The sequence below is a fragment of the Rhizobium sp. BK376 genome (genome assembly GCF_004341625.1).
In the GTDB taxonomy this organism is placed as follows: domain Bacteria; phylum Pseudomonadota; class Alphaproteobacteria; order Rhizobiales; family Rhizobiaceae; genus Rhizobium.
On the sequence record NZ_SLZG01000004.1, the window covers coordinates 453823 to 511096 of the forward strand.

The window sequence follows — 57274 nt, forward strand, 5'->3', positions numbered from 1 at the left end:
GTCCCTTCCGTCGCATGCTGATGGAAAATGCCGGGGTGAGGTTCGAAGCCGTGGCCGCCGATATCGACGAGCGGGCAATCGAAGCGTCGATTGAAAACGAGGGTGCAACGCCTGACGCCGTGGCGCTCATCCTTGCCAAGGCAAAGGCCGATGAAGTGAGCCAACGCTTTCCCGGCGCGCTTGTGATCGGCTCGGACCAGACAATGTCGCTCGGGTCACAGGTGTTTCATAAGCCAAAAGACGTGGCGGACGCGGAAAATCATCTCAGTCTCCTTTCCGGCAAGACGCACCGGTTGAATAGCGCCATCGCCCTGGCGAAGGATGGCATTATTGTCTGGGAGCATATTTCCCACGCCGACCTGACGATGAGGGACCTTTCAAAGGACTTTATCCATCGCCATCTCTCGCGCGTCGGTGAACGCGCTCTCTCCAGTGTCGGCGCCTACCAGTTGGAGGGGGAGGGCATTCAACTCTTCTCGAAGATCGACGGCGACTACTTTACGATATTGGGTTTACCGATGCTGCCGCTTCTGCAGCAATTGCGCTTGATGGGATCGATCGATGCATGATTCACGTGAAACACTCGGGCCAAATGCTTTCGTAACCGGCTATCCAATCAAGCATTCGCGCTCGCCGCTGATCCATGGCCACTGGCTGCGCACGCTCGATATTCCAGGCAGCTACCGCGCCCGTGAGGTAAAGCCGGAAGATTTTCAGGCCTTCATTCAGTCGCTGAAGGAAGGCACGTCTTCCTTTGTCGGCGGAAATGTCACCATTCCGCATAAGGAAATGGCGTTCAAGCTGGCTGATCGCCCGGATGAGCTGTCTCAGGAACTCGGCGCCTCGAACACGCTCTGGCTCGAAGATGGCCTGCTTCATGCCACGAACACGGACGGCCGCGGCTTTACCGCGAACCTCGATCAGCGGCATCCAGGCTGGGACGAATCTGACCGTGCCGTCATTCTTGGGGCAGGGGGAGCAAGCCGAGCCATCATACAGGCAGTCCGTGATCGCGGCTTCAGAGAGATCCACGTGGTCAATCGCACCGTCGAGCGCGCGCAGGAACTAGCCGACCGCTTCGGCAATAAGGTGAAAGCACATCCGATGCCTGATCTGGCGGAGGTCATGCGCAATGCCGGCCTCTTCGTCAACACGACCTCGCTGGGCATGGATGGCGAGCCCGCTCCGGCAATCGACTTCTCTCCCCTAGCCTCGAACGCCGTCGTCACGGATATTGTTTACGTTCCCCTCAAGACCCCACTTCTTGCGCAGGCCGAGGAACAGGGTTTTGCAACGGTCGATGGGCTTGGTATGTTGCTGCACCAGGCGGTCCCTGGTTTCGAGAAATGGTTCGGCAAGCGGCCTGTCGTGGATGATGCCGTGAGGGATCTGATCATCGCCGACATGGACAGGCACTGATGATCCGGCTTGGTCTTACCGGATCGATCGGCATGGGAAAATCGACAACGGCTCGACTGTTTGCTGATGCCGGCATCCCGACAAATGATGCCGATGCCGTGGTCCACGAACTCTATGCCGGCGCAGCCGCGCCGCTGGTCGATGCGGCATTTCCCGGAACGATGAAGGATGGCGTGGTCGATCGGCAGGAACTTGCGCGCCAGCTCGCCGCCGATCCTGCAGGCTTCAAGATTTTGGAAGGGATCGTCCATCCCTTGGTTCGCGAGCGGGAAAGGCAGTTCCTTGAGCAAGCGCGGGCGAAAGGCGCAGATATTGTCGTCCTCGATATTCCCCTGCTGTTCGAATCAAAAGCCGAGAGCCGTGTCGATAAAATCGTCGTCGTGAGCTGCGATCCACAGATTCAACGCACCAGAGTGCTTGCCCGCCCGAACATGACGGAGGACAAATTCAATATGATTCTCTCCCGCCAGATGCCGGATGCGGAAAAGCGATCGAGAGCCGATTACGTGATCGACACTGGTCATGGCGTTGAAGTGGCGCGGGAGCGGGTAGAAGAGATCATTGCCGAACTACGCGGCCGAACTGCTTTCCAGGGAAACTGATATGCGCGAAATCATATTCGATACGGAAACAACAGGACTCGACAGCCGCAGCGACCGCGTGATCGAAATCGGCGGCATAGAGCTCTTCAACCATTTCCCGACTGGCCGCACCATCCATCTCTTCGTCAATCCCGGCGACCGGAAGGTCCATCCCGATGCCTTGGCCGTCCACGGCATTACCGACGAATTTCTGAAGGACAAGCCGTCCTTCGCCGACGTCGTCGAAGAGATTTTGGAGTTCTTCGGCGACGCCAAATGGATCGCCCATAACGCCACATTCGATATGGGTTTCGTCAACGCGGAATTCGCCCGCATCGGCCTGCCGCCAATCCTGCCGGAATCGGTCATCGATACCCTGGCGCTCGCGCGCCGCAAGCATCCGATGGGTCCGAACTCGCTCGACGCGCTATGCCGTCGATACGGCATCGACAATTCGCACCGCACCAAGCACGGCGCGCTTCTAGACTCCGAATTGTTGGCAGAGGTCTATATCGAGATGATCGGCGGTCGCCAGACCGCCCTTGGTCTGGGCGTCAGTGCATCATCCAGTCAGGCCGGAAACAATTACGACGCGGACGATGCTGTGGTCATTGCCTTGACGCGTCCGCGGGCATTGCCCGAGCGCTTGACGGAAGACGAGCGCGGTGCCCACGAAGCCCTGATCGCCAAGCTGGGGGCAAAAGGCATCTGGTCGAAATACGGAACGCAGAACTGAAAATGAAAATGCCCGGATTTTGGTCCGGGCATCTTTGTTTGGTACTACGATTTTAAGGCTCAGTTCGGAACGGCCTGAACCTGAGCGCGGGCCTGTTCTTCGGCCATGCGCTGCGTGAACATCTGGGCAAAATCGATCGGGTCGATCATCAGCGGCGGGAAGCCGCCGTTGCGGGTGACGTCGCCGATGATCTGGCGCGCGAAGGGGAAAAGCAGCCGCGGGCATTCGATGAAGAGAAGCGGCAGCATGTGCTCCTGAGGGAAGCCGGTGACGCGGAAGACGCCGCCATAAACGAGCTCGGTGTGGAAGAGTACCCGGTCGCCATCCTTGGCTTCGGCGCTCAGGCTCAGCACGACGTCGAAATCGGAATCCGACAGCGGATTGGCGTTGACGTTCACATTGATGTTGATGTCAGGCGCCTTGTCGCGGGCCTGAAGAGAACGCGGAGCGCCGGGATTTTCGAAGGAAAGATCCTTGGTATATTGCGCAAGAATGGTGAGGCTCGGGTTTGCGGCGCCGTTGCCGTTGCTGATGTCGGTGGCCATGGGTTTTCCTCGCGGCTTTTATTGGGTGTCGCCATCTAACATTTCGACACCGGCCTTACAACCCTGAGCGCCAGCAGGATCATCTGCCTCCGGCAATCAATCTAGACCTAGTCGCCCAGCTGCTTTTTGTCCGACCAGGGCGAGTTGCGGTTAGGTTCGCGCTGGAAGTCTTCTTGATCGAGATCGACCACCGGACCTGCCGGTCGCGGCCCGGATTGCGGCTTCGGTCCACCGCGGCTGCCGCCGCGAAATGCGGACGACGATCCAAGGACGACGATCCGCTTGCTCAGATATTTCCAGGCAAGATCGCGAACAGGGGGAAGGAAGAGAAGGAGGCCGAGTATGTCGGTTATGAAGCCCGGCAGCAGCAGCAGAAAGGCTGCGACGACGATCATCGCACCGTGAACCAGGTCGCGACTGGGAATGCCGCCATTTTGGGTTTCCTGCGAGATTCGCCGCAGAATGCCTGTTCCCTGGATCCGCAACAGGGCTGCTCCCAGCATGGCGCTGAGGATGACGAGTCCAAGCGTAGCCCACAATCCGACCGCCTTGCCGACGACCACAAAACCGGCAATCTCGGCAAGCGGCATCAGAAAGATTGCGATGGGAATGAGCGAAAGGCGCATAGTGTGTAGTCCTCGCGATGCCAGTTCCAATAGCGTTAATCCATCATGCGCTACAAAGAAACGGTTCGGCTATTTGAATGATGGGTCTTTGCGGACTATATGGTGTTCCAACAATGGATGTAACAGCGGTGCCGGTACGATATGGGTTCTAACGACTTTGTGACGCTCTTCTTTCTGGTGGCGGCGGTGCTGATCTTTCTTCAGCTCCGTAGTGTCCTTGGTCGGCGCACCGGAAACGAAAAGCCGCCGCGTGATCTCTATTCGCCGCGCGATGCCGCAGCCACGTCGGAAACCCCTGACGCCGGCAAGGTCGTTACGCTGCCTCGCCGCGACGTGGTCGAAGACGAAGACCGGTTCGCCGCCATCGACGCCTTCACCCCGTCGGGAACGCCGCTCAATGATTCGCTGAGGGAACTCAGCAAGGCCGATCCGTCCTTCAATCCGAAGGAGTTCATCAACGGCGCGCGCATGGCCTACGAGATGATCGTCATGGCTTTCGCCAACGGAGACCGGAAATCGCTGAAGGGCCTTCTGTCCCGCGAAGTCTATGACGGTTTCGATGCAGCCATTTCCGATCGCGAAGCAAAGGGCGAAAAGGTGAAGTCCACTTTCGTCGGCATCGACAAGGCGGATATCATGCACGCCGAAATGAAGGGCTCCGAGGCGCTGGTCACCGTTCGCCTCGTCAGCCAGATGATTTCGGCGACCTACGACAAATCGGACACGTTGATCGAAGGCGATGCGGAATCGGTCGGCGAGGTCAACGATCTCTGGACCTTCTCGCGCGATACGCGCTCGCGTGATCCGAACTGGAAACTTGTGGCGACCGAATCGGAACAATGAGCGCAGCGCCTGGTGATTTCCGGCTGGAGCCGGTTGCTTTCGACGATTTGAAGGGCTGGAGGGACGATGATCCTTCCGGCCTTTTTCGCGCAATGAGGGACTGTCGCAGTTATATCACAGGAACGAAACCCTACCGCACCGGTTCACTCGGTCTGTCGGCAGACGACCTTCTGCCATTGCTGGATGATGCTGTGTCCTTCGATCCCGCAGATGCCGCCGAGGCGCGTGCATTCTTCGAAGAACGCTGCCGTCCCTTCCTCATTCACCGCGCCGATGGCAATCCCGGTTTCGTGACGGCCTTCTACGAGCCGGAGATCGAGGTATCGGCCGTGCCGGACGCGATCTATCGCTACCCCTTCTATCGTCGTCCGGATGACCTGATCGACCTGGACGACAAGAATCGACCCGAAGATATCGACCCTTCCTACATGTTCGGGCGACTCAAGGACGGGCTGATTTCCGCCTATCCCGATCGTGGCGAAATTGACCGCGGTTGCCTGGAAGGGCGCGGGCTCGAGATTGCTTGGACGAAATCCAAGGTTGATCTGTTCTTCGTCCATGTGCAGGGCGCTGCCCGGCTGCGCTATCCCGATGGACGTCTCGGGCGGATCACCTATGCGGCGAAGGCCGGCCACGCGTTTTCTCCGGTCGGCCGGCTTCTCATCGATCGCGGCGAAATCGCGCGGTCGGAGATTTCGATGCAATCGATCCGGGCCTGGCTGAACGCCCATCCCGACCAGATCGATGAAGTGCTCTGGCACAACCGGTCCTACATATTTTTCCGCGAAGCCGCCGTCGACGATCCGCAGGCCGGACCTGTTGCCGCCGCGAAAGTTCCGCTGATTGCCGGCCGCTCGCTGGCGGTGGACCGGCTGATCCATACGTTCGGCTTTCCATTTTTCATCCGTTCGCAGAGCCTGACGCACCTTGATGACGGCCGGCCGTTCCAGCGGCTGATGCTGGCGCTCGATACCGGCTCGGCAATCGTTGGCCCAGCCCGCGGCGATATCTTTACCGGCTCCGGATATGACGCCGGCGAGCTGGCGGGTACGGTGCGCAACGATGCCGATTTCTACATCCTCCTTCCGAAGGCGGCAGCCGAGAGGTTTGGCTGATGGCCAAGGATCGAAAGCTCAGCAATGAAGAACGGATCCTCTGGGGCAAGGTCGCAAAGAGCACGCGGCCGCTGCCGGAGCGCAAGAACGATCTGAGCGCCCTGGACGAATTCCTGGCGGAGGAACAGGCGCAGCAGACCGCGCGGCTGGAAAAGACGAAAATCGAGCTTCAAAGCTCGGCGGCCCAACCGTCCACCCCCTTGCCGCAGAAGCAGCTTCCCACCCGGCACCATCCGCTGGAGAAGCCGGTCAAGCGCAAGATCGCCAAGGGCCGGTTGCCGCTGGAGGCCCGTATCGATCTTCACGGCATGATCCAGAGCGAGGCGCATGTGATCTTGCTCGATTTCCTCATACGGGCGCATGAGCGCGGACTTCGCCATGTCCTAGTCATCACGGGCAAGGGTAGCTCGATGGGTAGCGACGGTGCTCTCAAGCGCGCAGTGCCGTTCTGGTTCTCGAAGCCGGAATTCCGCTACCTGATATCGTCCTATGAGGCCGCAGCCCAGCATCATGGCGGCGAGGGTGCCCTCTATATCAGGCTGTCGCGACCGCGCGGGGAAAGGCCATGACGCCCTTCGGCGAGGCCATCCGGAAGCTTAGGCTTCGCAAGGGCGTGTCGCAAAAACAGATGGCGGCCGCGCTCAATCTCTCGCCGGCCTATCTCTCGGCATTGGAGCACGGCAAGCGCGGACTGCCGAGCTTCGATCTGCTGCAGCGCATCGCCGGCTACTTCAACATCATCTGGGATGAAGCGGAGGAATTGTTCCTGCTGGCACGGGTTTCCGACCCGCGCGTCGTCATAGATACATCGGGCCTCGAGCCCGAATATACCGCCTTTGCAAACCGCCTCTCGATTGAAATCCGCCATCTCGACAAGGCGACGATCAGAGCCCTGATGGCAATGTTGGAAAATACCCGAAAAAGCGGCTGAAAAGCGCCTTAATCCCCTGTTTTATAGGCACTTCAGGGGCCATATATTTGGAAGTTCGGGGAAAAGCGCCCTATAGTCCGGAGTGGAAGCCCGATGATTCGCCGGATCATCGATTCCCTCTGTGCAAACACTGGAAAGACCTCAAGACATATGACCGATACGCCCGCGACCGAAAACGCCGCAAGCACCGAATATGGCGCAGATTCCATCAAGGTTCTCAAGGGCCTTGATGCCGTGCGCAAGCGTCCAGGCATGTATATCGGCGATACCGATGACGGCTCCGGCCTTCATCACATGGTCTATGAGGTCGTCGACAACGCCATCGATGAGGCGCTAGGGGGCCACGCGGATATCGTCACCGTGACGCTCAATCCTGATGGCTCGGTGACCGTGACCGACAATGGCCGCGGCATCCCGACCGACATCCACACCGGCGAAGGCGTTTCCGCAGCCGAGGTCATCATGACCCAGCTCCATGCCGGCGGTAAATTTGACCAGAATTCCTACAAGGTATCAGGCGGTCTCCACGGCGTCGGCGTCTCTGTCGTCAATGCGCTTTCCGTCTGGCTGAAGCTCAAGATCCGCCGTGCTGGCAAGATCCACGAGATGAGCTTTACCCATGGCGTCGCCGATGCGCCGTTGAAGGCGACTGGCGAGGCTGGGGCTGAAACCGGCACCGAAGTCAGCTTCATGCCGAGCACTGAAACCTTCACCATGACGGAGTTCGACTACGGAACGCTGGAGCATCGCCTGCGCGAACTTGCCTTCCTGAATTCCGGCGTGCGCATCCTTTTGACCGACAAGCGCCATTCCGACGTCAAGCAGGAAGAGATGCTCTATGACGGCGGCCTGGAAGCCTTCGTTTCCTATCTCGACCGCGCCAAGAAGCCGCTGGTCGACAAGCCGGTCTCCATCCGCGGCGAGAAGGACGGCATCACCGTCGAGGTCGCCATGTGGTGGAACGACAGCTACCACGAAAACGTCCTCTGCTTTACGAACAACATCCCACAGCGCGACGGCGGCACGCATATGGCCGGTTTCCGCGCAGCACTGACGCGTCAGATCACCTCCTATGCCGACACTTCGGGTATTACCAAGAGGGAAAAGGTCCAGCTGACGGGCGACGATTGTCGCGAAGGCCTGACGGCTGTCCTCTCGGTCAAGGTGCCGGATCCGAAGTTCTCCTCGCAGACCAAGGATAAGCTGGTCTCGTCGGAAGTGCGACCTGTTGTCGAAAGCCTCGTCAACGAAGCGCTCAGCCATTGGCTGGAAGAGCATCCGTCGGAAGCGAAAGTTCTCGTCGGCAAGGTAGTCGAAGCAGCCGCCGCTCGCGAAGCCGCCCGCAAGGCTCGTGAATTGACACGCCGCAAGGGCGCCCTCGATATCGCCTCGCTGCCCGGCAAGCTTGCCGACTGCTCGGAACGCGATCCGGCCAAATCCGAAGTCTTCCTCGTCGAGGGCGATTCGGCTGGTGGCTCGGCAAAGCAGGGGCGCTCTCGCGAAAATCAGGCGATCCTGCCGCTACGCGGCAAGATCCTGAACGTCGAACGCGCACGCTTCGACAAGATGCTTTCGAGCCAGGAAATCGGCACGCTGATCACTGCGCTCGGCACCGGCATCGGCAAGGACGAGTTCAACGCCGATAAGCTGCGCTACCACAAGATCATCATCATGACGGACGCCGACGTCGACGGCGCGCATATCCGTACCCTGCTGCTCACCTTCTTCTTCCGGCAGATGCCCGACCTGATCGAGCGCGGCCACCTCTATATCGCCCAGCCGCCGCTCTACAAGGTAACGCGCGGCAAGTCGGTGCAATATGTGAAGGACGAGAAGGCGCTCGAAGACTATCTGATCGGTCAGGGGCTGGATGATGCCAGCCTTCGGCTCGGCAGCGGAGAGGTCCGTGCAGGACAGGATCTGCGCGAAGTCATCGTCGACGCCTTGCGCCTGCGCGCGCTGCTCGACAATCTCCATTCGCGCTATAATCGGGCCGTCGTTGAACAGGCCGCGATTGCCGGCGGGCTGAATGCCGAGCTGGTCAGCGATCGGACACGGGCGGAAACGGTTGCCGCCGAGGTTGCCAAGCGTCTCGACATTATTGCCGAGGAAACCGAGCGCGGCTGGGAAGGCAACCTTACCAGCGAGGGCGGATTGCGCTTCGAGCGCATGGTTCGCGGCGTCAAGGAAGTGATCGTTCTCGACATGGCGCTGATCGGTTCGTCCGATGCGCGTCATATCGACCAGCTCGGTTCGAGATTGAAGGATATCTACGACATTCCGCCGGTCCTCGTTCGCCGAGACGGCGAAACGGAGATTTCCGGCCCCCGCAGCCTTCTCGATTCAATTTTTGCAGCGGGTCGTAAGGGTCTGTCCATGCAGCGCTACAAAGGCCTTGGCGAAATGAATGCCGAGCAGCTCTGGGAAACGACGCTCGATCCGAACGTTCGCTCGCTCCTGCAGGTCAAGGTCAGTGATGCGACGGACGCGGATGGGCTTTTCGCGCGCCTGATGGGTGATGAGGTCGAGCCTCGCCGCGAGTTCATTCAGGAGAACGCCCTGAGCGTCGCAAATCTCGACATCTGATCCAGAGATCAAGCTCACGAAAAAGGCCCGCCGATCAAGCATCGAGCGGGCCTTTTCTTTTGATCGAGTATTTGTCGTGGCTTACTTGGCGACGAAGGTTCCGTTGAAGGCGAGTTCGGACAGCGGCTTGCGCTGGCTCGGAACTTCGCGCTCGCGCAGCTTCTCCGATAGCTGGTTCTTGTCGCCTACCTTGCCGATAGCGATGGCAGCCTCGACCCGGTAACCATCTGGAACGCCCAGCATCTCGTTGGCCTTGTCCGCATGGAAACCGGTCATGCCATGAGCCTCGTAACCCATGAGATGAGCCTGCAGCGCCAGGAAGCCCCATGACGTGCCGGCGTCGAAGGAGTGGCTGTAGCTGGGCTTCTGCTCCGAGGAGCCAAGTTCACCGGTGTGCGTGCGCGAAATGACGAAGAGCAGCGCTGCTGCCGACTTTACCCAGCCCTGATTGAATTCGACGAGAACGCCGAAGAGCTTGTCCCAATGCTCAGACCCCCGCAGCGCGTAGAGATAGCGCCACGGCTGAAGGTTCGAAGCCGAAGGTGCCCAATGGGCGGCTTCAAGCATGGTCAACAGATCGGATTCGGGCATCGTCTCGTTGGTGAAGGCTCTCGGTGACCAGCGGTCGAGAAACATCGTGTCGATCGGATAGGAGGATTCGCGTGTATTGCTAGTGGTCATCGGGGCACTTTCTGCGTGGAAGGGCGGCAATGAACCTTTCTTCGGTTCGATGCTCGCAATTGGGATTGGCAGCCCCGACTTATAACGCGCGTTATTGCCGCGTCCAGATGATCTCCAGCTCCTCTCGGAAGGCAAACCTCTTCAAATGATCGGCGACCACATTCTGCATCCGTTCGAGATCGTTTTCCGCAGCGACGTTTAGGACCATATGCAATTTGGAGGGATCGGCCGTGAACTCGACATTTGCGTTGTCGCTGAAGGGGACCTTGCCGGATTTTTCGTCGAATTCGACCGTAAAGCGGTGGCTCCAATGCTTGCAGAGCTGCTGGAGGTAACGGCTGCCATGCTCCGTTTTGACATCAGCTGTTGAGGTATACATGTCATCTCCAATACATGACTAAACGAGAAAGGTTTTATCCTTAAACCTCGCGGACAGTTTGGCAAGTCTTGCCCGATCACCCACCGAAGACAGTCTGTTTCAACAATATGTGATTAATATAATTGGGAAATTCGGTATCCTTACAAGAAAGGATACCGCTCATTGGAGATAAGTCGTTGCTGGTAAATGGAAAATGGACGGAAGATTGGCAGCCGGTTCAGGCCAAGGATGAAAAGGGTGGCTTCGTCCGCCAGACGTCGAGCTTTCGCAATTGGGTCACGCCAGACGGCCGCCCGGGTCCGACCGGCGAAGGCGGTTTCAAGGCGGAAGCAGGCCGCTATCATCTCTATGTCGCGCTGATCTGTCCCTGGGCATCCAGAACCTTGATCGGCCGCAAGCTGAAGGGCCTCGATGAGGCGATCTCGGTTTCGATTGTCGAGCCGTCCCTATCGAAACAGGGATGGCGCTTCGGCGATTATCCGGGCTCCACGTCAGATACGGTCAACAGCGCCACCTATATGCACGAGATCTATACAAAGGCGGACCCGACATTCACCGGCCGTGCGACCGTGCCCGTTCTCTGGGACAAGAAGGCCGCCACGATCGTCAACAACGAGTCGTCAGATATTCTGCGGATGATGAGCGGAGGATTTGGCGATCTGGCACGGAACGAGATCGATCTTTACCCGGCCGATAGACGGGCGGATATCGACGCCTTCAATGATCGCATATACCCGGCATTGAACAACGGCGTTTACCGTACCGGCTTCGCGACCACCCAGATCGCTTACGAAGAAGCCTTCAACGATGTCTTTACTTGCCTCGATTGGGTCGAGGGCGAACTCGAAGGCAAGAGGTTCCTGTTTGCAGACCATCCGACGGAAAGCGATATCCGCCTTTTCGTGACGCTTATCCGTTTCGACGTGGCCTACCATGGCCTGTTCAAATGCAATCTCCGGCGGGTTTCGGACTATGCCAATCTCGGCATGTTCTGCCGCCGCATGATGGATTGGCCCGGCATCGCGGAAACGGTAAACTTCGATCACATCAAGCACGGCTATTATTCGATCGAGTCGCTCAACCCGACGCGGATCGTCCCGCTTGGCCCGGCCCTGGAGGAATTGTTCTAAGCCAAGGCGAGATTGCATGTGGGATATCCTTATTTGTTTTCCGGATATCCCACCGCTTTGCTGACCCTTGAGTTTTCGATCCCTTTGGAACAGCAGTTGTTCTTCTCAAACAAGCAAAATTGGCTTTCGGGCAAAGCCAATTAATGAGAAAATCGATTGGTGACACAGGTAAATAATTCGTTCATATATGGCGAAACCATTTGCATGAGGAAGCAAGGAAGGGATTATCATGAAGTTGATGCGTGTAGGTGAGACCGGCAAGGAAAAGCCGGCGCTTCTCGACAAGGATGGCAAGATCCGCGATCTGTCTGCGCATGTCGCAGATATTGGCGGTGAGGCGATTTCGCCGGCAGGCCTTGCAAAGATTGCCGCGCTTGATCCGGCCACTCTGCCCGAGCTTGCGTCCGGGCGCATCGGCGCTTGTGTCGCCGGCACCGGCAAGTTCATCTGCATCGGTCTCAACTTTTCCGACCACGCCGCCGAAACCGGCGCCACCGTGCCGCCCGAGCCGATCATCTTCATGAAGGCCAACTCCGCCATCGTTGGCCCGAATGACAACGTTCTGATCCCGCGCGGTTCGGAAAAGACCGACTGGGAAGTTGAACTCGGCGTCGTCATCGGCAAGACCGCAAAATATGTCAGCGAAGCCGATGCGCTGGATTATGTTGCCGGCTATTGCGTTTCCCACGACGTCTCCGAGCGCGCCTTCCAGACGGAGCGTTCCGGACAGTGGACCAAGGGCAAGTCTTGCGACACCTTCGGCCCGATCGGGCCGTGGCTGGTCACCAAGGATGAGGTCGCCGACCCGCAAAACCTCGGCATGTGGCTGAAGGTGAACGGTAAGACGATGCAGGACGGCTCGACCAAGACGATGGTCTATGGCGCTGCCTTCCTGGTTTCCTATCTCAGCCAGTTCATGTCGCTTCACCCGGGCGATGTCATCTCGACAGGCACGCCTCCCGGCGTCGGCATGGGCATGAAGCCGCCGCAGTATCTGAAGCCGGGCGACGTCGTCGAACTCGGCATCGAAGGGCTGGGTGCGCAGCGCCAGACCTTCCAGGCGGACAATTAAGCCTATTTGCTAGGCGGAACCTTAAGATTTCTGGGCAATTATGATGCCGGAGAGCAATTCTCCGGCATTTTTCGTTGTTCAGCCCCATATATTATGTTGCTATGCAGCAGAAATTGTTCGTCTGATATTATGTGTTTAAAGGATCAGATCACGACTGCCTGGAAGCCGCGATCGTTTCAGCCCCCTGAGAGGTAATGCTTCCGATGTTCTACCAGCTTTATGAATTGAACCACGCCGCTATGGCCCCTTTTCGGGTCGCCGCCGACATGATGCGGCTCGCCTATGAAAACCCGTTCAACCCCCTGTCCGATACGGCCTTTGGCCGAACCATCACTGCCAGCCTTGAAGTCTTCGAGCGCACCACCCGTCGTTACGGGAAACCGGCATTCGGCCTCAAGGAAACGGTAATCGATGGCAAGAAGGCGTCTGTGCACGAGAAGATCGTCTGGAAAAAGCCCTTCTGCAATCTCATCCACTTCGAGCGCAGCCTTCCCGCCGGCCATGGTGACGACCAGCGCATCCTGATCGTTGCGCCGATGTCCGGTCACTACGCCACGCTTCTGCGGGGGACGGTGGAGGCCCTGCTGCCGAGCGCCGATATTTACATCACCGACTGGATCGATGCCCGCATGGTGTCGATGACGGAAGGCACCTTCGATCTCGACGACTATATCGATTACGTCATCGAGATGCTGCACCACCTCGGTCCCAATACCCATGTCGTCGCCGTCTGTCAGCCGGCGGTGCCGGTGCTCGCCGCTGCCGCAGTCATGGAAGCGGCGCGCGATCCGTTGTCGCCTTCGTCCATGACCTTGATGGGCGGGCCGATCGACACGCGCATCAATCCGACGGCTGTCAACCAGCTTGCCAAGGAACGGCCGCTGGAATGGTTTGCCGACAATGTCATCATGAACGTGCCCTGGCCTCAGCCGGGCTTCCTGCGGCCGGTCTATCCTGGCTTCCTGCAGCTTTCCGGCTTCATGTCGATGAATCTCGATCGGCACATGATCGCCCACAAGGATTTCTTCATGCACCTCGTCAAGAACGACGGGGAACCCGAAAAGCACCGCGATTTCTACGATGAATATCTCGCCGTCATGGACCTGACGGCCGAGTTCTATCTGCAGACGGTCGACCAGGTCTTCATGAAGCATGCCTTGCCGAAGGGCGAACTGATGCATCGCGGCCAGCGCGTCGATCCGACCGCAATCCGCAATGTCGCGCTGCTGACCGTCGAAGGCGAGAACGACGACATCTCGGGCGTCGGCCAGACAAAGGCCGCGCAGACCATCTGCACCAACATCCCGGAAGACATGCGCATGCATTATCTGCAGCCGGATGTCGGTCACTATGGTGTTTTCAACGGTTCGCGCTTTAGACGCGAGATCGCTCCGCGCATTGTCGCCTTCACCCGCGAGCATTCTCGAGCCGGCAAACCGGTCGTGAAACGGGTGATAAAGGGCGGAAAATCGACCTGAAATGCGCCCTATATTTAGGCGTCGCTGAATTAGATGATATGATTCAAGAGGTTGTCGGATTTGACCTCGGATCATATTGAAGGTCGGGGTTGCGGTAACCACATCGATTTGAGCGGTTCGGCATCAGGCCGTCCGCTCAAAGCGAGGATACCTCACGATGAACCAGTCAGCATTGCTTCGCCCGGATTGGACTCCGGCTACCATTGCCCTGATGATTCTCGGCTTCGTGGTCTTTTGGCCTCTGGGTCTCGCCATGCTAGCCTACATTCTCTTCGGCGAACGCCTGAGAGGATGGAAGAGAGACGTCAATCAGGCTGCCGACGGAATGTTTGCCGGCTGCCGCCGGTCGCATGGCCGTTACCGCTCGCAGTTCGGCACGGGCAACGTCGCATTCGACGATTGGCGCAAGGCCGAACTTGACCGCCTCGAGGAAGAGCGCCGCAAGCTCGACGAGATGCGCGCCGACTTCGACAACTACGTCCGCGAGCTTCGCCGGGCGAAGGACCAGGAAGAATTCGATCGCTTCATGCGCGAGCGGAACAACCGCAACAGCGTGAAACGCGACGACAACGGGCCGGCTCCGGAATTCCAGACTCCGTAACGGTCCATGAATCCCGGAATCAAGTTCTGAACAATCGACCGGCATCCCGCGATGCCGGTTTTTTGTGCCGGAAATCCCGACGAATCATATAAAACGAGGCCATGTTTCCGCTTCTGTCAAAAGCCCGCCGATCGACCAGGCAGCCACCTGCGCCGGAGACGCGTACCCTTGATGTGGCAGGACGCCAGATGCCCCTAACCATCCGTCAGCACGAAAGGGCGACGCGTATAACCCTACGCATCGAACCGGGTGGCCGCGGGCTGAAGATGACGATACCGCGCGGCCTTGCAGCGCGAGAAATCAATGCTTTCCTCGATCGTCATCAGGGTTGGCTGCTGACGAAGCTGGCCAAGTTTTCCTCCGAGACTGTCCTTGAGCCGGGCGGGGAAATTCTCCTGCGTGGCGTCAAGCACCGTATCGAGCACACCGGCACCCTGCGCGGCTTGACCGAAGCCGTGCTCGTCGACGGCAGGCATGTCCTTAGGGTCAGCGGCATGCCCGAACATGCTGGCCGCCGTATCGCGACCTTTCTGAAGAAGGAAGGTCGTTTGGATATGGAACGGCTGGTTGCCATTCATGCCGGCAGGATTGGAGCGAAAGTCGCATCGATCAGCATGAAGGATACACGCAGCCGCTGGGGTTCGTGCTCGACGGACGCAAATCTGAGCTTTTCCTGGCGCATCGTCATGGCGCCGCCGATGGTGATCGATTATCTCGCCGCCCACGAAGTCGCCCATCTCAAGGAGATGAACCACGGCCCGCACTTCTGGGCGCTTTGCCGCAAGCTCTGCCCGCATATGGACGAAGCCAAGGCTTGGCTGAAGCGCCACGGCAGCCAACTGCACGCGATCGACTTCGATTGAGTTACGCTTGAAGCCGTTGAAATGAGCGCATCGTTGCGTTTTGGCTCGACTCTTTCGCAATTTCATGTCACTTCGCAGCCATGAAACCCGATGTAAAAATCTGTGGCGTGAAGACGCCGGAAGCAATCGATCGCGCGCTGAAGCGCGGCGCGACCCATATCGGTTTTAACTTTTTCGCGAAGAGCCCCCGCTATGTCGAGCCGGATCTTGCCGGCAGGCTTGCCGAGCCGGTCCGCGGCAAAGCGAAGATCGTTGCCGTGACGGTCAATCCGACGAATGACGAACTCGACGAGATCGCGGAGCTCCTTCACCCGGATATTCTTCAATTGCACGGCGACGAGAGCCCTGAACGTGTTCTGACCATAAAGGCGGTTTACGGTCTGCAGGTGATCAAGGCGCTTCCGGTGCGGACCGCGGATGATCTGAAGCGCGTCGAGGCCTATATTGGCATCGCCGACCGTTTCCTGTTCGACGCCAAGCCGCCCAAGGATTCCGAACTGCCGGGCGGCAACGGCGTATCCTTCGATTGGGGCCTGCTCAGCTGGCTCGACGGCAACGTCGATTACATGCTGTCCGGCGGGTTGAACAAGAATAATGTCGGCGACGCCATTCGTCTGACCGGCGCGCGCGGTGTCGACACGGCTTCGGGCGTCGAAAGCGCGCCCGGAGTGAAGAGCGTCGAGATGATCGACGAGTTTTTCGATGCGGTCGAAACCGCCTGCCAGCCTGAAATTGCATCAGGGAGTTAAGAGTGAACGAGACGCCAAAACCGAATTCCTTCCGCGCCGGCCCCGATGAGGATGGCCGCTTTGGCATTTATGGCGGACGTTTCGTCGCCGAAACGCTGATGCCGCTGATCCTCGATCTGCAGGCGGAATGGGACAAGGCAAAGAACGATCCGGCTTTCCAGGCCGAATTGAAGTCCCTGGGTGCGCATTATATCGGCCGCCCAAGCCCGCTTTATTTTGCAGAACGCCTGACTCAGCATCTCGGCGGCGCGAAGATCTATTTCAAGCGCGAAGAGCTGAACCACACGGGCTCGCACAAGATCAACAATTGCATCGGCCAGATCCTGCTCGCCAAGCGCATGGGCAAGACCCGCATCATCGCCGAAACCGGCGCTGGCCAGCATGGCGTTGCATCGGCAACCGTCGCAGCCCGCTTCGGCTTCCCCTGCGTGGTCTACATGGGCGCGACCGATGTCGAGCGCCAGGCGCCGAACGTCTTCCGCATGAAGCTCCTCGGCGCCGAGGTAAGGCCGGTTACTGCCGGCCACGGCACGCTGAAGGATGCCATGAACGAGGCGCTGCGTGACTGGGTCACCAATGTCGACGACACCTATTACCTGATCGGCACCGCCGCCGGCCCGCATCCCTATCCGGAAATGGTTCGCGATTTCCAAGCCGTCATCGGCACCGAAGCCAAGCAGCAGATGCTGGAAGCTGAAGGCCGTCTGCCTGATCTCGTCGTTGCTGCCGTCGGCGGCGGCTCGAATGCCATCGGCATCTTCCATCCCTTCCTCGACGATGCCGGCGTAAAGATCGTCGGCGTTGAGGCAGGCGGCAAGGGCCTGCAGGGCGACGAACATTGCGCCTCCATCACGGCCGGCTCGCCGGGCGTGCTGCATGGCAACCGTACCTACCTGCTGCAGGACGGCGATGGCCAGATCAAGGAAGGCCACTCGATTTCGGCCGGCCTCGACTATCCCGGCATCGGCCCGGAGCACTCCTGGCTGAACGATATCGGCCGCGCCGAATATGTTCCGATCATGGACCACGAAGCGCTCGAGGCCTTCCAGACCTTGACGAAGCTCGAAGGCATCATCCCGGCGCTGGAGCCCAGCCATGCCCTGGCCGAGGTCATCAAGCGCGCTCCCAAGATGGGCAAGGACGAAATCATCCTGATGAATCTCTCCGGTCGCGGCGACAAGGACATCTTCACCGTCGGCAAGATTCTGGGAATGGGGCTCTGATATGACTGCACGTATGGACAAACGTTTCGCTGACCTGAAAGCGGAAGGCCGCCCGGCGCTCGTCACTTACTTCATGGGCGGAGACCCGGATTACGAAACGTCGCTCGGTATCATGAAGGCGCTTCCGGAAGCCGGTGCCGACATTATCGAGCTCGGCATGCCCTTTTCCGATCCGATGGCTGATGGCCCTGCAATCCAGATGGCCGGCCAGCGCGCGCTGAAAGGCGGCCAGACGCTGAAGAAGACGCTCCAGCTTGCAGCCGATTTCCGCAAGACGGACAGCGACACGCCGATCGTGATGATGGGCTACTACAATCCGATCTACATTTACGGCGTCGAAAAGTTTCTCGACGATGCGATCGCTGCCGGCATCGATGGCCTGATCGTTGTCGACCTGCCGCCGGAAATGGATGACGAACTCTGCATCCCCGCGATCCGCAAGGGCATCAACTTCATTCGCTTGGCGACTCCGACCACCGACGACAAGCGCCTGCCGGCCGTTTTGAAGAACACCTCGGGCTTCGTCTATTATGTCTCGATGAACGGCATTACCGGTTCGGCTTTGCCGGATCCGTCGCTGGTCTCCGGCGCGGTCAAGCGTATCAAGGATCATACCGACCTGCCGATCTGCGTCGGCTTCGGCGTCAAGACCGCGGAGCATGCCAAGCTCATTGGCGGCGCGGCCGATGGCGTCGTCGTCGGCACCGCAATCGTCAACCAGATTGCCACAAGCCTCACCAAGGACGGCAAGGCGACATCAGATACCGTCCAGGCCGTGGCCACACTCGTGCGGGGTCTCTCCACAGGAACCCGCTCGGCACGCCTTGTTGCTGCCGAATAGTGTCCCCACATTGGCGTCAGTCAATCAGGAGTATTCGATTTGAACTGGATCACCAACTACGTTCGCCCGCGGATCAATTCCATGCTGGGCCGTCGCGAAGTGCCGGAGAATCTCTGGATCAAGTGCCCTGAGACCGGTGAAATGGTCTTCCACAAGGACCTGGAAGACAACAAGTGGGTCATTCCCGCTTCCGGCTTTCATATGAAGATGCCGGCCAAGGCGCGTCTGGCGGATCTGTTCGACGGCGGCGAATTCGAATCGCTGCCGCAGCCGAAGGTCGCGCAGGACCCGTTGAAATTCCGCGATTCGAAGAAATATGCCGATCGCCTGCGCGATAACCGTCTCAAGTCCGAGCAGGAAGACACGATTCTTGCCGGTGTCGGCAAGGTTCGTGGGCTGAAGCTGGTTGCCGTCGTGCACGAGTTCAATTTCATGGGCGGCTCGCTCGGCATTGCTGCCGGCGAAGCGATCGTGAAGGCTTTCGAGCGCGCCATTGCCGAAAAATGCCCGCTCGTCATGTTCCCGGCCTCAGGCGGCGCCCGCATGCAGGAAGGCATCCTCTCGCTGATGCAGCTGCCGCGCACGACCGTTGCCGTGGACATGCTGAAGGAAGCAGGCCAGCCCTATATCGTCGTGCTGACAAACCCGACGACCGGTGGCGTCACCGCGTCCTACGCCATGCTGGGCGATGTGCATCTGGCTGAACCCGGTGCGGAAATCTGCTTTGCCGGCAAGCGCGTCATCGAGCAGACCATTCGCGAAAAGCTGCCGGAAGGCTTCCAGACCTCTGAATACCTGCTGGAACATGGCATGGTTGACATGGTCGTCAAGCGTCATGATATTCCTGATACGCTCGCGAGATTGCTCAAGATTCTGACGAAGAAGCCGGCCAATATCTCCGTCAAGGAAACCGGCGCTGCAATGGCTATCGCCGCAAGCGCCTGATCGACGTTGAACTGAAGGCCTGAGGGCGGGGGTGCTGGATGATTCCAATGAGCCATTCCGTTACGAGCGAGGCGGAGCGCGAGATCGACAAGCTCTTGGCTCTGCATCCCAAGGGCTTCGATCTGTCGCTGGATCGGATTACGCGCCTGCTGGGAGTCCTCGGCAACCCACATAAGAGGCTTCCGCCGGTTATCCACGTTGCCGGCACCAACGGCAAGGGCTCGGTCACGGCCTTTTGCCGGGCATTGCTTGAGGCCGCCGGCCTCAGCGTTCATGTCCATACCTCGCCGCATCTCGTCAACTGGCACGAGCGCTATCGCATGGGCGTCCAGGGCGGCCGTGGCCAGCTTGTTGACGACGCGACATTTGCCGACGCCCTCCGGCGCGTCGCGGAAGCGAATGCCGGCCAGAAGATCACCGTGTTCGAAATCCTGACGGCCGTGACTTTCCTGCTGTTTTCGGAACACCCGGCCGATGCCGCGATCATCGAAGTCGGCCTCGGCGGCCGGTTCGACGCCACGAATGTCATCTCTGACCCAGCCGTTTCGGTCATCATGCCGATTTCGCTCGATCATCAGGCCTATCTTGGCGATCGTGTCGAGCTGATCGCTGCCGAAAAGGCCGGCATCATGAAGCGCGGCCAGCCCGTCGTCATCGGCCATCAGGAATATGATGCGGCCCTCGACGTCCTGTTGTCGACCGCCGAACGGCTACATTGCCCGACGGCCGCTTTCGGCCAGGATTTCATGGCGCATGAGGAATATGGACGGCTGGTCTATCAGGACGAGTTCGGCCTTGCCGACCTGCCGCTGCCGCGCCTTCCCGGTCGCCATCAATATGCCAACGCCGCAGCTGCAATCCGCGCCGTGAAGGCAGCGGGCTTCACCGTCACCGAAGCGATGATGGAAAAGGCGATGACCTCGGTAGAATGGCCGGGACGCCTGCAGCGCCTGACCGAAGGCAATCTGATGGCCTATGCACCCGAGGGCGCTGAGATCTGGGTAGACGGCGGTCACAATCCCGGCGCCGGCGAGGTGATCGCGGAGGCGATGGCCGGATTTGAGGAGCGCCAGTCCCGGCCGCTCTTCCTGATTATCGGAATGATCAACACCAAGGATCCCGTCGGCTATTTCAAGGCCTTCGCCGGCTTGGCTGAAAAGGTTTATTGCGTGCCGATCCGTCATAGCGATGCGATGATCGACCCGGTCATCCTGGCCAATGCGGCTTACGATGCAGGGCTCGTTGCCGAACCCATGTCGACGGTTGCCGAGGCGCTGGAAGCAATCAAGCAGGCGGTCGTTCCGGAAAAGCCCGCGCCGCGAATCCTGATGGGCGGCTCGCTTTATCTGGTCGGCGATGTCCTAGCCGACAACGGCACGCCGCCGAAATAACGAAATCCCGTACAAATGAAAAAGCCCGGCAATGCCGGGCTTTCCCAATTAAAGAGATCGATACCCTTAGGAAGCGTTCGAAATCCAGTTCGAAAGCGCAGTCTTCGGAGCAGCGCCAACCTTGATGTCGGCAACTTCGCCGGCCTTGAAGAGTGCGAGCGTCGGGATCGAACGAACGCCGAACTGGGCAGCCAGTTCCGGGTTTTCGTCGATGTTGAGCTTGGCAACCTTCACCTTGCCCTGCATTTCAACGGCGATTTCTTCGAGGCTCGGAGCGATCATCTTGCACGGACCACACCATTCAGCCCAGAAATCGACAACGACGGGCTCTGCAGATTCCAGAACTTCAGACTTGAAGTTGGAGGTATCGACTTTCACGGTAGCCATAGGCTGCTCCTTTAGCGAATTTGCTGTTGCACCTTATGTGATGAGCCGGTGCCTGATTTTCAATATTCGATATTTCACTTTGTTTTGAGCTGCACAAGCGCCGATGCGAGCGCGGTTTCGCTCAAGCGATGGATCGAGGCATTCTCCGTATAGACGAGCAGGCAATCGATCTGCTTTCCCGGATAAAGCGGCTTCAGGATCTCGCGATAGATGGCGAGCTGCGCCTGATGCGCAAAGGGGATCGCCTCCGGATTGCTAGGTGGCACGCGATTCGTCTTGTAATCGAGGATGATGACGCGATCGTCGAGAACGGCAAGGCGGTCTATCCGTCCCGAGACGGCAAATCGCTGATCACCAAGCGTGAGAGTCCCCATGATCGAGACTTCCGCCTGGCCATGGGCGCTAAGAACACTCAGCAGATCCGGATTGGAAAGCAGCCGCATGATGGAAGTGACCAGCACCTCGCGTTCCGCCTCCGGCCAATAACGCGCCGCCCGCTCGGCATAGCGCCCGGCTGCGTCGGCGCGATCAACCGGCGGAATGTCAGGCAATGTCTGCAACATCCGGTGGATCAGGCGGCCTTTTTCGAGCGACCTGTCGCTTTTTCCCTTCTCGCCGAAAAGCGGCGAGGTAACGAGCAGGTCGTCTGCCTCTTCATCGATGATCGTTCCGGCACCCGAAGGGCTGAGCGGCCGCGGCAGATGCCGTTGCGCCGGCAGCGGGCGCCCGAGCTCGAGGGGCAGGGATTGGCGTTGCTCGGACGCTTCGGTCCTCTCCGCGCGATCGACCGGCCGGCTTACCTGCTGCACCCGCCAGCTCAACCCTTCCCACTCGCCATCGGGGCCGGAAAATGCGGCCGGGGCGCAATGCTCCTCATCCGCCCGCATGGCGGCCGAAATCATCTGATGCCACGTGCCGGCATTCTCGCGAACGCCGCGATAGCCGCAGACCACCAGCCTGTCCGCGGCACGGGTCATGCCCACATAGAGCAGCCGACGATATTCCTCCTCCGCCAGCGACTGGATGCGCGCGGCATCCGCCTGGGTCAGCGAGTTCGCCAGTGCGCTGACCGGAACCCAGACCGGAATGGATTCCCGGCCGTCATTGGTGTCGATCAGCCGCAGCTTCGGCAGATGGGTGTGGGTGAAGGCCTTGCCGCCGCCGTCGACGAGGAAGACGATCGGCGCCTCCAGGCCTTTCGAAGCATGGACGGTCATGATCCGCACTTCGTTGCGGCCCTTGTCCTGCTCGCGTTTGACAACGGGCGCTTCCAGCTCCAGCGTCGAAACGAAGGATTGCAGCCCCGGCAACCCGTTGGTCTCATGCTCCAGCGTAAAAGTCAGGAATTCATCGAGGATATCGCTGACCTCGGTGCCGAGCCGGGCGAGGAACTGCCGCCGCCCGCCGAGGCTGCCGAGCACGCGGGCGTAGAAATCATGCACCGAGCAGTTTTTCGAAAGCGCCATGAAGGTCTTCATGCGCTCGACGGCGGCGGCGTATCGCGCCTGTCCATCGGCTGCAAAGGCCTGAAGATGGCCCCAGACACTCTGGTTTTCGCCACGAAGCGCTGCGATCGCGAAGATATCGTCCTCGTTGAGGTCGAAGAGCGGGCTTTTCAGGAGGGCGGCAAGCGAAAGATCGTCTTCCGGCAACAACAGGAAGCGGCCTAGCGCGAGAAGGTCCTGGATGGCGATATGGCTCGTCAGCACCAGTCGGTCGGCGCCGGCGACGGGAATATTGCCCCGCTTCTTCAGTGCCCGTGTCAGCGCGTTCACGAAGGCATCGCGCTTGCGCACCAGCACCAGGACATCGCCCGCCTCGACGGGACGTTCCTTGCCCTTTTCGATGATCGTCTCGTGCCCGACAAGTTCACCGATCCTATGGGCGATGCGCCGCGCGAGGATCGCGGCCGGTGCGCTCTCGGGCGTGGCGTCGAAAGGCGCCGTCCAGTCGTCTTCCCTCGCCATCGGCTCAGGCGCGATCATGTCCCACAGGTCAACGGCGCCAGGATGGCCGATACGGCTTGAGCGATGGACGACGGCCTCGCCGACGGCGCTGAGGCCGCGGGCATTGTCGGGAAGCGCAAACACCCGGTCGACCACGGAAAGCACGTCCGCCGTCGAGCGGAAGGACAGCGGCAGGCGGATCGGCGAAAAGGCCTGGCCGCCGGCCATCACGCGCCGCCGCGTCCGGCTGCTTTCCTCGGAAAACCGCTCGGGCCGCGCGCCCTGGAAGGAATAAATGGACTGCTTTTCATCGCCAACGGCAAAGATCGTTCTGAGGGCAGGGCGCGTGCTTTCGCCGGCAAAGAAATCCTCGGCCAGCGACTGGATGACGCTCCACTGGATCGGGCTCGTATCCTGCGCCTCGTCGACGAGGATGTGGTCGATGCCCTGATCGAGCTTGTAATGGATCCAGGGGCCGACGCCGCTTTTCGTCAGAAGATCGGCCGTGCGAGTGATCAGGTCCTCGAAGTCGAGCTGGCTGCGCTGCTTCTTCAGATCTTCGTAGTCGAGGTTCAGCCGGTCTGCCAGGACAAGCGCAGCATGGGTGGCGCTGTACATCCGCATCAGCTTCAGCCGGTCGCGGCAGGCGACGATATGGGACCTTACGGCATCGATCGCGGCCACCAGCTCCGGTGCCGCTGTCGCCATTGCCTTGGCGACGAGCGAACTGTCCGCCTTCGGCTCGCCCTTGCCCGTCAGGAACAGCTTTTCCAGAAGCGCTGCCCGCTCACCTGCGTCCCCATCGCGTTTTGCGAGGCGGAGCCCATAAGCGATCTCCTGCACTTTTACGCCGCCCTTCTGGTCGGCAAGCGCAAGATAGGTTTCGAGCACGCCGCCGGAAAGGCCGGGCAGGGGCCAATATTGTTCCGCAATGCCGGCTTCAGTGTCGTTGGCGGAGAGCCCAAGCCTCTGGCGCAGCGCCGCATCGACGCCGCCCTCTTGCGCCGCTGCCAGGGTAAACCGGCGGATGGCATTGCGATTGGCAACTATGTCGCCAAGCAGGTTGTCGAGGCCGGCTTCGTCACCGAGATCGAGCACATAGGCGAAAGCCTCGGCAAGATCGGCATCGCCCTCGGGCGTCGTCGCCGTCAGCAGTGAGCGGCGAGCGTCCGCAAGTAAGGTTGCAGCCGCCCGGTCGTCGAGAACGGAGAAGTGACCGGCGACATTCGCCTCCAGCGGAAATTGATGCAGTAGCGCTTCGCAGAAGGCGTGGATCGTCTGGATTTTCAACCCACCCGGCGTTTCCAGCGCCTTGGCGAAAAGCCGGCGCGCTTCGGCCAGCTTGAAAAGATCAGGCTCTTCGCCTTCGATATCGGCAATTCTCTTCCGCAGGCTCTCGTCAGGCAGCGTCGCCCAGTCGGCGAGGCGTTCGAAGACACGGTTGGACATCTCAGACGCCGCCGCCTTGGTATAGGTCAAGCAAAGAATGGCGGAGGGCCGGGCGCCGGCGAGCAGCAGCCGGATGACGCGCTGCGTCAACACATGCGTCTTGCCGGATCCGGCATTGGCCGAAACCCAGGCGGAGCGCAGCGGATCGGAGGCGATCGATTGCTGGATGGTCGTCCAGTTGATCCAGGTGCCGGGATCGTCGCCTTCAGGCAGGGATGCGAATTCACTCATCGCCGGCTGCCTCCTCGGTCTCCGCGGTCGACCATTCCGAAACGCGGGCCAGATGATCGTAATCGCCGCCGAAATCGAATTGCTGCGCAGGGATCAGGCGGGAGGTGAAGCCCCTTTCTCCCGATTGCAGCAACGAAACGAATTTGACGAGCTGGTCGATCGCGTCCTCGGCAAGATCGATAGCCGACTTCGGTTTTGTCTTGGCAGTGGCGCTTGCCAGCTCGTTGTTGACCTGATCGACCTGGAAGCGTTCGCCGGGACGCAGCCGGACATAGAGCAGGTTGTCGGGCAAAAGGCCGGTTGCTTCACGAAACGCGCCTGCCTGAAGCGCATAGGCCTCGAGTGCAAGCTGCGGATCGAGCAAGGCGCGCGCCTGCGTCGGCGAGGGATTGGAGCCGGTCTTATAGTCGACGATATCGGCGGCATTGCCACCCTTTACGTCAATCCGGTCCGCGATGCCTGTCAGTTTGATGCCGATCGGTTCGATATCGACACCGCCCCGAGCTTCGGTAAAGGTCTTGCGGATATACGGTCGCCGTTCAGCTTCCCATTTCAGGAAAGCGCGCGCCACCTCGCGGAAGCGCGGGCGCCAGACGCTGTCGATATGGGGCGGCAACCGCTCGTCATCGAAGAGGTCGGCGATGATTCTCTCCATGGCCGCAGATCCCGCCGGCGTGCCCGCAATATGCCCGCCGCTGACGAACCGCTCGATGATCGCATGGTAGAGCGTGCCGCGCTCGGCAGCGCCGGGGTCGCGGTTGAAGGGCTCGATCGGGTCGAGCTTGAGCACCCGCCGCGCATAGATCGCATAGGGGTCGCGACGCAGGCGGCCGACTTCGCTGAAGGAATAGCTCCTCGGCTGCAGTGTCGCCGGCGGCTTGGGTGTCGGACGCTGCGCCGGCGCCTGGTTGTCGCCCTCGTCGATCATCCCAGCCCAATGCCGAAAGCGGTCGCCGTGCGCCTTCAACTCCGCCTGAAAGTCCTTGCCGCCCAGCGCCATCAGCCGCTGCAGCCAGCGGGAGGCGACGGTCGGCGTGGACCCCTGTCGGAGCGAGCGGGAATAGATGAGATCGCGCGTGCCATTCGCCATCTCGAAGTCATGGGCGAGCTGGCCGATGCGCCGCTCCGGCGGCTCCAGCCCTATGTCGGTTTTCATCGTTCGCGAGATGAACGGATTGTTGGATGTCTGCCCCGGCCAGGAGCCTTCGTTCAGGCCACCGAGGATGAGCGTGTCGACGCTCTGCAGACGGGCTTCGAGCGTGCCGAAGATGAAGACGCGCGGATGGCTGAGCGAGCGGGGTTTCACCGCCTGGCCGGCCGACAGAGCGGCTGTGATGTCGATCCATTGCGGTCCATCGGCTTCCAGCTGGTCGTCGGCATCGATGACTTCGCGCAGAAGGCTCGCCAGCGTATCGCCCGCCTCACCAGACCAGAGCGCCGCAAGGTTTCCGCGTTCATCCGTCGCGATCGCCTCCAGCGCGCGTCCCGTCCGTTCGGCCCATTCGGATAGAGCAAAACTGCTGGTCAGGCCGCGGTCGCCGGGCCGATGCCGGACGAGCGCCGATGCTAGCGGTTCCGTTGCCGCGGTCACACGGCGCGCCAGATCCCGTGCCTGATCGATGGCCTTCAGCGGCAGGCTCTTCAGCCATTTCGGCGCGTGCCGATCGTCGGCCCCTTCAAGCAGTTGCTCCTCCAGCAACGGTTCCAGCGCAGCGATATCGACTTCCGCCACGCCGCCGCGCAACGCCAGCAACTCCAATGCATCGATGGCAGGGTCCAGGCTGGCGCGATCGAGGCCGAAGCGAGCCAGGGGGTGCTTGAGCAGCGAAACGAGCGCGACGGGATCGCCCGGGCGAAGGGTCGCCTCCAAGAGAAGCTGCAGCAAGCCACCCTGCGGCGTTGCCGCCAAGGGCGTACCGGCGGAATCGTCGGCAGTGATGCCGAAGCGCGCGAGTTCGGAGGCGACGCGACGCGCCAGATTGCGATCTGGCGTGATCAGCGCTGCCTGGCTCTCGCCATTTCGCCCCGGTTTTTCCAAGGCGAGCCGCAAGGCGATCGCAATCGCGGTCGCTTCCTCTCGCTCGTTGGCCGCCTCGATGAGAGAGACATTCGCGAAGGCCTGGGTCAGCGCGCCTTCAGGCAGGGTCCGGTGCCATTCGCCCCAGCCGCTCGTCGCTTTGGCCGGAGCCAGCGCATGGGAAAGGATTTCCGCCCGTCGTTGCAGGATAGGTCCGGCGTCCTCGACGGTGCCGACATCCTGCCGCGTCGCACCCAGCCGCTTCAAAAGCAGCGCAAGCCCGTATTGCGGATGGGTGCGAGCCGCAGGGTCCGCGCGTTCGCCGGGGCGCAAATCCGGCGCCACAAGCGTCCAGTCCTCGTCCGACATGGTTCCGTCGAGTCCCGGCAGCACGATGACACCTTCCGGCAGGGAGGCGACGGCGGCGATCAGATCGGCGGTTGCGGGAACCGATCCCGTCGAACCGGCAATGATGATCGGCCCGCTATGCTCCATGCTCGCCAGACGTTCGGCCTCGGCGCGCAGGATGGCGTTGCGATGGCGGGCGGGCGAGGAGCGGCCGAGCTCTTCCAGGCGCGCCGGCCAGAAGGCGCTGGCGATCTGCAGGAATTCCGCGGTCAGCTGCCACCAAAGCGCATGATCCCGCGCATCGAGCTTGGCAAGCTCGTCCCAGTTTCGATCTTCCGTCTCGATGGAATCGATCAGTTCGGCCAGGTTGCGCGCGAGCCATATGGCGTCTGCCGGGCTCGCCGGCGCGACCAGCGGCGAGTCGGAATGTATGTCGCGAACGATCTGCGGCAGCTTGTTACGCCAGGCAAGGATCAGTCGCGCCAGCTCCAGCAACCGCACCGTGTTCGACAACGGTTGCGCGAGATCGAGCGTTGCCGGCAGCGCTTCGTCGAAATAGCCGCTGTCGTCATCCGTTTCCCCCAGCGGGCGGATGACGGGAAGAATGGCTGCTCGGCCGCCCAGGAGATCGACGAATTCGGATCGCAGCACGCGAACGGCGCGGCGCGTCGGCAGGAAGATTGTCACCTTGGCCAGCGACAACGGATCGGCCGGGTCGTGCTTGTAGCTTTCGATCAGCCGGCCGTCGCACAGCGCGGTTGCCAGCGTCTTCAGGAAGGGGAGGCCCGCCGGAATGGTGAGGATTCGCTGGCGATGGCCGGTAGCCATGGCTTAGACCAGTTCCTGGAAGCGCTGGATCGTCGCCTCGGCATCGCTGATCGCTTCGGGTGTCCCGACCGTCAGCCAATGTCCGTCCATCATCATTCCGTACAGGCGACCGCGGGTAATCGCCTTGTCGAAATAGATATTGAGGTTGAAGGCATCGGCAGGCGCATCATCGAGGAAGGACGTGTCCATCGCAATCGCGCCGGCATAGACAACGGGCGAGGGATCGTGCTCGCGGAACCGCGTCAACCGGCCATCCTTCGCCATGCCGAAATCGTTCTTGCCGTTGTGGCCTGTCGTGTTATCGATATCGACGCAGAGCATCGCCATGTCCATACCTGCTGGATCGAAGAATCCGGCTAACCGTTGCAGGTTGGTCGGCATGCCGGGCTTTTCGCCGACCCAGAAGAGGTCGGCATTCATGACGAAAACCTTTCCCGCATCAAGCAGCTTCAAGCCCTTGGCCAGTCCGCCGCCATTGTTCATCAGCGCTTCCCGCTCGTCGGAAATGATGATCTCCAGCCGCTTGTAGGCCTCGAGATGGGCAAGCATCTGGTCAGCGTGATGGTGCACGTTGACGACCGCCTTTTCGACGCCGGCATCAGCCAGCGTGTCCAGCGCATAGTCGATCATCGGCTTGCCGGCGATTTTCACCAATGGCTTCGGTATCGTATTGGTGATCGGCCGCATGCGGGTTCCGAGACCCGCTGCCAGCACCATGGCTTGTTTAATGGTCATCTGATCCGGAAGTTATGATTCGCTTTCGCCTATTCCAGCCCTTGTACACCAATCGCGCAAGGGGGAGAGTGCTTCATGCTCGAAGGCGACCTTGAGATAGGTAAGCGTTCTCGGCATGTGCTTGAGATAACCGGGCTTGCCGTCGCGCTTGAGCAGCCGGACCCAGAGGCCGGCAAGCTTGCAGTTGCGCTGCGCCGACATGATCGCCCAGCTCTTCAGGAAAGTCGGCTCGTCAAACCCCGCCTCCAGCCGACGAAGCGCCAGATAGTCGCCCATCAGCTGGTCCTGAAGCGGACGGTCGATCGTGACCCTGGCGTCCTGGACGATGGAGGCGAGATCATAGGCGGTCGGCCCGATCATGGCGTCCTGGAAGTCGATCATGCCGATGCGCTTCAGGCCATGCTCGTTCGGCCGCCAGATGATATTCGGGGAATGAAAGTCCCTGAGCAGCAGGTTTTTTTCCGCGCTGTTAAGCTCGTCGATCAGATGATCCCAGATCGCTAGATATTCCGCCCGCTCCGCATTACTTGCCTCGCGCCCGCTTTTCCACGGCAAGTGCCAGTCAACCAGCAGCCGCGCTTCCATCTTCATCGCGACCCGGTCGAAATCGGGAATGTGATGGATATGATCGGGCGTGACCGGGATGTCCTGCGGCATGGGAAGCGAATGCAGATGCGCGAGACAGGCAACACTTTCCCGATAACGCTCGGGGATCGGCAGTCCTTCGGTATCGAGAACACCCTCGGTGCCGAGATCCTCGATCAGGAGAATGCCCGCATCGTAGTCCACGCCATAGATCTCGGGTGCGGCGAAGCCGTCATCTCTAAGCACATTCGCCAGCGCTACGAAGGGGTAGGCATCCTCGGCAAGATGCGCCACCTTCGGATATGGTTTGCCGTCGAGAACCGGCGGGCCGTCGGGGCGGCGCGGCCAGTCCATCAGGATTTGGCGCGCGCTGCCGTCCGCCGGATAGACCGATTCATAGGCGCGCAGCGATGCATCGCCGGTCAGGAACCGCCGCCTTGCGTCGGCAAGACCATTGGCGGCGAGGAAGGCGCGGATATCGAGCACGCGCCGAATACGCGCCATCTCCTGCTCTGGTGCTTTTATCGTGACACGCCGGCCTTTGCCTTCATGTTCGAGCTTCAGGTTGATGCGCGAGGCGGGCAGATCGCCCTCCGCCATTTCCGGCCATTCGACGATGCAGATGCCGTTCTGCAAAGCCTCGTCAAAGCCGAGTTCCACCAACTCATCGGGATGGCCGAGGCGATAGAGATCGAAATGGGAAACCGGAATGCGCAGATCGTAGGATTGCACGAGCGTGAATGTCGGGCTCGGGACGTCGAGGCTGTCGTCGTCGGCGATCGCGCGCAGCAGGGCACGGGCAAGTGAGGACTTGCCGGCCCCCAGGTCGCCGGAGAGCGCCAGGCAATCGCGCGCTTTCAGCGCCAGGGCGAGGTCTTCACCAAGCAATGCGGTTGTTGCGTCGTCTTCCAGGAAAATAGAAATGGCGTCGTCTGCTGCAATCATTCGGCTGCGACGGAGTGGGGCAGATCGGCGGACGGGATGCGGCATATGACCGTCGTGCCCTTGCCGGGCTGGCTGTCGATCGACACCTTGCCGTTGTGCAGGCTGACGAAGCTTTCGACGATCGAGAGGCCGAGGCCCGCGCCGTTGCGCTTGCCGCCCTTGCCGCTGGCGAAGCGGTTGAATACAGCGCGCATCATCTCTTCAGGAATGCCCGGCCCCTTGTCGGCGACGGAGAAGACGAAATCCGTGCCCTCACGGTGGCATTTCAGCGAGATGATCGAGCCTTCGGGTGCAAAATTCGCAGCGTTGTTCAAAAGTTTGAGCAGGATCTGCTTCAGGCGCTGCTGGTCGGCGACGAGACTGCCGAGGTGTGCCGGGACGAGAATCTCGAGCGTCACGCCGCTCTCCTGCAGCCGGTCGGCGATCTGGATCGAAACGTCGTCCAGCAGCTCGTCCAGCCGGATCTCGGAATAATTCAGTCGCATGATGCCGGCGTCGACCGTAGCAAGGTCGAGAATGTCGTTGACCAGAGTGAGCAGAAGCGAAGACGAGGTCGAAATATGATCGATATATTCCGCCTGCCGATCGTTCAGCGGCCCGATGCCAGGGGTCTTCAGGAGATCGGTGAAGCCAATGATGTTGGTGAGCGGTGACCGCAATTCGTAGGAAACGTGCTGTACGAAATCGTTCTTCAGCTCGTCGGCCTTGCGCAGCGCTTCGTTCTTTTCCGTCAGGGCCCGCTCGGCGCGGACACTGTCCGTCATGTTGACGAAGGTCAGCATCGTCTGCGCGTTGGGTAACGGGATGATCGCGTAATCCAGCACCAGGCCGGAGAAGAGCTCGAGCGTTCCCTGCGAGGAGGGCCGTTCGTCATCGAAGCTGGTGATCTGCTCTGCAAAGCGGTTCCAGCCATCCGGCCCGTCATAGGAAGGGGCGCAGGCATCTGCCAGACCGCGAATATGGGTGCCCGGCGCAGCCTGGGCCTCGGTGATGCCCCAGAGCGCCCGGAAAGCGGGGTTGGAAAGCCGGATGCGGCCATCCGGGCCGAACACGGCGACGCCTTCGGAGAGGTGATCGATCGTCTCGCCCTGTACCTTGACCAGCGTATTGTAGCGCGTCTCGAGATCGACCTGTTCCGTCAGGTTCTCGAAGACCCAGGTGGCGCCGCCCTGCGGATGCGCGGTCGCGAATACCCGGAGAATCTGCCCGTTCGGCAGATGCCAGAGATCGGATTGTGTATCGAGCGATCGATAGACCGACAGCGCTCCGTCCTTCCAGCTCTTCCAGTTCAGCGAATCCGGCAGCTTCTTGGCGGCGCGGAGCCGTTCCAGCAGCTCGCCATTGTCCGGCTTGGATTCGAGGAAGGCGATATCGAATTCCCAGAGGCTGACGAAAGCCTGATTGTAGAATTGCAGGCGGCGCTCGCCATCGAAGATCGCAACGGGAGTGGCCAGATGATCCAGCGTTTCGGCGTGGCTCTTCAACGTGCGCTGGAGTTCGGCGCGAACCGCCTCCGTTTCTGAAACGTCGATGGCGATGCCGGCAGAACCGTTCGGAACCTTGACGTCAACGACATCGAAGAATGTGCGGTTGCCATGGACGACCGTCGAAATCTTGTCGTGGAATGGCGATTCGGGCGTGGCCAGCGCGCGGATCCGCTCGCGGGAAATGGTCGGAAGAAATTCACGGCTCTCCCGCAGAGCTTCCTCCGGGGTAACCGCTTCGACGGCATCGCCATAGGCTTGGTTGACCCAGGTGAGCCTGCCCTGCGGATCGCGTTGCCAGACCGGCAGGTCGATGGCGTCGAGCAATCCCTGGAAGGCCGAGATCGACGTCATCAGCCGGTCCCGCTCGATCTTCAGTTCCGCCAGTTCGGCGCGCAGGTTGTTGAGCGCGATGAAGCGAACGAAGGCACGCCCGCCGGAAATGCGGCCCTGCGCCTCCAATATCTCTTCACGGTTGGTCTCGACGACCATGTCGAAACCCTGTCCGCTGCTGCGCAATTTGTCGATCGACTTGTCAAGTTCTGCAGCAGACCAGGATTTCAGCCAGAGGCCGAATGCAAGGAATTCATTGTCCTGCGGCGCGCCTGTTTCGGCAGGCAGTTGGCCGAGAAGTTCCGGCCGTGCGTCCGGGCCATCCCAGATCACGATCCTGCGGTTCTTGTCGGCGATCAGGGCCTGGTATTGAGAAATACGCTGATTGGCATCTGACAGAGCCGAACGGATCTCGCGGCTCTCCGTTTCGATGTTGCCGCGCTGCCGCACCATCCAGATGGCGGAGAGAAGTGCCGCCGAAACAATGCCGATGACGACGGAAAAGGTAACCATTTCGGAAGAGGTAAACAGGCGTGTCGTTTCCGGGACTTTCGCCTGCGCAAGCGCAGGGCCTGCGATCGCAGCCAGGGCCGTTCCGGACGCGTAGAGTGCTAGAAGACGTGCCACGGCACTCGCCTTCCGGAACACATGGTATCGCCCGATCTTTTGACCATCTGCTCTTTTCCCGCCATGCCTTTGCATCGCGGACGCATAGGATGATGCATCCGCCTGCTCAGGCAGGCTGTCCTTCATTTCCGACATTCGCGGTCTGTCTCCGTCCTGTAATGTGCCGCATTTCGACAAGACATCCCATTTTCGCAGCGTCACCAAAGTGTTGCCAGCTACGAATCAAGTCTGAGAAGAATACCGTTTAAGGGAATCTGCGGAAAGGGCGGAGCTCAAAAAATAAGCCGCGGCATTTGTCAATGCCGCGGCCACAACATCTTGTGGATATTGAGTCTAGACTTAGTACCTGTAGTGGTCGGCCTTGAAAGGACCCTGCGGGCTGACGCCGATATAGGCGGCCTGCTCGGCGGAGAGTTCCGTAAGCTTTACGCCAAGCTTTGCGAGATGCAGGCGAGCGACCTTCTCGTCGAGATGCTTCGGCAGAATGTAGACTTCATTCTTGTATTCGCCGGGCTTGGTGAAGAGCTCGATCTGCGCCAGCGTCTGGTTGGTGAACGAGGCAGACATGACGAAGGACGGGTGACCCGTGGCGTTGCCGAGGTTCAGCAGGCGGCCTTCCGAGAGCAGGATGATGCGGTTGCCCTTCGGGAACTCGATCATGTCGACCTGCGGCTTGATGTTCGTCCACTTCAGGTTACGAAGTGCTGCAACTTCGATTTCGTTGTCGAAGTGGCCGATATTGCCAACGATCGCCATGTCCTTCATCGCGCGCATGTGGTCGATGCGGATGACGTCCTTGTTGCCGGTCGTGGTGATGAAGATGTCGGCCGAGGAGACGACGTCTTCAAGCAGCACGACTTCAAAGCCGTCCATGGCAGCCTGCAGCGCGCAGATCGGGTCGGCTTCCGTGACCTTGACGCGGGCGCCGGCGCCGGCGAGCGATGCTGCCGAACCCTTGCCAACGTCGCCGTAGCCGCAGACGACAGCGACCTTGCCGGCCATCATCACGTCGGTGCCGCGACGGATACCGTCGACCAGCGATTCCTTGCAGCCGTACTTGTTGTCGAACTTCGATTTGGTGACCGAGTCGTTGACGTTGATCGCCGGAAAGGGCAGCAGGCCCTTCTTGGAGAGTTCATACAGTCGGTGAACGCCTGTTGTCGTTTCTTCGGTAACGCCCTTGATCGCGTCGCGCTGCTTGGTGAACCAGCCCGGCGATGCCTTCAGGCGCTTCTTGATCTGTGCAAAGAGGATTTCCTCTTCTTCGGAATGCGGGCTCGACAGCACGTCTTCACCAGCTTCGGCGCGAGCGCCGAGCAGGATGTACATGGTGGCGTCGCCGCCGTCGTCGAGGATCATGTTCGACAGGCCGCCATCGGCCCACTGGAAGATCTTGTCGGTATATTCCCAATATTCAGTGAGCGACTCGCCCTTGACGGCGAAGACCGGGATACCGGCAGCGGCGATCGCTGCAGCGGCATGGTCCTGCGTCGAGAAGATGTTGCAGGATGCCCAGCGAACTTCGGCGCCGAGTGCGATCAGCGTCTCGATGAGAACGCCCGTCTGGATCGTCATGTGGAGCGAACCGGTGATGCGGGCGCCCTTGAGCGGCTTCTTCTCGCCGAATTCGGCGCGGCAAGCCATCAGGCCCGGCATTTCGGTTTCGGCGATCGAGAGTTCCTTGCGGCCAAACTCCGCAAGCCCGATATCGGCGACGAGGTAGTCCTTTTCAGTGCTCATGAAGGTCTCCAGCCTGGACGAAGCATCCGGACCGCCGGCGATCGGGCGACGGAATGCAAGATTGCGCACGCAATGCGCGGAATGATGCCCGTTTAGCAGTCTTGGAGCGGGAAAGCAATAAGGATATAAAGAAGTCTTTATGTCTTTATATGGTTGGCGGCAGCTAGATCTCTTCGCCGAACTTGTTCTGGACAAGCTGATCCAAAGCTTCGAGAGCCTCGGCAGCCTGGTTTCCGCTTGCCGTGACGAGAACGCTGCAGCCTGGGCTTGCGGCGAGCATCATCAGCCCCATGATCGAATTGCCTCCGACCGTCGTCCCGTCCCTGGAAACGGTGATCGCAGCGTCAAAGGCCTCGACTGTCTGGACGAATTTCGCCGAGGCGCGCGCGTGCAGGCCTCGCTTGTTGATGATCAGGAGTTCGCGGGAGTGCGATGTCATGGATGGAGCGGATGCCTCGTTATTTGCCGCTGAGCACACGGCTCGCCACGTTGATATATTTACGTCCCGCTTCCGAAGCCTCGACCAAGGCCTTTTCCATGTTGTTCTCGCCACGCACACCGGCAAGCTTGATCAGCATCGGTAAGTTGACGCCGGCAATCACTTCGGTGTGGCCGCTGCTCATGACTGAAATCGCCAGATTGGAGGGTGTACCCCCGAACATGTCAGTTAGAATGATGACGCCATGGCCGTCGTCGGCCGCAGAGACGGCCTGCAATATGTCCTGGCGTCTCTGATCCATATCGTCTTCGGGACCGATCGATACAGTTTCTATGAATTTCTGCGGACCAACGACATGCTCGACTGCATGGCGAAACTCTTCAGCCAGCTTGCCATGAGTGACAAGCACAAGTCCGATCATGATGTTAATGCTCCCATCGCATAAGCAATCCGGGTGGCCCCATATCGCAATGCAGCAATCTCGTCCACCGTGGGGGGACATCTTGGCGATGAAAAGACGAAGTGCAAGCCTAAAATATCGAAATCGGATTGTCGCTGCGGCTCGGTCACGTATCAATTCAACCTGATCGGGATTTTCGCCATAATTATGGCAAGCGGATTGATGGCCGTCGAGGAGATGCGGATCACCGGCAGCGAAATACCCTCCACCACTTCGATCTGCTCGTTTTCGTCAGGCAGCCGTTCGGCTGTGTTGGGATCGCCCGGCAGCACCGCAAAATGGATGAGAACCGGCGAAATATAGGGAATGCGCAGAATCCCCGTTCCCCGCACCTCCATCAGGCCGGCGATCGCCGGCGGGCATTCCGCAATGACGTGGCCGTTGCGCAGCGATACCAATACGCGGTCGTCGGCAACAAGCGCGGAGAAGAGGCCGAGGGGCTTTGCGGCCGCAAGGCATGAAAAAGCAATCGAGGACTTGCCCACCCCCGATGGTCCGAGGAAGAGAAGGCCGGTCGTGGCGACGACGATCGCCGTTCCGTGTATGTTGGTAACGTCGTCCATCATGCGTGCGCTTCAGCCGGTAGTGAGAGGATGAAGCGAGCGCCGATTGGATGGGCGTCCTCGCCGTCGGTAATGTTTTCGGCCCTCAGCGATCCACCATGAGCCTCGGCAATCTGCCTGCTGATGGAGAGCCCCAGGCCGGAATTCTGCCCGAAACCTTCCGATTCGGGCCGGTCTGTATAAAAGCGTTCGAAGATGCGGTCGATATCCTCGGCCTGGATGCCAGGGCCGTTGTCCTCGACATAGATGACGCAGCGGGTGCGCGTCCGCACTAGCCGGACGATGATCTTGCCGCCCTCCGCAGGTACGAAGGATCTCGCGTTCTCGATGAGGTTGGTGATGATCTGGCCGATGCGAAGATCGTGCCCGTTGGTCACGAAGCGGGTTTTCGCTCCAGGCTTGCGATCGACGACATATTCGATCTCGACCGGCTTCTTGGTGTGGCGAACCTGTCTCGAAAGGTCGACGAGGTCGCGCAGCAGGATTTCCATGTCCACCGGTCCGGCATCGCTGCGCGCAAGTTCGGCGTCGAGACGGGAGGCGTCAGAAATATCGCTGATCAGGCGGTCGAGACGCCGGACATCGTGCTGGATGACGTCCATCAGCCGTTTCTTGGAATCCTCGTTGCGGGCGAGCGGCAATGTTTCCACGGCGCTTCTGAGCGACGTCAGCGGATTCTTCAGCTCGTGGCTGACATCGGCGGCAAAGCTTTCAATCGCGTCGATGCGGTCGTAAAGCGCCGTTGTCATCTCGCGCAAGGCGATGGAAAGATTGCCGATTTCGTCCTGGCGGGCGGAAAAGTCCGGGATCTCCTCGCGCTCCTTGGATCCCCGGCGTACACGAATGGCCGCCGCCGACAGGCGTCTCAGCGGGTTGGCGATGGTGGAGGAAAGAAGCAGCGACAGCACGACGTTGACGAGCGTGGCGACACCGAAGACGCGCATGATCGCGAGGCGCTCGGCATGGACGATCTTGTCGATATCGCCGGCCTGGGTCGACAGAAGGAGGACACCGAGCACGGCGCGGAAACGCTGAATCGGCACTGCGACGGAAACGATCAACTCGCCCTTTTCGGTCGTGCGCACAACCGCGCCCCGGACGCCTGTCAGCGCGTTCATCACCTCAGGATAGATCGAGCCGTCGCCGCCTGGCGCTTCCTTGTAAACGGGAAGATTGCCGGGCTGTAGCATCTTGTTCAGCAGGCCGCTGAACCAGTCCGACCAGCTTTGGGTCTCATCCTCGACCGGCGGCAGATCGAAGCGCAACACCTGTCCGCGGGAATAGAGATGGCGCGAATCCAGCAGGAGATTGGCATCGGCGTCGAAGATGCGGGCGCGCGTATGCGTTGGCGAGATCAGCCGCCGCAGAACTGGCGCGACCTTTTCCGGATCGATCGGGAACTCCAGGTCCTCATCGTTGGGAACAGGCGTAATGCTCTGCCCGGCTTGAAGCTCGAGCAGCTTCTGCGGGTCGATCGTGATGGAATTGGTATCGACTGAGGCCGAAGCGGAGACGGCACCGGCGATGATCTCGCCTTGCGTGAGCAGGCTCTCGACACGGGCGTCGATCAGGCCCTCGCGAAACTGATTGAGATAAAGGATACCGCCGACAAGGACGACCAATGCGGTCAGATTGAAGAACAGGATACGCCGGGTCAGGCTCGAAAAAACGGCGTTGCCGAAAATCCGTCGGATAAGCGTAAAAGGATGGGTCCAACGCCTGCGCGCGATGCGAACGCCACCTGGGCTATCCGTATCGTCTAGATCTCTATGCTGCACGAGTTGTGCCAAGCCGCCGCCCTTTCAAAGAGCAGGAACCGGCAATCCTGCCCACATTCTTCATTCGATGCCCTTTGCCTTGTGGATGGCGTTACGCTGCTTCGCGGAAGCGGTATCCGACTCCGTAGAGCGTTTCGATCATATCAAAATCGAGATCAACCATCTTGAATTTCTTGCGAAGACGCTTGATGTGGCTGTCAATCGTGCGGTCATCCACATAAACTTGCTCATCATAGGCCGCATCCATCAGCGCATCGCGACTTTTCACCACGCCAGGGCGCTGGGCGAGCGAGTGGAGAATCAAAAATTCCGTCACTGTCAGCGTGACCGGCTCGCCCTTCCAGGTGCAGGTATGACGCTCCTGGTCCATGACGAGCTGGCCGCGTTCCAGCGAACGGGCCTGCTGCACGGCACCGGGCTTGGCCGCGACACCCGCTGTTCCTCCTGTCGTAGCCACGGCTTCCCGGGCCGAGGCACGCCTCAAGACCGCCTTGACGCGCTCGACCAGCAGGCGCTGGGAGAAGGGCTTTGTGATGAAGTCGTCGGCGCCCATCTTCAGGCCGAAGAGCTCATCGATCTCCTCATCCTTGGACGTTAGGAAAATCACCGGCATGTCGGATTTCTGCCGCAGGCGACGCAACAATTCCATGCCGTCCATGCGGGGCATCTTGATGTCGAAAATAGCCAGCTGCGGCGGGCGAGCCAGAAGACCGTCGAGCGCGGAAGCACCGTCCGTATAGGTCTCGACCTTGTATCCTTCAGCTTCCAGAGCAATCGAAACGGAAGTGAGAATATTGCGGTCGTCATCTACGAGCGCGATTGTCAGCATGGTATTCGTCTCCGTCATCAAGAGCGCATCTCCGGATTTGAGGTCCAGTCCGGTTCCCGGCTCGGGTAGCCGGAACCAGGCGCGCTTATCGGGATAAAGGTGGAACAAATTGTGGCAAAGATAAAGGGCAAGCCGATGCGATCGGCTGAAGCAGCTTTAAAATTGCGTGAAATTTTGTTCGATAAGAATCAAGACCTTCAAACGATTTAAAATAATCTACAGAAATTTAAATCGATTAAATAATTGATATCACTGGATTTTCTCGAATTTGTGATCTTGCGCTTTTAAAAAAGCTCTCTACTCTTTGGGCAGTTTCAACGGCAGTGATCTGCAGAGAGGACCAAGCCATGCAGCAGTTCGGAGTACGCAATCCGGCGACGGAGCTGGAGACGATCGGGTTAGGAAACGCCGCAAGTGTGCGTTATAACCTCGCTGCAGCCCGCCTCTATGAAGAAGCGATTCGCCGCGGTGAAGCCGATCTGACGGCCCATGGCGCCCTGCGCGCCATCACCGGTCAGCATACCGGACGTTCTCCGAAAGATAAGTTTGTCGTCCGCGATGCCACGACAGAAGACCAGATCTGGTGGGACAACAACAAGCCCATGTCGCCGGAGCATTTTGCTCTGCTGCACAAGGACATGCTCGCCCATGCCGCCGGAAAGGACCTCTTCGTGCAGGATCTGGTCGGCGGCGCCGACGTGGACTACACGCTGCCAACACGCGTGATCACCGAGTTCGCCTGGCACTCGCTGTTCATCCGCAACTTGCTGATCCGCCCGGAACGCTCGGCGCTCGAAGCCTTCGTACCGAAGCTGACGATCATCGATCTGCCGAGCTTCCGTGCCGATCCGGAGCGCTACGGCTGCCGTTCGGAGACGGTCATCGCCTGCAATTTCGCTGAGGGTATCGTCCTGATCGCCGGGACCTCCTATGCCGGCGAGATGAAGAAGTCGGTCTTCACCGTCCTGAATTACCTCCTGCCGGAAAAATCCGTCATGCCGATGCACTGCTCGGCCAATGTCGGTCCCGACGGCGACGCAGCGATCTTCTTCGGCCTTTCGGGCACGGGCAAGACAACGCTCTCTGCTGACCCGACCCGTACGCTGATCGGCGACGACGAGCATGGCTGGGGCGAAAACGGCATCTTCAACTTCGAGGGCGGTTGCTACGCCAAGACCATCCGCCTGTCGGCCGAAGCTGAGCCGGAGATCTACGCGACCACGCGGCGTTTCGGCACCGTGCTCGAGAATGTCGTGCTCGATGAACACGGCATGCCTGATCTCGACGACGGTTCGCTGACGGAAAACACCCGCAGCGCCTATCCGCTGGATTTTATCCCGAACGCGTCGGAAACCGGCATGACCGGCCATCCCCAGACGATCATCATGCTGACCGCCGATGCCTTCGGCGTCATGCCGCCGATCGCCCGGCTGACCCCGGAGCAGGCCATGTACCACTTCCTGTCCGGTTACACCGCCAAGGTCGCCGGCACCGAAAAGGGCGTGACCGAGCCGGAAGCAACCTTCTCGACCTGCTTCGGCGCACCCTTCATGCCACGTCATCCGGCCGAATACGGCAATCTGCTCAAGGAGCTGATCGGCCGCCACGGCGTTCAATGCTGGTTGGTCAATACCGGTTGGACCGGCGGTGCCTACGGAACGGGTCATCGCATGCCGATCAAGGCGACGCGCGCGCTCCTGTCAGCTGCGCTGAAGGGCGATCTCGATGACGTCGAATTCCGCGTCGATCCGAATTTCGGCTTTGCTGTTCCGGTCGCAGTGGCTGGCGTCGAAAGCGGTATCCTTGATCCGCGTTCGACCTGGGCAGACGGCGTGGCCTATGACGCGCAGGCGAGCAGGCTCGTGCAGATGTTCATCACCAACTTTGCCAAGTTCGAAGATCATGTGGACGGCAACGTCCGTGATGCAGCGCCCGGCGTGCGGGCAGCTGCCGAGTAATTGCGCTCACCTTGACTCACGTGAAACCCGGCGAGCGATCGCCGGGTTTTTCTTTGCCTGCAGGAATGTTTTCAAGCGCCCGCCAATGTGGGATAGACGGACGCGGAGAAAAACATGGCCAGCGATACGCTTTACATCAATGACAGGATCACCATTGCCGGCTGGGAGCTGACCGAACAGTTCGTTCTGGCAGGCGGTCCCGGCGGTCAGAACGTCAACAAGGTGTCGACGGCGGTTCAGCTGTTCTTCGACATCGCCAATTCGCCGTCGCTCAATGATCGCGTCAAGGCAAATGCAATCCGCCTGGCGGGCCGGCGGGTCTCGAAGGACGGCGTATTGATGATCGAGGCAAGCCGTTTCCGCAGTCAGGATCGCAACCGCGAGGACGCCCGCGAGCGTCTGAAGGAACTTATTCTGGAGGCGGCCGCGCCTCCGCCTCCGCCACGCCGCAAGACCAAGCCCACCAGGGGCTCGATAGAGCGCAGGCTGAAGGAAAAATCAGGCCGGTCCGAAGTCAAGAAGATGCGCGGCAAGCCTGGCGGTGATTAAGCTAATTTTAATTTAGCATCTTGTCTTTCCGCGCCCGCGCACTCCTTTACCCTTGTCGAAACAGATCAAGGGAGAGCGTCGTGGGGTTGTTCAATTTCATCAAGGAAGCCGGAAAGAAGCTCGGCATCGGTGGCGGCGAGCCGGACGCGGCGTCGGTCAAGAAGGAGCTCGATTCGCATGGGCTCGGCACGGATGGCGTCAACGTCCAAGTGGCCGGCGACAAGATCGTGCTGCAGGGTGAGGTCAAGGACCAGGCGGCGTTCGAGAAGGCCGTGATCGCGGTTGGAAACACGCTCGGAATCTCGAAGGTCGAGGCGGGCGAGTTGAAGGTTGCGGCAGCGCCGGCCAAGGATCCCGTCCTCTATACCGTCAAGAAGGGCGACAATCTCTGGAAGATCGCCGAGGCCGAATATGGCAAGGGGCAGGGCGCCAAGAATAACATCATCTTCGAAGCCAACAAGCCGATGCTGACCCATCCAGACAAGATCTATCCCGGTCAGGTTCTGCGCATTCCGCCTCTGGAAGGCTAGGCGGCCGGGTGATATTGCGGTTCTCGAGGTTCATCGACCGGGATATCAGCAATGTCCACCTTGCCGAACGGCGTAAGATATATTCCGGACTATCTCGACCGCGCCAGGCAGGAAACGCTGGTCGAGGCGATCCGCGCTATCGTGGCCGAGGCGCCGCTGTTTGTCCCCGTCATGCCCGGAACCGGCAAGCCGATGTCTGTGCGCATGACCAATTGCGGTCCTCTGGGCTGGGTGACGGACAAGGAGCGCGGTTACCGCTACCAGCCGATCCATCCCGTGACAGGAAAGCCATGGCCGGCGATACCGGCCGACCTCCTGCAGCTATGGACCGACATAGCCGGCTATGAAAAACCGCCGGAAGCCTGCCTCGTCAATTTCTACGCTGACGACGCCCGCATGGGTCTCCACCAGGACAAGGACGAGAAGGACCTCGGGGCTCCGGTTCTGTCCATCTCGCTCGGCAACACCTGCCTCTTCCGCGTCGGCGGCAACAACCGGTCGGATCGCACGCTATCCTTCAAGCTTTCAAGCGGCGATATCGTGGTGCTGGGGGGCGAGGGCAGGCTCTGCTTTCATGGGGTCGATCGCATCTATCCGGCAACGTCGACGCTGCTCAAAAACGGCGGACGGATCAATCTGACTTTGAGACGTGTAACCTGACGTCTTTCCCCTGTCGGAAGGCGCCGATTGCTAGAGCTTCCGCAACGCCACCTGCTCAATCAAGTGATTCTTTCCCTTCTGCAGGATGAGATCGGCCCTTGGCCGTGTCGGCAGAATATTCTGGCGTAGGTTCTTCAGGTTGATGTTCTTCCAGAGCCCTTCGGCTGTCCTCAATGCTTCGTCTTCGGTGATCGAGGCATAGCGGTGGAAGAAGGAGTTCGGGTCGCGGAATGCCGTTTCCCTAAGCTTCATGAAGCGGTTGACGTACCAGTTGCGGATCAGGCTCTCTTCCGCGTCGATATAGATCGAGAAGTCGAAGAAATCAGAGACCATCGGAATGATCTTGCCGTCTGCCGGCAGATGCCGCGACTGTAGGACATTGATGCCTTCGAAGATCAGGATGTCGGGCCGGTCGACGACCCTGTATTCGTCGGGCAGCACGTCATAGACCAGATGCGAATAGCACGGCGCTTTCACATTCTGCTGTCCGGCCTTGATTGCCGAAAGGAAGCGCAGCAGCGCTGCCGTATCGTAGCTTTCCGGAAAGCCCTTTCGTTGCATGAGATTGCGCTGCTGCAGCACCGCATTCGGATGCAGGAAGCCATCCGTGGTGATGAGATCGACCTTCGGGCTCGAGGGCCAGCGACCCAGAAGCTCTTTCAGGACACGCGCGGTGGTCGATTTCCCGACCGCCACCGAACCGGCGATGCCGATAACGAAGGGCGTCTTGGTGACGTCGGACAGGCTCAGGAATCGGTTGCGCTGTTCAAACAGGATCTGCGACGATTCCACATGCGAGGAGAGCAGGCGCGACAGCGAAAGATAGATGCGCCTGACCTCGTCGAGATCGATCGGGTCGCCCATCGAGCGCAGCCGTTTCACTTCGTCGGCGGTCAACGTCAGCGGTGTATCCGCGCGAAAATGCGACCACTCTTCGGAAGAAAAGAAATGATAGGGCGAATAGGCATTCGCCTGGAAGTGATCGAGCGGTTCTGGTGCCGCGGAAATCTGAGTTGCTATACTCATGAGCTCTATCGCTTGGCCTTTTCTTCGAGGCCGGATTGGGTGGTGCGCCGCTCAAGCTCGCTCATGACATTCTGTAACGGAATATCAGCAATCTTCAATACGACCATCAGGTGATAAAGAAGGTCCGCAGCCTCGTAAGTCAGGTTTTCACGGTCGTTGGTGACCGCCGCCATGACGGCCTCGACCGCTTCCTCCCCCAGTTTCTTGGCAGCCTTCGACTGCCCGGCAGCATAAAGTTTGGCGGTCCAGGATTCCTCCGGGGAGGCCTTCGAACGCTTATCGACGATCTGTTCCAGATCGGAGAGTGTAAATCCGCTCATAGCCTTCCTTAGTCGTCAATCGAGCCGCATCGCGATGCCGCGTTCTGACATATAGTGCTTTGCTTCGCCTACGGAATAGGTTCCGAAATGGAAGATGGACGCCGCAAGCACTGCCGTTGCATGTCCTTCCTTCACCCCGGCGACCAGATCGTCCAGCGTACCGACGCCGCCCGATGCGATGACAGGCACGCGAACCGAATCGGCGATCGTCCGCGTCAGCTCCAGATCGTAGCCGATCTTGGTTCCGTCGCGGTCCATGGAGGTGACAAGCAGCTCGCCGGCGCCGCGCTCGACCATCCTCTGCGCGAACTCGACCGCATCGATGCCCGTGGGCTGCCGGCCGCCATGGGTGAAGATCTCCCAGCGATCACCTTCGCCGACACGCGACACCTTCTTGGCATCGATCGAAACGACGATGCACTGGTTGCCAAACTTGTCGGCGGCCTCGTTGACGAAATCGGGATTTTTGACGGCAGCCGAATTGATCGACACCTTGTCGGCGCCGCTGAGCAGCAGCTTGCGGATATCGGCGACGGTGCGTACGCCGCCGCCCACGGTGACGGGCATGAAGCACTGCTCGGCAGTGCGGGCCACCACGTCGAAGATCGTATCGCGATTGTCCGAGGAGGCAGTGATGTCGAGGAAGCAAAGCTCGTCGGCGCCGGCCGCATCATAGGCCTTGGCCGCCTCGACCGGGTCGCCGGCATCTATGAGATTGAGGAAGTTCACGCCCTTGACGACACGGCCGTCCTTGACGTCAAGGCAGGGAATGACGCGAGCCTTCAGGGTCATTGCGCAGCCTCCTTTGCGCGGGCGGCCTTGATCAGCGCCAAAGCTTCCGCAGGGTCGATACGGCCATCGTATAGCGCGCGGCCGGAAATAGCACCTTCGAGCTTGCGCGCATCCGGCTCAAGCATCCGGTGAATATCGTTGATCGAAGCAAGGCCGCCCGACGCGATGACGGGGATCGAAACGGCTTCCGCCAGTTCCAGCGTCGAATCCCAGTTGATGCCGGTCAGGATGCCGTCGCGGTCGATGTCGGTATAGATGATCGCGGCAACGCCCACACCTTCGAATTTTTTCGCAAGCTCGATCACGCCAAGCTCGGAAGCTTCCGCCCAGCCCTCGACGGCAACCTTGCCGCCCTTGGCATCTATGCCGACCGCGACGCCATCGGGAAAGAGCCTGCAAGCCTCCTTGACGAGCATCGGATCACGAACGGCAACCGTACCAAGGATGACGCGCGTCAGGCCGCGGGACAACCAGCTCTCGATATGGGCGAGCGTGCGAATGCCGCCACCGAGTTGGACCGGGTTTTTCGTCGATTTCAGGATGGCGTCGACAGCCGCGCCATTGACCGTCTCGCCGGCAAAAGCGCCGTTGAGATCAACCACATGCAGCCATTCGAAGCCCTGTTCCTCGAATGCTTTCGCTTGGGCGCCGGGATCGGGATTGTAGACGGTGGCCTGCTCCATGTCTCCGAGCTTCAGCCGCACGCACTGCCCATCCTTGAGATCGATGGCGGGAAATAGGATCATTGGTCTGTCCTTAAGGCACGCGCGAGCTCAAGGCTTCCAGCGCAGGAAATTGGCAATTAGCGCCAGGCCGAGTCTCTGGCTCTTTTCGGGATGGAACTGCGAGCCGGCCATGTTGTCGCGACCGACGAAAGCGGTCATGGGGCCGCCGTAGTTCGTCGTCGCGATGACATCGCCGGGCTTCTCGGCAGCGAGATGGTAGGAATGCACGAAATAGGCGTGCAGACCGTCCGTACCGGTTGGAATGCCGTCGAAGAGCGGATGCGGATGGGCAAGATCGAGCGTATTCCAGCCGATCTGCGGAACCTTCAAATTGGGATCGCCAGGCGTCATTTCAACGACATCGCCCTTGATCCAGCCAAGCCCCTCGGTAATCGTCTTTTCAAGCCCGCGGGAGGACATCAGCTGCATCCCGACGCAGATGCCGAGGAACGGCCGCGCCTTCTGTTCCACGACCTCGATCAGCGCTTCCGTCATGCCGGCCACGGCATCCAAGCCGCGGCGGCAATCGGCATAGGCGCCGACGCCAGGCAGCACGATCCGGTCTGCGGTCGCGACCCGGTCAGCCTTGTCGGTCAGGTCGATCGTTGCGTCGATGCCGGCTTCCCGGGCGGCACGTTCGAAGGCTTTCGTGGCGGAACGGAGGTTACCCGACCCGTAGTCGATGATTGCAACACGCATAAATCAACGACCTCCGTCGTAGCCGGGAAGCCCGAAAGCGTTACCACGGCTCTGGGAACCGGAAGAAGGCGGCATATCCCATTTTACTGCAGGGATATCCTCCTTTTCAGCGGGCTCCATGTCTGAGAAATAAATGTCTTCCGCCGTCGCGAGATTGGCCGCCGAAAGAAGCCCCTCCGGCCGCCAGCCCCTGGACGAAAGGTTCGAAAACACAAGGTGCCGACCCTCGAATGCGGTCAGGAAATGCACCGCAAAGATGATGGCCGCGCCTGCCGGACCGAACCCCTGCATGTTGAACAACTGGAACCCGATCGCCTGGATGAGAAACGCGACGATCGCGTAAAACCATAGCCTATGAAAGAGAAGCCAGAGCACGGGAAATAGAAAGGCCGGAAACGAAAAGCCGTCACGGATGAACCGCGTCTTTTCGAGGTTTCCGCCGGCCGCCTCTGGAGGCGTCAAAATCAGATAACTTGCCATCATACTGCTCCCGATAGACTCAGGCGAGCGTGCCCTTCGTCGAGGGCACGCGGCCTGCCTGCCGTGGATCGATCTCTGTTGCCGTGCGCAGTGCGCGGGCAACGGCCTTGAAACACGTCTCGGCGATATGATGGTTGTTGGCGCCATAATGATTGAGGATATGCAGCGTGATGCCGGCATTCTGCGCCAGTGCCTGGAAGAATTCGCGCACCAGTTCGGTGTCGAACGTGCCGATTTTCGGCGAGCTGAAATTGACGTTCCAGACGAGGAACGGCCGGCCGGAAATGTCGATGGCCGCCTTGGTCATGGTTTCATCCATGGCAAGGTCGATCGAAGCGTAGCGTGTGACGCCGCGCCGGTCGCCGAGCGCCTTGGAAATGGCCTGGCCGATCGCAATGCCGGTGTCTTCGACCGTGTGGTGATCGTCGACATGAAGGTCACCCTTTGTCTCGATCTCCATGTCGATCAGCGAATGACGCGACAGCTGGTCCAGCATATGGTCGAAAAAGCCGACACCCGTCGAAATCTTCGATTTGCCGGTGCCGTCGAGATGGACAGAAACGGAAACCGATGTCTCGTTCGTCTTGCGGGAAACGCTGGCCGTGCGGCTCGCTGCGGTCTCTGCCATGGGGCTGCTCCATCGGAATGAAGGCCGTTCCATATCAGGCACATCCAGAAATATCCAGAAGTTACGCGCTTTATTTAGCGCCGGCCATCCGGGCCTCGGTGATTGCCTAAGCCGGATATTTGCAATCGCGAAAACCCCTCTTACATAGGTCTCGACGGGGCCGAAGCGCGGCCCGACAAAAGGCCCGCCAGAACGGGGGCAAACAGGTGTTCTATGACAACGATTATTACTGTGAGGAAGGGTGGCAAGGTAGTGATGGCCGGCGATGGTCAGGTCAGCCTTGGCCAGACCGTCATGAAGGGCAATGCCCGCAAGGTTCGCCGCATTGGCAAGGGTGATGTCATCGCAGGCTTTGCCGGCGCGACCGCCGATGCTTTTACTTTGCTCGACCGCCTCGAAAAGAAGCTCGAACAATATCCCGGCCAGTTGATGCGCGCCGCTGTCGAACTCGCCAAGGATTGGCGCACCGACAAATATCTGCGCAATCTCGAAGCCATGATGCTGGTTGCCGACAAGTCGATCACGCTCGCGATAACAGGCAATGGCGATGTTCTCGAACCGGAACATGGCGCAATCGCCATCGGCTCCGGCGGCAATTATGCCTTCGCGGCAGCCCGCGCGTTGATGGATTCCGACAAGTCTGCCGAAGATGTCGCCCGCCGCGCCCTCGATATCGCCGCCGACATCTGCGTCTACACGAACCACAACATCCTGGTTGAGACGCTCGACGCCGACGCCTGAGTTCCTATCTTGAATGTATCCAGCCCTGACGGGAAACCAACAATATGACTACTTTCTCACCCCGCGAGATCGTTTCCGAACTCGACCGCTACATCATCGGCCAGCATGAGGCCAAGCGTGCCGTCGCGATTGCGCTCCGCAACCGCTGGCGCCGCCAGCAGCTCGAGCCCGATCTGCGCGACGAAGTCATGCCGAAGAACATCCTGATGATCGGACCGACGGGTGTCGGCAAGACCGAGATTTCTCGCCGTCTTGCCAAGCTTGCCGGCGCGCCCTTCATCAAGGTGGAAGCCACCAAGTTCACCGAAGTCGGCTATGTCGGCCGCGATGTCGAGCAGATCGTCCGCGATCTGGTCGAAGTCGGCATCGGCCTCGTGCGCGACAAGAAGCGCGCCGAAGTACAGGCGAAGGCTCATGACAGCGCCGAAGAGCGCGTGCTCGACGCGCTGGTCGGTTCCACCGCATCGCCCGCCACCCGCGACAGCTTCCGCAAGAAGCTGCGCAATGGTGAGCTCGACGACAAGGAAATCGACATCGAAGTTGCCGATACCGGCTCGGGCATGCCCGGCGGTTTCGAAATTCCCGGCATGCCCGGCGCCAATATCGGTGTCCTGAACCTGTCGGAAATGTTCGGTAAGGCGATGGGCGGCCGTACCAAGAAGGTGCGCACGACGGTCAAGGATAGCTACAAGGAGCTGATCCGCGACGAATCCGACAAGCTGATCGACAATGAGGCGATCCAGCGCGAAGCCGTGCGTTCGGCTGAGAATGACGGTATCGTCTTCCTCGACGAGATCGACAAGATCGCCGCCCGTGACGGCGGCGTCGGCGCCGGCGTATCGCGCGAAGGCGTGCAGCGCGACCTGCTGCCGCTCGTAGAAGGCACGACGGTTTCGACCAAGTACGGCCCGGTCAAGACGGATCACATCCTCTTCATCGCCTCGGGCGCCTTCCATGTCGCCAAGCCGTCGGATCTGCTCCCTGAACTGCAGGGCCGCCTGCCGATCCGCGTCGAGCTGAAGCCTCTGACCAAGGAAGACTTCCGCCGGATCCTGACGGAAACCGAGGCAAGCCTCATCCGCCAGTACAAGGCGCTGATGGAAACCGAAGGTCTCTCGCTCGACTTCACCGAAGACGCGATCGATGCGCTCGCCGAAGTCGCCGTCCATCTCAACTCGACCGTCGAGAATATCGGCGCTCGCCGTCTGCAGACGGTCATGGAACGGGTGCTGGACGAGATTTCCTACGATGCCCCGGATCGCGGTGGCCAGGCGGTCAATATCGATGCCGCCTATGTCCGCCAGCATGTCGGCGATCTCGCCAACAATACCGACCTGTCGCGCTACATCCTCTAGTGCGGCAAGCGAAAGCACTCTAACGACTCGACAACGGGCCTTTTACTTTTTAGTGAAGGCCCGTTTCCTTGTGCGTGAAAAGCTCGAGTGCGGCATCTTTCGGCCAAGATTGTGGTCCACGCAGCCGCTTCGAAACACCCGATGAACTTGTCGATAGGGTAGCCGATCGTGCGACGCATCCTGATTTCCCTTCTCGTGGCCATTGTCAGCCTGTCCTGGATTCCTGCGGCCTACGCCATCCAGACCGTGCCGCCAGGCAATCGCAACGCCGAGCAGCCGGATATTCCAGGAGCATCGGTTCGCCGCACGAAGGGCACCAACTCCACCTTCGAGCGGAAATATCAGAAGGTGCGAGAGCTGCTTGCGACAGACAAGCAGCTGATGTCGAAGATCAAGTCGGTCTCCGCCGCCTACGGCATCGCTCCGATCCATGTCATCGGCGCGCTGGTCGGCGAGCACACCTACAATGTCGATGCCTATGACGGCCTGCAGAGCTACTATGTGAAGGCAGCCTCCTATGCCGGCGAAAGCTTCCGCTTTGCCTATAACGGCGAGAGCGTCGATGATTTCGTGGCGCGGCCGCAATTTGCCGCCTGCAACGGCAAGTCCGACTCCTACAGCCTCTGGACATGTCGCGATGATGTCTGGGAGAGCGATTTCCGCAGCAAGACCGTCGGCGGGGAGTCTTTCCCGAACAATCGCTTCAGCGCCGTCTTCTTCCAGCCTTTTTATGCCGGGCAGACCTTTGGTCTTGGCCAGGTCAATCCGCTGACCGCGCTGGAACTGTCGGATCTGGTGAGCAGGGTTTCCGGCATACCGAAACTCAACGAAAAGAAGGCCGGCGACGTCTACAAGGCGATCATGGATCCCGATCTCTCGCTCGCCTTCGTTGCCGCCTCGATCCGCAAGTCGATCGACGATTATCGTTCGATAGCCGGCATGGATATTTCCGACAATCCGGGAATAACGGCGACGCTTTATAATGTCGGCAATACCCGCCAGCGCGCCGCCGCCCTTGCCGCCAAGAACAAGGCATCGGGACAGACCGTCTGGCCCGAGGAAAACTATTACGGCTGGCTGATCAACGACAAGCTGGACGACCTGAAATCGCTGCTCTAATCTTCGCTGTGGGCGGACGATAACTTCAGGCAATTCCGTTGCATCCGGAATTGCCTTAAATCAGGAAGACAGAGGCGATCTCATGGATATGAGTCCCGAGCCCTTCACACCGCCTGCGCCGATCCCCCGTAACAAGCCGCCGTCGCGGCTGCAGATCGTCCGCACCATCCTGCGCAATCCGCTGGAGCTCTGGGGTGAGCCTTCCTATACCTTGCCCTGGATCGCGACCAGCTTCTTCGGGGCGCATACGCTGATCGTCAACGATCCCGGCCTCATCAAGCATGTGCTGGTCGACAATGCCTCCAATTACCGCATGTCGGATATCCGACAGCTCGTGCTGCGGCCGATCCTGCGCGACGGGTTGCTGACGGCGGAAGGGCAGGTCTGGAAGCGGTCGCGAAAGGCGGTTGCGCCTGTTTTCACGCCCCGCCATGCTCAGGGCTTTGCCGATCAGATGCTATCCCAGACGGAGGAGTACGTCCGGAAATATGAGGGACCGGGCCCAGACGGCCTGGTCTCCGACATCGCCATCGACATGACCGAACTGACCTTTGCGATCCTTGCCGATACATTGTTCTCGGGCGAGATCGTCAGCGCCAGCGGTCACTTCGCCGACGATGTCAATGAACTGCTGCATCGCATGGGCCGCGTCGATCCGATGGATCTGCTGCGCGCGCCGTCCTGGGTTCCACGTGTGACACGCATCGGCGGCCAGAAGGTTCTCGACAAATTCCGCGGCATCGTGCGCGACACCATGAACCAGCGTCTCGACAAGATGAGAAGGGATCGGACCTCGGCGCCGGAGGATTTCCTGACGCTTCTTCTGGAACAGGCCGGACCTGATGGCCTGACGATGGAGGAGATTGAGGACAATATCCTGACCTTCATCGGCGCCGGCCACGAAACGACGGCAAGGGCGCTTGCCTGGACGGTCTATTGCGTCGCCAACTCGCCGCATATCCGCGCCGGCATGGAGGCAGAGATCGACCGCGTGCTCGCAACCGGCGCGAAGCCCGTCGAATGGCTCGATCTCATGCCGAATGTCCGCGCAGCCTTCGAGGAGGCGATGCGGCTCTATCCGCCCGCACCGTCGATCAATCGCGCTGCGATCACCGACGATGTCTGGGTGAGCCCCAAGGGAGAGCGTGTCGAGATCCCGGCCGATATCACCGTTCTCGTCATGCCCTGGACGCTGCATCGCCACGCGCTCCATTGGGAAAAGCCGCGTGCTTTCATGCCGGAGCGGTTCCTTCCGGAGAATCGCGGCAAGATCAATCGCTTCCAATATCTCCCCTTTGGCGCCGGTCCGCGCGTCTGCATCGGCGCGACCTTCGCGTTGCAGGAGGCGGTGATCGCGCTTGCCGTCATGATGCATCGCTTTCGATTCGACGTGACCGCAGATACCAATCCCTGGCCGGTGCAGAAATTGACGACGCAGCCGCAAAATGGCCTGCCGATGCTGGTCACGCCGCGCGCTGCCGCATAATTCCTCCGTAGAGAGGTCCGATTTTGCCGTTTCCCGGCTAGCGGCGCGGCTTGCAAGAGTGTCATAAGGGTATGACTTTCCGCCTCAGGGACTCGATAAGCGCGTGACTTCGCATTTCCTGCTCGGCATCGATACGGGTGGAACCTACACCGATGCCGTCCTCTTCCACGAAACCGACGGCGTTATCGCCAAGGCCAAATCGCTGACAACCCGCCATGACCTGGCAATCGGGATATCAGGCGCGGTCGATGCTGTTATCGCCAAGGCCGACGTTCCCATCTCTGCAATCAGCCTGGTCTCGCTGTCGACGACGCTTGCGACCAATGCGCTGGTCGAAGGGCAGGGTGGCCGCGCCGGCCTCGTCATGATCGGTTTTGGACCCGAAGATCTGAAACGCGACGGTCTTGCGGAAGCCCTGGGCTCCGACCCCGTGATCTTTCTGCGGGGCGGCCACGATGTCCACGGCAGTGAAACGCCGCTCGACATGTCGGCGCTGGAAGCGGCCCTGCCGGAGCTTGCGAAGTCAGTCTCGTCCTTCGCCATCGCCGGCTATTTCGCTGTCCGGAATCCGGCTCATGAAATCAGGGTGCGCGACAGGATCCGAGAAATATCGCATCTGCCTGTCACCTGCAGCCACGAGCTTTCCTCGAAGCTCGGCGGCCCGCGCCGCGCCCTGACCACGCTTTTGAACGCCCGTCTTGTCTCGATGATCGACCGGCTGGTCGGCGCCTGCGAAGGCTTCCTTACTGCTCGCGGCATCGACGCCCCTGTCATGGTCGTGCGCGGTGACGGCGCGCTGATCTCGGCTGCCGAGGCCAAGTTGCGGCCGATCGAGACGATTCTCTCCGGCCCGGCCGCAAGCCTGGTCGGCGCGCGCTACCTTACCGGGCTCGACAACGCGGTCGTGTCGGATATTGGCGGCACGACCACTGACGTTGCCGTGCTGGACAATGGCCGCCCCCGCCTCGATGCCGAAGGTGCTGTGGTCGGCGGCTATCGCACCATGGTCGAGGCCGTCGCCATGCGCACCTATGGGCTTGGCGGCGATTCGGAGGTGAAGATCAACGAACGCGGCCTGACCGCGTCCTTCGAACTCGGCCCGCGGCGTCTATTGCCGCTCAGCCTTGCGGCCCATGTCCATCCCGATGCCGTGCTGCGCGTTCTCGAGCGGCAGCTGCGCGCTCCCCATCTCGGCCGCAACGACGGTCGCTTTGCGGTTCGCACCGGCATGCCGGATCATCTGGCAAGCGGACTGCAGCCACAGGAGCAGGCGCTGTTCGACAAGATCGGCGCGACCCCCGTGGCGCTCGACCAGCTTCTGACGTCGACGCCGCAGAAGGCGACGCTCGATCGCCTCGTCGCCCGCGGCCTCGTCCATCTCTGCGGGCTGACCCCATCAGACGCCATGCACGTGCTCGGCCGACAGGGACTGTGGAACGCGGAAGCGGCGAGGCTTGGTCTCTCGCTCGCACTGCGCATCCGCGATGGCTCCGGCCGGTCGATTTCGGCATCGGCAGAGGATCTGGCGCAGCGCATCGTCGATCGCCTGACCCGTCAATCCGCCGACGTGATCCTGTCGGCGGTACTGTCGGAAGACGGTATCGATCTCGATCCGGCGAGATCGACGCCGATCGACCGTGCGCTCCACAGGTCCCCCGGCATCGTCCGCTTTGCCGTTTCACTGGATCGGCCGCTGGTCGGCCTTGGCGCTTCCGCGCCCGTCTACTATCCGGCCATTGCCGACCTGCTCGCGAGTGACAGCGCCATCCCCGCCGATTCGGATGTTGCCAATGCCATCGGCGCTGTCGTCGGCCAGGTGCGTGCCACGATCTCCGTTTTCGTCACCATGCCGGAGGACGGCATCTATATATTGAGCGGCGCCGGCGAGCCCATCCGCCTGACGGACGAAGAGAGAAGCTTTGCCGTCGCCCGGGAACGGGCTGAAGCCGCAGCCATCGCCCAGGCGCGCCTGAATGGCGCGGAAGATCCGGTCGTCTCTGTTGTCGAGGATATCAGGGCGCCGGAAATCGAAGGCAATCGCAAGCTCATTGAGGCGCGCTTTACGGCGACTGCAAGCGGACGGCCGCGGATCGCCCATTGATTGTTTCCCATATGACATAAATCTTTCGAACTATTGCCAAATTGACTGGGCGCACCGTCAGCCGCAAACTGGCACGATAAGAGATCTGAGCCGCCGGTCGGCATGAGGAGAAAGTTCATGAGTCGCATTGATAAAAACGGGCTTGCGATCGACACCGAGCTGCATGATTTCCTGGTCAGCGAGGCGCTGCCGGGTTCAAGCATCGATCCCGATACTTTCTTCGCCGGCTTCTCCGCGATCGTCCACGATCTCGCGCCGAAGAACCGCGCGCTGCTCGCCAAGCGGGATGAGCTGCAGCTCAAAATCGATGACTGGTACCGCAAGAACGGCGCACCGACCGACATGGAAGCCTATCAGGGCTTTCTGAAGGAGATCGGCTACCTCCTGACGGAAGGAGCGGAATTCAAGATAACGACCGAGAATGTCGATCCCGAGATCGCCTCGATTGCCGGCCCGCAGCTCGTCGTCCCGGTCATGAACGCCCGCTATGCGCTGAACGCAGCCAATGCCCGCTGGGGTTCGCTCTATGACGCCCTCTACGGTACCGACGCGATCCCGGAAACCGATGGCGCCGAAAAGGGCCGGGGCTACAATCCGAAGCGCGGTGAAAAGGTTATCGCCTGGGCACGTGACTTCCTGGATTCCGCTGCACCTCTGTCCGGTGCAAGCTGGAAGGACGTGACTGGTATCGCCGTCAAAGGTGGCGCCCTGTCGCTCATGGCCGGCAACAAGTCCGTTAGTCTCAAAGATACAGCGCATTTTGCCGGTCATCTCGGCGATGCTGCAAAGCCGACGCACGTGCTGTTGAAGAACAACGGCATCCATGTCGAGATCGTCGTCGATGCCAGTACGGATATCGGCAAGGGTGATCCGGCCAATATCGCCGATGTTAGGCTCGAATCGGCGATCACCACGATCATGGACTGCGAGGATTCGATCGCCGCCGTCGATGCGGCAGACAAGACCGTCGTCTATCGCAACTGGCTCGGCCTGATGAAGGGCGATCTCAGCGAAGAGGTCTCGAAGGGCGGCAAGACCTTCACCCGCAGCCTCAATGCCGACGTCGCCTACACCGCGCCTAATGGATCGAGCTTCGAGCTGCATTGCCGTTCCCTGATGCTGATCCGCAATGTCGGGCACCTGATGACCAATCCGGCCATCCTGGATCGCGACGGAAATGAAGTGCCCGAAGGCATCATGGACGCCATGATCACTGCGCTGATCGCCCTGCGCGACATCGGCCCGAACGGCCGCCACAAGAATTCCCGCAGCGGCTCCATGTATGTGGTCAAGCCGAAGATGCATGGGCCGGAAGAGGTCGCCTTCGCCGTCGAGATCTTCTTGCGGGTCGAGGACGTCCTCGGCATGAAGCGCAACACCATCAAGATGGGCATCATGGACGAGGAGCGCCGCACGACGGTCAACCTCAAGGAATGCATCCGCGCAGCCAGCGAGCGCGTGGTCTTCATCAACACCGGTTTCCTCGACCGCACCGGCGACGAGATGCACACCTCGATGGAGGCCGGACCGATGATCCGCAAGGGCGACATGAAGCAGGCCGCCTGGATCGTGGCCTATGAAAACTGGAACGTCGATATCGGCCTGGAATGTGGCCTCTCCGGCCACGCCCAGATCGGCAAGGGCATGTGGGCGATGCCTGACCTGATGGCTGCCATGCTGGAACAGAAGATCGCCCACCCCAAGGCAGGCGCCAACACGGCCTGGGTGCCGTCTCCGACCGCCGCGACGCTGCACGCGACCCACTACCACCGCGTCAACGTCGCCGAAGTCCAGCAGGGCCTCAAATCCCGCGCCCGGGCAAAGCTCTCCGACATCCTCTCGGTCCCGGTCGCCGTCCGCCCGAACTGGACGCCTGAGGAAATCCAGCGCGAGCTCGACAACAACGCTCAGGGCATCCTCGGCTATGTCGTGCGCTGGGTCGACCAGGGCGTCGGCTGCTCGAAAGTGCCCGATATCAACAATGTTGGCCTGATGGAGGATCGCGCCACGCTGCGCATTTCCGCCCAGCACATGGCGAACTGGCTGCACCACAAGGTCGTCACTGAAGCTCAGATCATCGAGACGATGAAGCGCATGGCCGCCGTGGTCGATGGGCAGAACGCCTCCGATCCGAATTATATCAACATGGCCGGCAATTTCGACGGCTCCATCGCCTTCCAGGCGGCGCTCGAACTTGTGCTCAAGGGCAGGGAGCAGCCGAACGGCTATACGGAACCGGTCCTGCATCGCCGTCGCCTTGAGCTGAAGGCAAAGCAGGCGGGGTGAGGCTGGGGTGTGGTGTAACGCCATCTAGGTCGTGAACTCATAAATGGGTATTGAGCGGCACTCGCGCATATTGACGGCTGCGCGCTGGGGGTAAGGTACGATATGCTTTCGCTTGATGATCCGCGCTGGAATGATTTGGGCCACGCCTATGGCAGGGCAGGTGACATTCCGGAACTGTTGCGTAAGCTTAAAGCATCGCGCGAGCCTAAGTCAGGTGCGCAGGACGAACCTTGGTTTACGCTGTGGTCGAGCCTATGCCACCAAGGCGACGTTTACACGGCATCCTATGCAGCCGTTCCGCACCTTGTAGATATGGCTACCAGGTCGACTGGACCAATCGACTCGTCCTTTTACCATATGCCGGCTGCCATTGAGGTGGCTCGCGTAGCCGGTCGGGGACCTGAGATTCCAACGCCAGACCTTGATGACTATCATAGTGCAATAGGCCGATTGGTTGAATGTGTAAGCATCCATCGCAACGAGGCCTGGGATCAGTCGATGGTGCTCTCAGCAGCCGCAGCACTGGCTGTCGCAAAAGGCCATATCGAGGTTGCTGAAGCGCTTTTGAACCTGGATGACGATTGGATTGTCAAAATCAATAATTGTGATTTCGATTGAGCTTTACCGCTCTAAATACCTGTGATTCAAGCTCGATATGAGCCGCACCCACCAGCGGATGCGCTTCGAAAAACAAAAAAGGCCGCCGGAGATCACTCTCGGCGGCCTTCTTATGGAAGCGTCCAGCAATTACTGGATCACGACGACCTTGGTTTCGCGGCCCGGCAGGACGCGGCTGTAGAGGTCGATGACGTCCTGGTTGATCAGGCGGATGCAGCCCGAGGAAGCGGCGGTGCCGATCGAGGCCCATTCCGGCGTGCCGTGCAGACGGAACAGCGTGTCCTGGCCCTTGTCGTTGTAGAGATACATGGCGCGGGCGCCGAGCGGGTTTTCGAGGCCCGGGTTCATGCCGTCGTCGACGAACTTTGCGATCTCGGGACGGCGAACAGCCATTTCCTTCGGCGGGTGCCAGTTCGGCCATTCCTGCTTCCAGGCAACGTAGGCCGTGCCCGACCAGGCGAAGCCCTGCTTGCCGACGCCGATGCCGTAGCGCATCGCTTCGCCATTACCGAGGATGTAATAGAGATGACGCTCGCGGGTGTTGACGATGATCGTGCCGGCCTTTTCATCGGAATCGTACTTCACGATCTGGCGACGGAATTCCGGCTTGACCTTCTGGATCGGGATCGCCGGCAGGGAGAAGCCGGAATCCGTGACGACGCCATAATCGCTGTCGAAGGTCTTCAGCGTTTCTGCCGAAGCGGCAGCCGAGCTGAGTGGTGCAGCCATGGCGGAATTGCCG

The 57274-nt window shown here is 60.2% G+C and carries 54 protein-coding genes (2 of these 54 running past the window's edge); 30 read left to right on the plus strand and 24 right to left on the minus strand.

The features are described from left to right. The 4 genes in view from EV561_RS14190 to dnaQ are tightly spaced (at most 1 nt apart) and all read left to right on the plus strand, a layout consistent with a single transcriptional unit that may run on beyond the window. On the plus strand, positions 1 to 569 hold the 3' portion of the coding sequence (locus EV561_RS14190) for a Maf-like protein (RefSeq protein WP_132522477.1). It extends 28 nt beyond the left edge of the window; 569 of the gene's 597 nt are visible here — the last part of the coding sequence; its start codon lies beyond the left edge, outside the window; its stop codon occupies positions 567 to 569. Beyond that, on the plus strand, positions 562 to 1419 hold the full coding sequence (locus EV561_RS14195) for a shikimate dehydrogenase (protein ID WP_132522479.1): 858 nt from the start codon (positions 562 to 564) through the stop codon (positions 1417 to 1419). The genes EV561_RS14190 and EV561_RS14195 overlap by 8 nt, the downstream gene beginning before the upstream one ends. Further along, positions 1419 to 2021: a dephospho-CoA kinase gene (coaE, locus tag EV561_RS14200; RefSeq protein WP_132522481.1), complete on the plus strand. Its 603-nt coding sequence runs from the start codon at positions 1419 to 1421 to the stop codon at positions 2019 to 2021. Before EV561_RS14195 ends, coaE begins: the two co-directional genes overlap by 1 nt. A gap of 1 nt (position 2022) precedes the next feature. Further along, positions 2023 to 2736 carry a DNA polymerase III subunit epsilon gene (gene dnaQ / locus EV561_RS14205; RefSeq protein ID WP_132522483.1) on the plus strand — a complete coding sequence of 238 codons (714 nt, stop codon included), beginning with the start codon at positions 2023 to 2025 and terminating at the stop codon, positions 2734 to 2736. A gap of 59 nt (positions 2737 to 2795) precedes the next feature. On the opposite strand, the gene secB is transcribed toward dnaQ, so the two are convergent. Both secB and EV561_RS14215 read right to left on the minus strand, forming a co-directional pair. After that, the gene (gene secB, locus EV561_RS14210; RefSeq protein WP_132522485.1) at positions 2796 to 3281 is read right to left on the minus strand and encodes a protein-export chaperone SecB; all 486 of its coding nucleotides are present in this window, start codon (positions 3279 to 3281) and stop codon (positions 2796 to 2798) included. A 107-nt stretch (positions 3282 to 3388) separates the two neighbouring features. Continuing rightward, positions 3389 to 3907 carry an FxsA family protein gene (locus EV561_RS14215; protein ID WP_132522487.1) on the minus strand — a complete coding sequence of 173 codons (519 nt, stop codon included), beginning with the start codon at positions 3905 to 3907 and terminating at the stop codon, positions 3389 to 3391. 141 nt (positions 3908 to 4048) lie between these two features. Between EV561_RS14215 and EV561_RS14220 the strand changes: the two genes are divergently transcribed. From EV561_RS14220 to gyrB, 5 genes are all read left to right on the plus strand, one after another. Further along, the gene (locus EV561_RS14220; RefSeq protein WP_132522489.1) at positions 4049 to 4750 is read left to right on the plus strand and encodes a Tim44/TimA family putative adaptor protein; all 702 of its coding nucleotides are present in this window, start codon (positions 4049 to 4051) and stop codon (positions 4748 to 4750) included. Next, complete coding sequence (locus EV561_RS14225) at positions 4747 to 5865, plus strand: murein transglycosylase A (RefSeq protein WP_132522491.1); 1119 nt, start codon at positions 4747 to 4749, stop codon at positions 5863 to 5865. Before EV561_RS14220 ends, EV561_RS14225 begins: the two co-directional genes overlap by 4 nt. Then, positions 5865 to 6434, plus strand: coding sequence for a Smr/MutS family protein (locus tag EV561_RS14230; protein ID WP_132522493.1), 570 nt, complete (start codon positions 5865 to 5867; stop codon positions 6432 to 6434). Before EV561_RS14225 ends, EV561_RS14230 begins: the two co-directional genes overlap by 1 nt. Further along, positions 6431 to 6796, plus strand: a complete 366-nt coding sequence (locus tag EV561_RS14235; RefSeq protein WP_132522495.1) for a helix-turn-helix transcriptional regulator — start codon at positions 6431 to 6433, stop codon at positions 6794 to 6796. Before EV561_RS14230 ends, EV561_RS14235 begins: the two co-directional genes overlap by 4 nt. A gap of 150 nt (positions 6797 to 6946) precedes the next feature. Further along, the gene (gene gyrB, locus EV561_RS14240) at positions 6947 to 9382 is read left to right on the plus strand and encodes a DNA topoisomerase (ATP-hydrolyzing) subunit B (protein ID WP_132522497.1); all 2436 of its coding nucleotides are present in this window, start codon (positions 6947 to 6949) and stop codon (positions 9380 to 9382) included. Positions 9383 to 9463: 81 nt separating this feature from the next. On the opposite strand, the gene EV561_RS14245 is transcribed toward gyrB, so the two are convergent. Together EV561_RS14245 and EV561_RS14250 are read right to left on the minus strand one after the other, a co-directional pair. Then, the gene (locus tag EV561_RS14245) at positions 9464 to 10063 is read right to left on the minus strand and encodes a nitroreductase family protein (protein WP_132522499.1); all 600 of its coding nucleotides are present in this window, start codon (positions 10061 to 10063) and stop codon (positions 9464 to 9466) included. Positions 10064 to 10154: 91 nt separating this feature from the next. After that, positions 10155 to 10442: a DUF2218 domain-containing protein gene (locus EV561_RS14250; protein ID WP_132522501.1), complete on the minus strand. Its 288-nt coding sequence runs from the start codon at positions 10440 to 10442 to the stop codon at positions 10155 to 10157. Positions 10443 to 10618: 176 nt separating this feature from the next. Here EV561_RS14250 and EV561_RS14255 point away from each other — a divergent pair, with 176 nt between their 5' ends. The 10 genes from EV561_RS14255 to EV561_RS14300 all read left to right on the plus strand — a co-directional run bounded on the left by EV561_RS14255 (position 10619) and on the right by EV561_RS14300 (position 20735). After that, the gene (locus tag EV561_RS14255) at positions 10619 to 11572 is read left to right on the plus strand and encodes a glutathione S-transferase family protein (RefSeq protein WP_132522503.1); all 954 of its coding nucleotides are present in this window, start codon (positions 10619 to 10621) and stop codon (positions 11570 to 11572) included. Positions 11573 to 11801: 229 nt separating this feature from the next. Beyond that, positions 11802 to 12644, plus strand: coding sequence for a fumarylacetoacetate hydrolase family protein (locus EV561_RS14260; RefSeq protein WP_132522505.1), 843 nt, complete (start codon positions 11802 to 11804; stop codon positions 12642 to 12644). Positions 12645 to 12847: 203 nt separating this feature from the next. Continuing rightward, entirely contained in the window at positions 12848 to 14122 is a 1275-nt protein-coding gene (gene phaZ / locus EV561_RS14265; RefSeq protein ID WP_132522507.1) for a polyhydroxyalkanoate depolymerase, read from the plus strand. A 157-nt stretch (positions 14123 to 14279) separates the two neighbouring features. Next, a complete protein-coding gene (locus tag EV561_RS14270) occupies positions 14280 to 14723 on the plus strand; it encodes a DUF2852 domain-containing protein (protein WP_132522509.1) in 444 nt (147 codons plus the stop codon). Positions 14724 to 14824: 101 nt separating this feature from the next. Next, the gene (locus EV561_RS14275) at positions 14825 to 15586 is read left to right on the plus strand and encodes a SprT family zinc-dependent metalloprotease (protein WP_132522511.1); all 762 of its coding nucleotides are present in this window, start codon (positions 14825 to 14827) and stop codon (positions 15584 to 15586) included. A gap of 80 nt (positions 15587 to 15666) precedes the next feature. Continuing rightward, complete coding sequence (locus EV561_RS14280) at positions 15667 to 16335, plus strand: phosphoribosylanthranilate isomerase (RefSeq protein ID WP_132522513.1); 669 nt, start codon at positions 15667 to 15669, stop codon at positions 16333 to 16335. A 2-nt stretch (positions 16336 to 16337) separates the two neighbouring features. Further along, positions 16338 to 17558 carry a tryptophan synthase subunit beta gene (gene trpB, locus EV561_RS14285; protein WP_132522515.1) on the plus strand — a complete coding sequence of 407 codons (1221 nt, stop codon included), beginning with the start codon at positions 16338 to 16340 and terminating at the stop codon, positions 17556 to 17558. A 1-nt stretch (position 17559) separates the two neighbouring features. After that, positions 17560 to 18399 (plus strand): tryptophan synthase subunit alpha, encoded by an 840-nt coding sequence (gene trpA / locus EV561_RS14290; RefSeq protein WP_132522517.1) that lies wholly within the window; start codon positions 17560 to 17562, stop codon positions 18397 to 18399. 39 nt (positions 18400 to 18438) lie between these two features. Continuing rightward, positions 18439 to 19344 (plus strand): acetyl-CoA carboxylase, carboxyltransferase subunit beta, encoded by a 906-nt coding sequence (gene accD / locus EV561_RS14295; RefSeq protein ID WP_132522519.1) that lies wholly within the window; start codon positions 18439 to 18441, stop codon positions 19342 to 19344. A 47-nt stretch (positions 19345 to 19391) separates the two neighbouring features. After that, a complete protein-coding gene (locus EV561_RS14300; protein WP_132522521.1) occupies positions 19392 to 20735 on the plus strand; it encodes a folylpolyglutamate synthase/dihydrofolate synthase family protein in 1344 nt (447 codons plus the stop codon). Positions 20736 to 20801: 66 nt separating this feature from the next. Here EV561_RS14300 and trxA read toward each other — a convergent pair whose 3' ends face one another. The 12 genes from trxA to EV561_RS14360 all read right to left on the minus strand — a co-directional run bounded on the left by trxA (position 20802) and on the right by EV561_RS14360 (position 38459). Continuing rightward, complete coding sequence (gene trxA / locus EV561_RS14305; protein ID WP_132522523.1) at positions 20802 to 21122, minus strand: thioredoxin; 321 nt, start codon at positions 21120 to 21122, stop codon at positions 20802 to 20804. Positions 21123 to 21196: 74 nt separating this feature from the next. After that, the gene (addA, locus tag EV561_RS14310; RefSeq protein WP_132522525.1) at positions 21197 to 24748 is read right to left on the minus strand and encodes a double-strand break repair helicase AddA; all 3552 of its coding nucleotides are present in this window, start codon (positions 24746 to 24748) and stop codon (positions 21197 to 21199) included. Further along, the gene (gene addB / locus EV561_RS14315) at positions 24741 to 27941 is read right to left on the minus strand and encodes a double-strand break repair protein AddB (RefSeq protein WP_132522527.1); all 3201 of its coding nucleotides are present in this window, start codon (positions 27939 to 27941) and stop codon (positions 24741 to 24743) included. The genes addA and addB overlap by 8 nt, the downstream gene beginning before the upstream one ends. Positions 27942 to 27944: 3 nt before the next feature. Continuing rightward, positions 27945 to 28676: a nucleotidyltransferase family protein gene (locus tag EV561_RS14320; protein ID WP_132522529.1), complete on the minus strand. Its 732-nt coding sequence runs from the start codon at positions 28674 to 28676 to the stop codon at positions 27945 to 27947. Positions 28677 to 28688: 12 nt separating this feature from the next. After that, the gene (tsaE, locus tag EV561_RS14325; protein ID WP_132522531.1) at positions 28689 to 30206 is read right to left on the minus strand and encodes a tRNA (adenosine(37)-N6)-threonylcarbamoyltransferase complex ATPase subunit type 1 TsaE; all 1518 of its coding nucleotides are present in this window, start codon (positions 30204 to 30206) and stop codon (positions 28689 to 28691) included. Further along, positions 30203 to 32785, minus strand: coding sequence for a PAS domain-containing sensor histidine kinase (locus EV561_RS14330; RefSeq protein WP_132522533.1), 2583 nt, complete (start codon positions 32783 to 32785; stop codon positions 30203 to 30205). The genes tsaE and EV561_RS14330 overlap by 4 nt, the downstream gene beginning before the upstream one ends. 204 nt (positions 32786 to 32989) lie before the next feature. Beyond that, the gene (gene ahcY / locus EV561_RS14335; RefSeq protein ID WP_132522535.1) at positions 32990 to 34390 is read right to left on the minus strand and encodes an adenosylhomocysteinase; all 1401 of its coding nucleotides are present in this window, start codon (positions 34388 to 34390) and stop codon (positions 32990 to 32992) included. A gap of 163 nt (positions 34391 to 34553) precedes the next feature. Continuing rightward, complete coding sequence (locus EV561_RS14340; protein ID WP_132522537.1) at positions 34554 to 34829, minus strand: HPr family phosphocarrier protein; 276 nt, start codon at positions 34827 to 34829, stop codon at positions 34554 to 34556. 19 nt (positions 34830 to 34848) lie between these two features. After that, the gene (locus EV561_RS14345; protein ID WP_132522539.1) at positions 34849 to 35250 is read right to left on the minus strand and encodes a PTS sugar transporter subunit IIA; all 402 of its coding nucleotides are present in this window, start codon (positions 35248 to 35250) and stop codon (positions 34849 to 34851) included. Positions 35251 to 35402: 152 nt separating this feature from the next. After that, on the minus strand, positions 35403 to 35855 hold the full coding sequence (locus tag EV561_RS14350; RefSeq protein ID WP_132522541.1) for an HPr kinase/phosphorylase: 453 nt from the start codon (positions 35853 to 35855) through the stop codon (positions 35403 to 35405). After that, entirely contained in the window at positions 35852 to 37582 is a 1731-nt protein-coding gene (locus EV561_RS14355; protein ID WP_245512667.1) for a sensor histidine kinase, read from the minus strand. The genes EV561_RS14350 and EV561_RS14355 overlap by 4 nt, the downstream gene beginning before the upstream one ends. Before the next feature lie 139 nt (positions 37583 to 37721). Then, the gene (locus EV561_RS14360) at positions 37722 to 38459 is read right to left on the minus strand and encodes a response regulator transcription factor (RefSeq protein ID WP_207910534.1); all 738 of its coding nucleotides are present in this window, start codon (positions 38457 to 38459) and stop codon (positions 37722 to 37724) included. A 347-nt stretch (positions 38460 to 38806) separates the two neighbouring features. On the opposite strand from EV561_RS14360, the gene EV561_RS14365 reads away from it, so the two are divergent. The 4 genes from EV561_RS14365 (at position 38807) to EV561_RS14380 (ending at position 42156) form a co-directional block, all read left to right on the plus strand. Next, complete coding sequence (locus EV561_RS14365; protein WP_132522547.1) at positions 38807 to 40417, plus strand: phosphoenolpyruvate carboxykinase; 1611 nt, start codon at positions 38807 to 38809, stop codon at positions 40415 to 40417. A 114-nt stretch (positions 40418 to 40531) separates the two neighbouring features. Next, positions 40532 to 40966, plus strand: coding sequence for an alternative ribosome rescue aminoacyl-tRNA hydrolase ArfB (gene arfB, locus EV561_RS14370; protein ID WP_132522549.1), 435 nt, complete (start codon positions 40532 to 40534; stop codon positions 40964 to 40966). 80 nt (positions 40967 to 41046) lie between these two features. Next, positions 41047 to 41496 (plus strand): peptidoglycan-binding protein LysM, encoded by a 450-nt coding sequence (gene lysM, locus EV561_RS14375; protein ID WP_132522551.1) that lies wholly within the window; start codon positions 41047 to 41049, stop codon positions 41494 to 41496. A 51-nt stretch (positions 41497 to 41547) separates the two neighbouring features. Then, on the plus strand, positions 41548 to 42156 hold the full coding sequence (locus tag EV561_RS14380; RefSeq protein WP_132522553.1) for an alpha-ketoglutarate-dependent dioxygenase AlkB: 609 nt from the start codon (positions 41548 to 41550) through the stop codon (positions 42154 to 42156). Between the two features lie 30 nt (positions 42157 to 42186). Here the strand turns inward: EV561_RS14380 and coaA are convergent, their stop codons facing one another. The 7 genes from coaA to hisB are packed head-to-tail and all read right to left on the minus strand — an operon-like array spanning position 42187 to position 46826. Further along, a complete protein-coding gene (coaA, locus tag EV561_RS14385) occupies positions 42187 to 43182 on the minus strand; it encodes a type I pantothenate kinase (RefSeq protein ID WP_132522555.1) in 996 nt (331 codons plus the stop codon). 5 nt (positions 43183 to 43187) lie between these two features. Next, entirely contained in the window at positions 43188 to 43502 is a 315-nt protein-coding gene (locus tag EV561_RS14390) for a phosphoribosyl-ATP diphosphatase (RefSeq protein WP_132522557.1), read from the minus strand. 15 nt (positions 43503 to 43517) lie between these two features. Beyond that, entirely contained in the window at positions 43518 to 44294 is a 777-nt protein-coding gene (gene hisF, locus EV561_RS14395) for an imidazole glycerol phosphate synthase subunit HisF (protein WP_132522559.1), read from the minus strand. Next, entirely contained in the window at positions 44291 to 45040 is a 750-nt protein-coding gene (hisA, locus tag EV561_RS14400) for a 1-(5-phosphoribosyl)-5-[(5-phosphoribosylamino)methylideneamino]imidazole-4-carboxamide isomerase (RefSeq protein WP_132522561.1), read from the minus strand. The genes hisF and hisA overlap by 4 nt, the downstream gene beginning before the upstream one ends. A 27-nt stretch (positions 45041 to 45067) precedes the next feature. Beyond that, entirely contained in the window at positions 45068 to 45718 is a 651-nt protein-coding gene (gene hisH, locus EV561_RS14405; protein WP_132522563.1) for an imidazole glycerol phosphate synthase subunit HisH, read from the minus strand. A gap of 3 nt (positions 45719 to 45721) precedes the next feature. After that, a complete protein-coding gene (locus tag EV561_RS14410) occupies positions 45722 to 46198 on the minus strand; it encodes a DUF2628 domain-containing protein (RefSeq protein ID WP_132522565.1) in 477 nt (158 codons plus the stop codon). A gap of 19 nt (positions 46199 to 46217) precedes the next feature. Next, on the minus strand, positions 46218 to 46826 hold the full coding sequence (gene hisB, locus EV561_RS14415; RefSeq protein WP_132522567.1) for an imidazoleglycerol-phosphate dehydratase HisB: 609 nt from the start codon (positions 46824 to 46826) through the stop codon (positions 46218 to 46220). Between the two features lie 213 nt (positions 46827 to 47039). On the opposite strand from hisB, the gene hslV reads away from it, so the two are divergent. The 7 genes from hslV (at position 47040) to EV561_RS14450 (ending at position 56532) form a co-directional block, all read left to right on the plus strand. After that, positions 47040 to 47567, plus strand: a complete 528-nt coding sequence (gene hslV, locus EV561_RS14420) for an ATP-dependent protease subunit HslV (protein WP_132522569.1) — start codon at positions 47040 to 47042, stop codon at positions 47565 to 47567. A gap of 44 nt (positions 47568 to 47611) precedes the next feature. Continuing rightward, the gene (hslU, locus tag EV561_RS14425; protein ID WP_132522571.1) at positions 47612 to 48922 is read left to right on the plus strand and encodes an ATP-dependent protease ATPase subunit HslU; all 1311 of its coding nucleotides are present in this window, start codon (positions 47612 to 47614) and stop codon (positions 48920 to 48922) included. Positions 48923 to 49090: 168 nt separating this feature from the next. Continuing rightward, a complete protein-coding gene (locus EV561_RS14430) occupies positions 49091 to 50041 on the plus strand; it encodes a DUF1402 family protein (protein WP_132522573.1) in 951 nt (316 codons plus the stop codon). Positions 50042 to 50123: 82 nt separating this feature from the next. After that, positions 50124 to 51527 (plus strand): cytochrome P450, encoded by a 1404-nt coding sequence (locus EV561_RS14435; RefSeq protein ID WP_132522575.1) that lies wholly within the window; start codon positions 50124 to 50126, stop codon positions 51525 to 51527. Between the two features lie 103 nt (positions 51528 to 51630). Next, positions 51631 to 53628, plus strand: coding sequence for a hydantoinase/oxoprolinase family protein (locus EV561_RS14440; protein ID WP_132522577.1), 1998 nt, complete (start codon positions 51631 to 51633; stop codon positions 53626 to 53628). 117 nt (positions 53629 to 53745) lie between these two features. Continuing rightward, on the plus strand, positions 53746 to 55914 hold the full coding sequence (locus EV561_RS14445; RefSeq protein WP_132522579.1) for a malate synthase G: 2169 nt from the start codon (positions 53746 to 53748) through the stop codon (positions 55912 to 55914). Between the two features lie 102 nt (positions 55915 to 56016). Further along, a complete protein-coding gene (locus tag EV561_RS14450) occupies positions 56017 to 56532 on the plus strand; it encodes a hypothetical protein (protein ID WP_132522581.1) in 516 nt (171 codons plus the stop codon). Between the two features lie 129 nt (positions 56533 to 56661). Here the strand turns inward: EV561_RS14450 and EV561_RS14455 are convergent, their stop codons facing one another. Then, on the minus strand, positions 56662 to 57274 hold the 3' portion of the coding sequence (locus EV561_RS14455) for a L,D-transpeptidase (protein ID WP_132522583.1). The gene runs 56 nt beyond the window's last position; the window shows 613 of its 669 coding nt (coding positions 57-669); the start codon falls outside the window, past its right edge — the gene reads right to left on this strand; it ends in the stop codon at positions 56662 to 56664.

Excerpts from the sequence above, each read along its gene's own strand:
- EV561_RS14450 (WP_132522581.1), top strand. The coding sequence starts at position 56,017 with ATGCTTTCGCTTGATGATCCGCGCTGGAATGATTTGGGCCACGCCTAT.
- coaE (WP_132522481.1), top strand. The coding sequence starts at position 1,419 with ATGATCCGGCTTGGTCTTACCGGATCGATCGGCATGGGAAAATCGACA.
- EV561_RS14410 (WP_132522565.1), bottom strand. The coding sequence starts at position 46,198 with ATGGCAAGTTATCTGATTTTGACGCCTCCAGAGGCGGCCGGCGGAAAC.
- addA (WP_132522525.1), bottom strand. The coding sequence starts at position 24,748 with ATGAGTGAATTCGCATCCCTGCCTGAAGGCGACGATCCCGGCACCTGG.
- EV561_RS14245 (WP_132522499.1), bottom strand. The coding sequence starts at position 10,063 with ATGACCACTAGCAATACACGCGAATCCTCCTATCCGATCGACACGATG.
- EV561_RS14280 (WP_132522513.1), top strand. The coding sequence starts at position 15,667 with ATGAAACCCGATGTAAAAATCTGTGGCGTGAAGACGCCGGAAGCAATC.
- EV561_RS14360 (WP_207910534.1), bottom strand. The coding sequence starts at position 38,459 with ATGCTGACAATCGCGCTCGTAGATGACGACCGCAATATTCTCACTTCC.
- EV561_RS14195 (WP_132522479.1), top strand. The coding sequence starts at position 562 with ATGCATGATTCACGTGAAACACTCGGGCCAAATGCTTTCGTAACCGGC.
- dnaQ (WP_132522483.1), top strand. The coding sequence starts at position 2,023 with ATGCGCGAAATCATATTCGATACGGAAACAACAGGACTCGACAGCCGC.
- EV561_RS14345 (WP_132522539.1), bottom strand. The coding sequence starts at position 35,250 with ATGATCGGACTTGTGCTTGTCACTCATGGCAAGCTGGCTGAAGAGTTT.
- EV561_RS14250 (WP_132522501.1), bottom strand. The coding sequence starts at position 10,442 with ATGTATACCTCAACAGCTGATGTCAAAACGGAGCATGGCAGCCGTTAC.
- addB (WP_132522527.1), bottom strand. The coding sequence starts at position 27,941 with ATGGCTACCGGCCATCGCCAGCGAATCCTCACCATTCCGGCGGGCCTC.
- tsaE (WP_132522531.1), bottom strand. The coding sequence starts at position 30,206 with ATGATTGCAGCAGACGACGCCATTTCTATTTTCCTGGAAGACGACGCA.
- EV561_RS14260 (WP_132522505.1), top strand. The coding sequence starts at position 11,802 with ATGAAGTTGATGCGTGTAGGTGAGACCGGCAAGGAAAAGCCGGCGCTT.
- EV561_RS14390 (WP_132522557.1), bottom strand. The coding sequence starts at position 43,502 with ATGAGCGGATTTACACTCTCCGATCTGGAACAGATCGTCGATAAGCGT.
- EV561_RS14215 (WP_132522487.1), bottom strand. The coding sequence starts at position 3,907 with ATGCGCCTTTCGCTCATTCCCATCGCAATCTTTCTGATGCCGCTTGCC.
- EV561_RS14445 (WP_132522579.1), top strand. The coding sequence starts at position 53,746 with ATGAGTCGCATTGATAAAAACGGGCTTGCGATCGACACCGAGCTGCAT.
- EV561_RS14270 (WP_132522509.1), top strand. The coding sequence starts at position 14,280 with ATGAACCAGTCAGCATTGCTTCGCCCGGATTGGACTCCGGCTACCATT.
- EV561_RS14380 (WP_132522553.1), top strand. The coding sequence starts at position 41,548 with ATGTCCACCTTGCCGAACGGCGTAAGATATATTCCGGACTATCTCGAC.
- hisB (WP_132522567.1), bottom strand. The coding sequence starts at position 46,826 with ATGGCAGAGACCGCAGCGAGCCGCACGGCCAGCGTTTCCCGCAAGACG.
- gyrB (WP_132522497.1), top strand. The coding sequence starts at position 6,947 with ATGACCGATACGCCCGCGACCGAAAACGCCGCAAGCACCGAATATGGC.
- EV561_RS14435 (WP_132522575.1), top strand. The coding sequence starts at position 50,124 with ATGGATATGAGTCCCGAGCCCTTCACACCGCCTGCGCCGATCCCCCGT.
- hisA (WP_132522561.1), bottom strand. The coding sequence starts at position 45,040 with ATGATCCTATTTCCCGCCATCGATCTCAAGGATGGGCAGTGCGTGCGG.
- EV561_RS14220 (WP_132522489.1), top strand. The coding sequence starts at position 4,049 with ATGGGTTCTAACGACTTTGTGACGCTCTTCTTTCTGGTGGCGGCGGTG.
- hisF (WP_132522559.1), bottom strand. The coding sequence starts at position 44,294 with ATGACCCTGAAGGCTCGCGTCATTCCCTGCCTTGACGTCAAGGACGGC.
- EV561_RS14235 (WP_132522495.1), top strand. The coding sequence starts at position 6,431 with ATGACGCCCTTCGGCGAGGCCATCCGGAAGCTTAGGCTTCGCAAGGGC.
- EV561_RS14230 (WP_132522493.1), top strand. The coding sequence starts at position 5,865 with ATGGCCAAGGATCGAAAGCTCAGCAATGAAGAACGGATCCTCTGGGGC.
- EV561_RS14330 (WP_132522533.1), bottom strand. The coding sequence starts at position 32,785 with ATGTCGGAAATGAAGGACAGCCTGCCTGAGCAGGCGGATGCATCATCC.
- EV561_RS14365 (WP_132522547.1), top strand. The coding sequence starts at position 38,807 with ATGCAGCAGTTCGGAGTACGCAATCCGGCGACGGAGCTGGAGACGATC.
- hisH (WP_132522563.1), bottom strand. The coding sequence starts at position 45,718 with ATGCGTGTTGCAATCATCGACTACGGGTCGGGTAACCTCCGTTCCGCC.
- secB (WP_132522485.1), bottom strand. The coding sequence starts at position 3,281 with ATGGCCACCGACATCAGCAACGGCAACGGCGCCGCAAACCCGAGCCTC.
- EV561_RS14275 (WP_132522511.1), top strand. The coding sequence starts at position 14,825 with ATGTTTCCGCTTCTGTCAAAAGCCCGCCGATCGACCAGGCAGCCACCT.
- coaA (WP_132522555.1), bottom strand. The coding sequence starts at position 43,182 with ATGAGTATAGCAACTCAGATTTCCGCGGCACCAGAACCGCTCGATCAC.
- trpA (WP_132522517.1), top strand. The coding sequence starts at position 17,560 with ATGACTGCACGTATGGACAAACGTTTCGCTGACCTGAAAGCGGAAGGC.
- EV561_RS14340 (WP_132522537.1), bottom strand. The coding sequence starts at position 34,829 with ATGACATCGCACTCCCGCGAACTCCTGATCATCAACAAGCGAGGCCTG.
- EV561_RS14300 (WP_132522521.1), top strand. The coding sequence starts at position 19,392 with ATGAGCCATTCCGTTACGAGCGAGGCGGAGCGCGAGATCGACAAGCTC.
- EV561_RS14320 (WP_132522529.1), bottom strand. The coding sequence starts at position 28,676 with ATGACCATTAAACAAGCCATGGTGCTGGCAGCGGGTCTCGGAACCCGC.
- phaZ (WP_132522507.1), top strand. The coding sequence starts at position 12,848 with ATGTTCTACCAGCTTTATGAATTGAACCACGCCGCTATGGCCCCTTTT.
- hslU (WP_132522571.1), top strand. The coding sequence starts at position 47,612 with ATGACTACTTTCTCACCCCGCGAGATCGTTTCCGAACTCGACCGCTAC.
- ahcY (WP_132522535.1), bottom strand. The coding sequence starts at position 34,390 with ATGAGCACTGAAAAGGACTACCTCGTCGCCGATATCGGGCTTGCGGAG.
- hslV (WP_132522569.1), top strand. The coding sequence starts at position 47,040 with ATGACAACGATTATTACTGTGAGGAAGGGTGGCAAGGTAGTGATGGCC.
- trxA (WP_132522523.1), bottom strand. The coding sequence starts at position 21,122 with ATGGCTACCGTGAAAGTCGATACCTCCAACTTCAAGTCTGAAGTTCTG.
- EV561_RS14225 (WP_132522491.1), top strand. The coding sequence starts at position 4,747 with ATGAGCGCAGCGCCTGGTGATTTCCGGCTGGAGCCGGTTGCTTTCGAC.
- EV561_RS14350 (WP_132522541.1), bottom strand. The coding sequence starts at position 35,855 with ATGATGGACGACGTTACCAACATACACGGAACGGCGATCGTCGTCGCC.
- arfB (WP_132522549.1), top strand. The coding sequence starts at position 40,532 with ATGGCCAGCGATACGCTTTACATCAATGACAGGATCACCATTGCCGGC.